The sequence below is a fragment of the Sporosarcina sp. So3-204 genome (assembly GCF_058068165.1).
In genome coordinates this window covers 2825899-2883569 of record NZ_CM176485.1, presented here as the reverse complement: position 1 = coordinate 2883569, position 57671 = coordinate 2825899, and the positions used below count along the sequence as shown (strand labels likewise).

65 protein-coding genes and 3 riboswitches (2 of these 68 only partly in view) are annotated in these 57671 nt (G+C 37.0%); of the genes, 49 read left to right on the top strand and 16 right to left on the bottom strand.

Translation table 11 applies throughout. The annotated features are described in order from the left end of the window. A protein-coding gene (locus AC3RV6_RS14225) for an STAS domain-containing protein (protein WP_489746658.1) crosses the window boundary here: on the bottom strand, positions 1-409 show its 5' end (the start). The gene continues 443 nt to the left of window position 1, outside the view; only the first 409 of its 852 coding nucleotides appear in the window; the start codon lies at positions 407-409; its stop codon lies off the left edge, out of view. A 303-nt stretch (positions 410-712) separates the two neighbouring features. Continuing rightward, positions 713-818, top strand: a riboswitch (SAM riboswitch). Between the two features lie 74 nt (positions 819-892). On the opposite strand from AC3RV6_RS14225, the gene AC3RV6_RS14220 reads away from it, so the two are divergent. The 4 genes from AC3RV6_RS14220 to AC3RV6_RS14205 all read left to right on the top strand — a co-directional run bounded on the left by AC3RV6_RS14220 (position 893) and on the right by AC3RV6_RS14205 (position 3000). Then, positions 893-1171: a hypothetical protein gene (locus AC3RV6_RS14220; RefSeq protein WP_489746657.1), complete on the top strand. Its 279-nt coding sequence runs from the start codon at positions 893-895 to the stop codon at positions 1169-1171. A gap of 57 nt (positions 1172-1228) precedes the next feature. After that, positions 1229-1621 carry a UPF0158 family protein gene (locus tag AC3RV6_RS14215; protein ID WP_489746656.1) on the top strand — a complete coding sequence of 131 codons (393 nt, stop codon included), beginning with the start codon at positions 1229-1231 and terminating at the stop codon, positions 1619-1621. A 219-nt stretch (positions 1622-1840) separates the two neighbouring features. Next, on the top strand, positions 1841-2113 hold the full coding sequence (locus tag AC3RV6_RS14210) for a YqhV family protein (RefSeq protein ID WP_489746655.1): 273 nt from the start codon (positions 1841-1843) through the stop codon (positions 2111-2113). A gap of 242 nt (positions 2114-2355) precedes the next feature. Next, on the top strand, positions 2356-3000 hold the full coding sequence (locus tag AC3RV6_RS14205; protein WP_489746654.1) for an FMN-dependent NADH-azoreductase: 645 nt from the start codon (positions 2356-2358) through the stop codon (positions 2998-3000). A gap of 202 nt (positions 3001-3202) precedes the next feature. On the opposite strand, the gene AC3RV6_RS14200 is transcribed toward AC3RV6_RS14205, so the two are convergent. Beyond that, the gene (locus tag AC3RV6_RS14200; RefSeq protein ID WP_489746653.1) at positions 3203-3820 is read right to left on the bottom strand and encodes a hypothetical protein; all 618 of its coding nucleotides are present in this window, start codon (positions 3818-3820) and stop codon (positions 3203-3205) included. A gap of 171 nt (positions 3821-3991) precedes the next feature. Between AC3RV6_RS14200 and AC3RV6_RS14195 the strand changes: the two genes are divergently transcribed. The 6 genes from AC3RV6_RS14195 (at position 3992) to AC3RV6_RS14170 (ending at position 8785) form a co-directional block, all read left to right on the top strand. Further along, positions 3992-4513, top strand: coding sequence for a sigma-70 family RNA polymerase sigma factor (locus tag AC3RV6_RS14195; protein WP_489746652.1), 522 nt, complete (start codon positions 3992-3994; stop codon positions 4511-4513). After that, positions 4503-5846, top strand: a complete 1344-nt coding sequence (locus tag AC3RV6_RS14190) for a DUF4179 domain-containing protein (RefSeq protein WP_489746651.1) — start codon at positions 4503-4505, stop codon at positions 5844-5846. The genes AC3RV6_RS14195 and AC3RV6_RS14190 overlap by 11 nt, the downstream gene beginning before the upstream one ends. Positions 5847-5863: 17 nt before the next feature. Next, positions 5864-6280, top strand: coding sequence for a lipoprotein (locus AC3RV6_RS14185; protein ID WP_489746650.1), 417 nt, complete (start codon positions 5864-5866; stop codon positions 6278-6280). Positions 6281-6459: 179 nt separating this feature from the next. Further along, the gene (locus AC3RV6_RS14180) at positions 6460-6972 is read left to right on the top strand and encodes a hypothetical protein (RefSeq protein WP_489746649.1); all 513 of its coding nucleotides are present in this window, start codon (positions 6460-6462) and stop codon (positions 6970-6972) included. A gap of 35 nt (positions 6973-7007) precedes the next feature. Further along, positions 7008-7895, top strand: coding sequence for a 5'-3' exonuclease (locus tag AC3RV6_RS14175; RefSeq protein WP_489746648.1), 888 nt, complete (start codon positions 7008-7010; stop codon positions 7893-7895). Between the two features lie 74 nt (positions 7896-7969). After that, on the top strand, positions 7970-8785 hold the full coding sequence (locus AC3RV6_RS14170; RefSeq protein WP_489746647.1) for an STAS domain-containing protein: 816 nt from the start codon (positions 7970-7972) through the stop codon (positions 8783-8785). Positions 8786-8815: 30 nt separating this feature from the next. Here the strand turns inward: AC3RV6_RS14170 and AC3RV6_RS14165 are convergent, their stop codons facing one another. Beyond that, entirely contained in the window at positions 8816-9343 is a 528-nt protein-coding gene (locus AC3RV6_RS14165; RefSeq protein ID WP_489746646.1) for a C39 family peptidase, read from the bottom strand. 177 nt (positions 9344-9520) lie between these two features. Between AC3RV6_RS14165 and AC3RV6_RS14160 the strand changes: the two genes are divergently transcribed. From AC3RV6_RS14160 to AC3RV6_RS14015, 30 genes are all read left to right on the top strand, one after another. Beyond that, positions 9521-10438, top strand: coding sequence for a proline dehydrogenase family protein (locus tag AC3RV6_RS14160; RefSeq protein ID WP_489749270.1), 918 nt, complete (start codon positions 9521-9523; stop codon positions 10436-10438). A gap of 157 nt (positions 10439-10595) precedes the next feature. Further along, positions 10596-12980 (top strand): 3-hydroxyacyl-CoA dehydrogenase/enoyl-CoA hydratase family protein, encoded by a 2385-nt coding sequence (locus AC3RV6_RS14155; RefSeq protein ID WP_489746645.1) that lies wholly within the window; start codon positions 10596-10598, stop codon positions 12978-12980. Positions 12981-13023: 43 nt separating this feature from the next. Then, on the top strand, positions 13024-14199 hold the full coding sequence (locus AC3RV6_RS14150) for an acetyl-CoA C-acetyltransferase (protein WP_489746644.1): 1176 nt from the start codon (positions 13024-13026) through the stop codon (positions 14197-14199). Positions 14200-14241: 42 nt separating this feature from the next. Further along, the gene (locus AC3RV6_RS14145) at positions 14242-16029 is read left to right on the top strand and encodes an acyl-CoA dehydrogenase FadE (RefSeq protein WP_489746643.1); all 1788 of its coding nucleotides are present in this window, start codon (positions 14242-14244) and stop codon (positions 16027-16029) included. An 85-nt stretch (positions 16030-16114) separates the two neighbouring features. After that, on the top strand, positions 16115-16471 hold the full coding sequence (locus tag AC3RV6_RS14140; RefSeq protein ID WP_489746642.1) for an arsenate reductase family protein: 357 nt from the start codon (positions 16115-16117) through the stop codon (positions 16469-16471). Positions 16472-16544: 73 nt separating this feature from the next. Next, positions 16545-16925, top strand: a complete 381-nt coding sequence (gcvH, locus tag AC3RV6_RS14135) for a glycine cleavage system protein GcvH (RefSeq protein ID WP_489746641.1) — start codon at positions 16545-16547, stop codon at positions 16923-16925. Between the two features lie 234 nt (positions 16926-17159). Next, on the top strand, positions 17160-17432 hold the full coding sequence (locus AC3RV6_RS14130) for a toprim domain-containing protein (protein WP_489746640.1): 273 nt from the start codon (positions 17160-17162) through the stop codon (positions 17430-17432). A gap of 8 nt (positions 17433-17440) precedes the next feature. Continuing rightward, positions 17441-17740: a thioredoxin family protein gene (locus AC3RV6_RS14125; RefSeq protein ID WP_489746639.1), complete on the top strand. Its 300-nt coding sequence runs from the start codon at positions 17441-17443 to the stop codon at positions 17738-17740. A 51-nt stretch (positions 17741-17791) separates the two neighbouring features. After that, positions 17792-17898, top strand: a riboswitch (SAM riboswitch). Positions 17899-18014: 116 nt separating this feature from the next. Then, on the top strand, positions 18015-19040 hold the full coding sequence (locus AC3RV6_RS14120; RefSeq protein WP_489746638.1) for a methionine ABC transporter ATP-binding protein: 1026 nt from the start codon (positions 18015-18017) through the stop codon (positions 19038-19040). Further along, positions 19033-19701: a methionine ABC transporter permease gene (locus AC3RV6_RS14115; RefSeq protein ID WP_489749269.1), complete on the top strand. Its 669-nt coding sequence runs from the start codon at positions 19033-19035 to the stop codon at positions 19699-19701. The genes AC3RV6_RS14120 and AC3RV6_RS14115 overlap by 8 nt, the downstream gene beginning before the upstream one ends. A gap of 54 nt (positions 19702-19755) precedes the next feature. Further along, positions 19756-20643 (top strand): MetQ/NlpA family ABC transporter substrate-binding protein, encoded by an 888-nt coding sequence (locus AC3RV6_RS14110; RefSeq protein ID WP_489746637.1) that lies wholly within the window; start codon positions 19756-19758, stop codon positions 20641-20643. A gap of 186 nt (positions 20644-20829) precedes the next feature. Next, positions 20830-22008 (top strand): dicarboxylate/amino acid:cation symporter, encoded by a 1179-nt coding sequence (locus tag AC3RV6_RS14105; protein WP_489746636.1) that lies wholly within the window; start codon positions 20830-20832, stop codon positions 22006-22008. A gap of 324 nt (positions 22009-22332) precedes the next feature. Then, positions 22333-23112 carry a Fe-S cluster assembly ATPase SufC gene (sufC, locus tag AC3RV6_RS14100; RefSeq protein WP_489746635.1) on the top strand — a complete coding sequence of 260 codons (780 nt, stop codon included), beginning with the start codon at positions 22333-22335 and terminating at the stop codon, positions 23110-23112. 18 nt (positions 23113-23130) lie between these two features. Further along, the gene (gene sufD, locus AC3RV6_RS14095; RefSeq protein WP_489746634.1) at positions 23131-24438 is read left to right on the top strand and encodes a Fe-S cluster assembly protein SufD; all 1308 of its coding nucleotides are present in this window, start codon (positions 23131-23133) and stop codon (positions 24436-24438) included. Continuing rightward, a complete protein-coding gene (locus AC3RV6_RS14090) occupies positions 24438-25667 on the top strand; it encodes a cysteine desulfurase (RefSeq protein WP_489746633.1) in 1230 nt (409 codons plus the stop codon). Before sufD ends, AC3RV6_RS14090 begins: the two co-directional genes overlap by 1 nt. After that, entirely contained in the window at positions 25657-26094 is a 438-nt protein-coding gene (gene sufU / locus AC3RV6_RS14085; protein WP_489746632.1) for a Fe-S cluster assembly sulfur transfer protein SufU, read from the top strand. The genes AC3RV6_RS14090 and sufU overlap by 11 nt, the downstream gene beginning before the upstream one ends. Positions 26095-26118: 24 nt before the next feature. Beyond that, on the top strand, positions 26119-27516 hold the full coding sequence (gene sufB, locus AC3RV6_RS14080) for a Fe-S cluster assembly protein SufB (RefSeq protein ID WP_489746631.1): 1398 nt from the start codon (positions 26119-26121) through the stop codon (positions 27514-27516). Between the two features lie 302 nt (positions 27517-27818). After that, positions 27819-28994 carry an AAA family ATPase gene (locus AC3RV6_RS14075; protein ID WP_489746630.1) on the top strand — a complete coding sequence of 392 codons (1176 nt, stop codon included), beginning with the start codon at positions 27819-27821 and terminating at the stop codon, positions 28992-28994. A 15-nt stretch (positions 28995-29009) separates the two neighbouring features. After that, positions 29010-30452 carry a VWA domain-containing protein gene (locus AC3RV6_RS14070; protein WP_489746629.1) on the top strand — a complete coding sequence of 481 codons (1443 nt, stop codon included), beginning with the start codon at positions 29010-29012 and terminating at the stop codon, positions 30450-30452. A gap of 151 nt (positions 30453-30603) precedes the next feature. Next, positions 30604-31008, top strand: coding sequence for a VOC family protein (locus AC3RV6_RS14065; RefSeq protein ID WP_489746628.1), 405 nt, complete (start codon positions 30604-30606; stop codon positions 31006-31008). A 223-nt stretch (positions 31009-31231) separates the two neighbouring features. Beyond that, on the top strand, positions 31232-31441 hold the full coding sequence (locus tag AC3RV6_RS14060) for a hypothetical protein (protein WP_489746627.1): 210 nt from the start codon (positions 31232-31234) through the stop codon (positions 31439-31441). Positions 31442-31645: 204 nt separating this feature from the next. After that, positions 31646-32509 (top strand): DUF72 domain-containing protein, encoded by an 864-nt coding sequence (locus AC3RV6_RS14055; protein WP_489746626.1) that lies wholly within the window; start codon positions 31646-31648, stop codon positions 32507-32509. Further along, the gene (locus AC3RV6_RS14050) at positions 32509-33333 is read left to right on the top strand and encodes a sulfite exporter TauE/SafE family protein (protein ID WP_489746625.1); all 825 of its coding nucleotides are present in this window, start codon (positions 32509-32511) and stop codon (positions 33331-33333) included. The genes AC3RV6_RS14055 and AC3RV6_RS14050 overlap by 1 nt, the downstream gene beginning before the upstream one ends. Before the next feature lie 3 nt (positions 33334-33336). Continuing rightward, entirely contained in the window at positions 33337-34713 is a 1377-nt protein-coding gene (locus AC3RV6_RS14045) for a bifunctional metallophosphatase/5'-nucleotidase (RefSeq protein WP_489746624.1), read from the top strand. Positions 34714-34755: 42 nt separating this feature from the next. Then, complete coding sequence (yunB, locus tag AC3RV6_RS14040; protein WP_489746623.1) at positions 34756-35529, top strand: sporulation protein YunB; 774 nt, start codon at positions 34756-34758, stop codon at positions 35527-35529. Between the two features lie 106 nt (positions 35530-35635). Beyond that, a riboswitch (Lysine riboswitch) is annotated at positions 35636-35818 on the top strand. 136 nt (positions 35819-35954) lie between these two features. Then, a complete protein-coding gene (locus AC3RV6_RS14035) occupies positions 35955-37547 on the top strand; it encodes a Na+/H+ antiporter NhaC family protein (protein WP_489746622.1) in 1593 nt (530 codons plus the stop codon). 159 nt (positions 37548-37706) lie between these two features. Continuing rightward, positions 37707-38657, top strand: a complete 951-nt coding sequence (gene lipA / locus AC3RV6_RS14030; RefSeq protein WP_489749268.1) for a lipoyl synthase — start codon at positions 37707-37709, stop codon at positions 38655-38657. A gap of 18 nt (positions 38658-38675) precedes the next feature. Beyond that, positions 38676-38984, top strand: a complete 309-nt coding sequence (locus AC3RV6_RS14025; protein ID WP_489746621.1) for a YutD family protein — start codon at positions 38676-38678, stop codon at positions 38982-38984. A gap of 120 nt (positions 38985-39104) precedes the next feature. After that, on the top strand, positions 39105-39554 hold the full coding sequence (locus AC3RV6_RS14020; protein WP_489746620.1) for a DUF86 domain-containing protein: 450 nt from the start codon (positions 39105-39107) through the stop codon (positions 39552-39554). 3 nt (positions 39555-39557) lie between these two features. After that, positions 39558-40328 carry a TIGR01457 family HAD-type hydrolase gene (locus tag AC3RV6_RS14015; RefSeq protein ID WP_489746619.1) on the top strand — a complete coding sequence of 257 codons (771 nt, stop codon included), beginning with the start codon at positions 39558-39560 and terminating at the stop codon, positions 40326-40328. A 73-nt stretch (positions 40329-40401) separates the two neighbouring features. On the opposite strand, the gene AC3RV6_RS14010 is transcribed toward AC3RV6_RS14015, so the two are convergent. After that, positions 40402-40638 (bottom strand): YuzB family protein, encoded by a 237-nt coding sequence (locus AC3RV6_RS14010; RefSeq protein WP_489749267.1) that lies wholly within the window; start codon positions 40636-40638, stop codon positions 40402-40404. 138 nt (positions 40639-40776) lie between these two features. On the opposite strand from AC3RV6_RS14010, the gene AC3RV6_RS14005 reads away from it, so the two are divergent. After that, positions 40777-41844, top strand: a complete 1068-nt coding sequence (locus AC3RV6_RS14005; protein WP_489746618.1) for an NAD(P)/FAD-dependent oxidoreductase — start codon at positions 40777-40779, stop codon at positions 41842-41844. A 72-nt stretch (positions 41845-41916) separates the two neighbouring features. Here AC3RV6_RS14005 and AC3RV6_RS14000 read toward each other — a convergent pair whose 3' ends face one another. Beyond that, on the bottom strand, positions 41917-42255 hold the full coding sequence (locus AC3RV6_RS14000; RefSeq protein ID WP_489746617.1) for a YuzD family protein: 339 nt from the start codon (positions 42253-42255) through the stop codon (positions 41917-41919). Positions 42256-42342: 87 nt separating this feature from the next. Here AC3RV6_RS14000 and AC3RV6_RS13995 point away from each other — a divergent pair, with 87 nt between their 5' ends. After that, the gene (locus AC3RV6_RS13995) at positions 42343-42579 is read left to right on the top strand and encodes a NifU family protein (RefSeq protein WP_489746616.1); all 237 of its coding nucleotides are present in this window, start codon (positions 42343-42345) and stop codon (positions 42577-42579) included. An 18-nt stretch (positions 42580-42597) separates the two neighbouring features. On the opposite strand, the gene AC3RV6_RS13990 is transcribed toward AC3RV6_RS13995, so the two are convergent. Further along, entirely contained in the window at positions 42598-43305 is a 708-nt protein-coding gene (locus AC3RV6_RS13990) for a DUF2225 domain-containing protein (protein ID WP_489746615.1), read from the bottom strand. 132 nt (positions 43306-43437) lie between these two features. Between AC3RV6_RS13990 and AC3RV6_RS13985 the strand changes: the two genes are divergently transcribed. From AC3RV6_RS13985 to AC3RV6_RS13970, 4 genes are all read left to right on the top strand, one after another. Further along, positions 43438-43800 carry a HesB/IscA family protein gene (locus AC3RV6_RS13985; protein ID WP_489746614.1) on the top strand — a complete coding sequence of 121 codons (363 nt, stop codon included), beginning with the start codon at positions 43438-43440 and terminating at the stop codon, positions 43798-43800. 382 nt (positions 43801-44182) lie between these two features. Then, entirely contained in the window at positions 44183-45397 is a 1215-nt protein-coding gene (locus AC3RV6_RS13980) for an NAD(P)/FAD-dependent oxidoreductase (RefSeq protein WP_489746613.1), read from the top strand. Positions 45398-45468: 71 nt separating this feature from the next. Beyond that, the gene (locus AC3RV6_RS13975) at positions 45469-45963 is read left to right on the top strand and encodes an NUDIX domain-containing protein (RefSeq protein ID WP_489746612.1); all 495 of its coding nucleotides are present in this window, start codon (positions 45469-45471) and stop codon (positions 45961-45963) included. Positions 45964-46168: 205 nt separating this feature from the next. Next, on the top strand, positions 46169-46441 hold the full coding sequence (locus tag AC3RV6_RS13970) for a YuiB family protein (RefSeq protein ID WP_489749266.1): 273 nt from the start codon (positions 46169-46171) through the stop codon (positions 46439-46441). Positions 46442-46504: 63 nt separating this feature from the next. On the opposite strand, the gene AC3RV6_RS13965 is transcribed toward AC3RV6_RS13970, so the two are convergent. Then, positions 46505-46981, bottom strand: coding sequence for a divergent PAP2 family protein (locus AC3RV6_RS13965; protein ID WP_489749265.1), 477 nt, complete (start codon positions 46979-46981; stop codon positions 46505-46507). 252 nt (positions 46982-47233) lie between these two features. Here AC3RV6_RS13965 and AC3RV6_RS13960 point away from each other — a divergent pair, with 252 nt between their 5' ends. After that, a complete protein-coding gene (locus tag AC3RV6_RS13960) occupies positions 47234-48745 on the top strand; it encodes a leucyl aminopeptidase (protein WP_489746611.1) in 1512 nt (503 codons plus the stop codon). Positions 48746-48807: 62 nt separating this feature from the next. Further along, positions 48808-49098, top strand: coding sequence for a hypothetical protein (locus AC3RV6_RS13955; RefSeq protein ID WP_489746610.1), 291 nt, complete (start codon positions 48808-48810; stop codon positions 49096-49098). A gap of 26 nt (positions 49099-49124) precedes the next feature. Here AC3RV6_RS13955 and mnhG read toward each other — a convergent pair whose 3' ends face one another. The 8 genes from mnhG to AC3RV6_RS13915 all read right to left on the bottom strand — a co-directional run bounded on the left by mnhG (position 49125) and on the right by AC3RV6_RS13915 (position 56183). Beyond that, the gene (gene mnhG, locus AC3RV6_RS13950; RefSeq protein WP_489749264.1) at positions 49125-49514 is read right to left on the bottom strand and encodes a monovalent cation/H(+) antiporter subunit G; all 390 of its coding nucleotides are present in this window, start codon (positions 49512-49514) and stop codon (positions 49125-49127) included. Beyond that, entirely contained in the window at positions 49498-49779 is a 282-nt protein-coding gene (locus tag AC3RV6_RS13945; protein ID WP_489746609.1) for a Na(+)/H(+) antiporter subunit F1, read from the bottom strand. Before AC3RV6_RS13945 ends, mnhG begins: the two co-directional genes overlap by 17 nt. Beyond that, a complete protein-coding gene (locus tag AC3RV6_RS13940) occupies positions 49776-50255 on the bottom strand; it encodes a Na+/H+ antiporter subunit E (protein ID WP_489746608.1) in 480 nt (159 codons plus the stop codon). Before AC3RV6_RS13940 ends, AC3RV6_RS13945 begins: the two co-directional genes overlap by 4 nt. Positions 50256-50261: 6 nt before the next feature. After that, the gene (locus AC3RV6_RS13935) at positions 50262-51743 is read right to left on the bottom strand and encodes a Na+/H+ antiporter subunit D (protein ID WP_489746607.1); all 1482 of its coding nucleotides are present in this window, start codon (positions 51741-51743) and stop codon (positions 50262-50264) included. Continuing rightward, positions 51736-52077 (bottom strand): Na(+)/H(+) antiporter subunit C, encoded by a 342-nt coding sequence (locus tag AC3RV6_RS13930; protein ID WP_489746606.1) that lies wholly within the window; start codon positions 52075-52077, stop codon positions 51736-51738. Before AC3RV6_RS13930 ends, AC3RV6_RS13935 begins: the two co-directional genes overlap by 8 nt. Next, complete coding sequence (locus AC3RV6_RS13925; protein WP_489746605.1) at positions 52077-52499, bottom strand: Na(+)/H(+) antiporter subunit B; 423 nt, start codon at positions 52497-52499, stop codon at positions 52077-52079. The genes AC3RV6_RS13930 and AC3RV6_RS13925 overlap by 1 nt, the downstream gene beginning before the upstream one ends. Continuing rightward, on the bottom strand, positions 52486-54939 hold the full coding sequence (locus tag AC3RV6_RS13920) for a Na+/H+ antiporter subunit A (RefSeq protein ID WP_489746604.1): 2454 nt from the start codon (positions 54937-54939) through the stop codon (positions 52486-52488). Before AC3RV6_RS13920 ends, AC3RV6_RS13925 begins: the two co-directional genes overlap by 14 nt. A gap of 227 nt (positions 54940-55166) precedes the next feature. Beyond that, the gene (locus tag AC3RV6_RS13915) at positions 55167-56183 is read right to left on the bottom strand and encodes a DUF1646 family protein (RefSeq protein WP_489746603.1); all 1017 of its coding nucleotides are present in this window, start codon (positions 56181-56183) and stop codon (positions 55167-55169) included. Positions 56184-56496: 313 nt separating this feature from the next. Between AC3RV6_RS13915 and AC3RV6_RS13910 the strand changes: the two genes are divergently transcribed. Beyond that, positions 56497-57060, top strand: coding sequence for a DUF5366 family protein (locus AC3RV6_RS13910; protein ID WP_489746602.1), 564 nt, complete (start codon positions 56497-56499; stop codon positions 57058-57060). 121 nt (positions 57061-57181) lie between these two features. Here the strand turns inward: AC3RV6_RS13910 and AC3RV6_RS13905 are convergent, their stop codons facing one another. Then, positions 57182-57671: the 3' end of a transglycosylase domain-containing protein gene (locus AC3RV6_RS13905; RefSeq protein ID WP_489749263.1), read on the bottom strand. It continues 1202 nt past the right edge of the window; only the last 490 of its 1692 coding nucleotides appear in the window; its start codon lies beyond the right edge, outside the window; it ends in the stop codon at positions 57182-57184.

Here is a 57671-nt window from a genome sequence, read left to right as displayed (position 1 = left end):
GACTATTAAATTGTTTTTCTAATATGAAAACCATATCAATCGTGAACTTTTGCTCTTCATTGTTATATTCTTGTATGAGGTTCCAAAGAGTCCTGCGAATCGCTTGTACCCATTCCAGTTTAAAAGATAACGGTATCGAATGGGTAGCCCATGCTATTCCTTCTTGTTTGGCAAATAATTGAAGTTCCGTAAGTTTATCTCCATTAATGACATAATTCACTAGTTTGTGTGCATTGTTAATAAGGTCAACTTCCCCAATTCTTAAGATATCGTCAATTTTATCTCCAACATTTACAGCTTGACTTAATAATTGGTTTTCAAAATCTTGTTTATGATCTTTAACATACTTTTTAATATCTTCATCTATCCATAGTTTTTCCAAATCTCTTCCCCCTAGATTAATGTACATTGAATATTTTATTCCCATATATGTATACTTTAAACTATAAAAATAATTATACTAAAAGATATACTGTCAACTGAACTAACATGTCCTTTACCCACTATTAAATTTCGCGAGTTTGGTAAAATAATCTGCATTCCCATTAGACATAACAGTATGCATGGGCACTCGTTTTTGCATTGTATGATTCCTAAGAAATAAAGATTTATTTCTAGAAAAGAAGGACTTTAAATGTTTGAGAATCCTTAAACCATTTGACTTTCAAGCTAAACTCACCCTATAATTAAGCTAATCGAACAACAGACTCTTTTCTTATCAAGAGAGATGGAGGGAATTGGCCCTACGAAGTCTCAGCAACCTGCCAGCCGGTAAGGTGCTACATCCAACAGGAGGAACCACACCTGAATGATGAGTAGAAATTTTTTGTATGCAAAAAACTCTTCTCTCTTTTAGGGAAGGGTTTTTGTTTGAAAAAATTGGGGGTTTATTATGAAGAAATTACAAGATCTATATGCGCAACGTGAACAATTACAAGAGAATAAAGTGTCAAGTTCTTCCAGTTCGATGAGGCGGCATCATGAAATCGCTAAATTGCAAAAGAAAATTGATTACTTTGAAAAAGGCGATTCAATATCGAAGGCTTATATCCAAGAAGAATTGGATGAGATTAAGAAGCTGCAGGAAGAGATTAATCGTTTGACTTTAATAGTAGAGCAGAAGAAACGTGATATAATGAACGATGTATTTGGTGAACACATCGTCTTTTGATTTGTCAAAATCGAAATGATTACAAATTTTATTTAGAATTGAAAAGGTGGTATATTAATGTCTTTATTGAACGAATTGGTTGAAGCGTTTTTATTTAACAACGAGGAAATGTCGAGTGTTTATAATCGAGTTACAAAAGAGATAGTCGTAGATAATCCGGAATCGGACATAGAAGAACCTATAATTGTTTGGGATGATAGTGATGCAACAAAGGATTTAGTTGTGATACCACAAATTTTATCCACTGAAGCATATGATTTAATGGTGCTTTTCGCTAATGAACAGGATAAAGATACATCTGAGCACTTATTAACAATGCTCAAAGAACGAAAGCCAATCCAAAAGTTTAAGGATAAACTACATACTTTGGATCTTGGTGATGAATGGTATACGTACGAAAATGAATATGCAGAAAACAAAATGACTATTTGGTTGAGTGAAAACAAATAAAGAATAAAATAGGTACCAGCGACTAAAACGGTTTTATACTGTTTTAATTGCTGGTACTTTTTCGTTTCAATGAATACAACTGAATATTGTGTGGTGGGGGATCTGGTATAAATTGAATGAAGTAATAAGCTGATCTGTTTCATATTTCTATAATGAAAGTATTAAAACTTACATACACTGTACAATGTCTAATATGGAAAAATTTAAATACAAGGAGCATTGTTATTGATTGAAAGAGCACTTTTGATGATTATCTTGTTAAGGATTTTTTCAGGTAGTGTAGATATCACGGCTGCAATGCTAATGTACAAATTGAATGATTTAGAAAAAGCCTTTTATATCAATACATTATTGGCATTAGTGGGACCTTGCGTGTTAATTATTACAACGGGAATTGCATTAATGGGTTTAGGAGAAAAGGTTTCTTTGACTCGAATGGTTTGCTTGTTTGCAGGAATTACCTTAATTCTTATCAGTTTGAAAGCCAATTAAGGACGAGTGCGGGCAACGGTTTAACTAAGCTGTTTAACTTGGGAGAATTCCTAATTAAACAGCTTTTTTGATGTAGTGGTGATTTTAAGTTTTTATTGAACTCTAAAGATGGGTTCTTAAAATACCTTCAAGTCCGATAAGTAGACTTAGGATATATTGATATTGTAGAATAAAGTAATTGGTTCGATAACAGAAAATACATTTTCGGAATGATAAACTAAAACACCTTGGAGGAAAATATAATGAATATTTTAGTTGTAAAAGCAAATAACCGCCCAGCAACAGAGGCAATATCAAGCAAAATGTATGAAACGTTTATGGAAGAAGTAAAAGGTGCAGAAGATATTGATGTAACAACTTTTGATGTGTTTGAAGAAGATATGCCATACTTTGGTCAAGACTTATTCAATGCTTTTGGTAAAATGCAAAGCGGAGAAGAATTATCTGACATTGAGCAACGTATTGTGGCAACTAAACAAAAGGCAATGGATGCTTTAACGGCTGCAGATGTAGTAGTTTTCGCTTTCCCACTTTGGAACTTAACAATTCCTGCACCACTACAAACATTTATTGATTATGTATATCAATCAGGATATGCATTTAAATATAGCCCAGAAGGTCAGTTGATTAGCTTAATGCCTGAGAAAAAAGCGATACTCTTAAATGCACGTGGTGGCATTTATTCAACACCTGAAACTGCGCCTATGGAAATGGCTGTTACGTATATGCGTAATGTATTTGGCGGAGTATTCGGTATGTCAATCGAAGAAGTGATCATCGAAGGTCATAACGCAATGCCAGATCAAGCGGAGCAACTGATTGCCCAAGGCCTTGAAAAAGTAGCAGAAGTTGCAAAATCACTTGCTGCTCAACCGGCTACAGTATAAGAATTAGCAATTTGAATTATAATTATCAAGGAAAAAGTCATCTTTTCTATTAATGATTGATGGCTTTTTTATTTGCTCACTGTTCATCACCTTAATTGGATTGTATTTATGGTGGCATTTTCACATTAAAATAGTTAGTAAGAAGTTATAAAAAACGCTAGTTGCTTTTAAGGCAACTAGCGTTTTTGCGTCTATATGATTATTAATAGCAAGAAAAGCGGTCAATATTATTTAAGTCTATGCCGAAATATTCCCATCTTCTTCGTCTACTGCGCCATCTATAGCCAGCAACGGAAGTGCGTCCTACATATGTCGGGTAGAACCAAAAACCTTGATGTCTAGATGTCCAAACATACGTGTAACGGTACATACACCCTCGAATTGCACCGGGATCTACGGCGTAAAGTTGAGTGCTAGGGTATTCTGGTGCATAGTTAGGAGGTGCCGAGGTTGGCTGTTGTCCGCCTTGCTGTCCGCCGCCATGCCCGCCGCCATGCCCGCCACCATGCCCGCCTCCTGGGTAATTATTCCCTGGTGGGTTCCATCCTCCACCGTGTCCAGGTGGATTCCATCCTCCGCCTTGCCCTGGAAACCCTTGGCCCGGAAATCCGCCTTGGCCCGGAAACCCTTGGCCCGGAAATCCGCCTTGCCCTGGAAAACCTTGGCCTGGAAATCCGCCTTGCCCAGGAAATCCTTGACCCGGAAACCCTCCGCCTTGCCCATGAAAACTTTGATTTGGTTGATTATGTCCATTGTAACCTTCAGGTAATTGTGGAAACCATTGTTGTTGGCCAAATCCATCTGGTTGGTGATTTACCATCTATTTCTCCCCTTTCAAGCGATTCTACCCAGTGTATGCAACACTATTTAATAGCGATTGGACTTTTGCCTAGGTCCAACTAAAATTCTATAATAATATTTGACAATAAAAAACAAACTTTTTCAATAACTGGCTGTCTAATGTATAAGAGGATTTGGAGGTGGGAACTTGATGGACATAGAACAAACGATGCAAGCGATAAATGGAAATGATGATGCATTCCTTTCATTAATGCTTACACATAAAGAAGCGCTTTTCAGAACTGCGCTTGCTTATTTGAAAAATGAAGAAGATGCGCTTGAAGCTGTACAGGAAGTAACTTTTCGAGCTTATGAAAAAATAAAAACACTAAGAAAACCTGAATATGTAAAAACATGGCTCATCCGCATTATGATGAATTACTGCCGTGATTTATTAAAAAAACAAAAACGTTTTGTATTTGATGAAGAAATCATTTTGCAAGCTGGAATTAGCGAAGATTATGCCTATATTGAAATTGAAGAAGCTTTAGAAACGATATCTATAGAGCAGCGTGAACTTATATATTTGCGTTATTTGCATGAAATTAAAATTAAAGACATTGCTGAAATGACTTATACACCAGAAAGCACAGTGAAAACAAGGCTTTATCAAACGCTTGGAAAACTTAAATCTTATTTCGAAGAGAAAGGAGGAATTCGCCATGTTAAATGAAGAGAAGAAATTAGAGAAATGGAAGGAATCCATTGAAGAAGTAGAAGTACCCGAAAATCAGTTGGAAATAGCAATCCAGCGAGGATTCCAGCAAGCCCAAAATGCACAAAAACCTAAAAAACGTTTATATGTAAAACGAGGTGTTTTGTCTATTGTTGTAGCTGCAATCCTGTTTATTGTACTTGTTACTTCAATTCGTGTTTCACCGGTAATGGCAAATGCGGTGTCCTTAATTCCAGGGATGGATAAGATTGTTGCACTAATTCAAGACAATCAAGGATTAAAATCTGCCATCGAGAACGAACATTATGTGAAATTAGCAGTCACAGGGGAATCGGAAGGAGTAAAAGTAACACTTGATGGTGCTATTGCCGATGAAATGAATATGGTTTTGTTCTACACGATGGAATTTCAACAAAACCATAAAAGTGATTTTGTTGAAAGAGTAGATATTAAAGATGCCAATGGAGAAAAGTTAAATTGGGGATCATTATCTATGGGCTATCCAGATAATTTTGAGACAAGTATGAATTCAACTAATTTAATTGAAATAGATTGGAAAGAGCCTTTAGAAATTGAAGATTTAGTGTTAGAATTCCATATAAATGGTGGAGATGGTGAAATAGAAATCATAAAAATCCCGTTTATGATAAATACGACTGATGTAAAAAGTGAGAAATACACCATTAATGAAGAAGTATTAGTAGAAGGACAAACAATTACAATTGAAAGTATTACAATTAGCCCGGTTCGTACTGCGATTCAGATGAAAATTGATTCTACTAATACTAAGGAAATTTTCGGTTTTGAGGACTTACGACTTGTAGATGAAAAAGGAAAAGAATGGAGTTCTATTGAGAATGGTGTTACTGCTAGTTCGCGAGAAGAGGACCCGAATATCATCACATACTATTTACAAAGTAATTATTTCGAAGAAGCAAAAGAATTGTATTTGGAGTTTAATAAAATAATGGCTTTGGACAAAGAAGAAGCATTTGTCTTAATTGATACCGAAAAGAAAGAGATTTTGCAGCAGCCAGAAGAGGGGCGCTTTAAAAAAGTAACAGTGGAAAATGAGTTCATATCCTCGGGGATGGATTGGGTTATGATTGAGTTTGAGGGGGTGAAGGGATACTATAGCAGTCCTTTTAATCTTTTTATTGATGCTAATAGAAAATCATTCGATATAATGGCTTGGTCCACAACTGATAATGAAACGCCACATACAATTTACGGTATGGAATTACAAGGTCCCTATAAAAATCCAATTATGTTACCTTTAACTGCTTATCCATCCTATATTATGGGTGATGCCAGTATTCAAATCAAGTAAATTATAGGAGTGATTGTGTGAAGAAAATGATATTATTTATCATACTCGCTTTGTTATTATCAGGCTGTAATCAAGCACCAGTATTTACGGAAGTAGATTTGAAAAATCCAACAAAAAAAACAGAAAAAGTAATAGTGGATGTAGCAAATGAAAACGGTAATTATATAATTAGTAGCAAAGAACAACAATATTTGTTTTTAAATCGAAATAATGTAATTCAAGGTGATGAGGCAGTTGTCCTCAGAGATGTTACTTTTGAAGTGAAAGATCATGTGTTGAATATAGAATTTAGCGAAACAACCACTTCTGATTTTTCTGATGACCAGTTAAAACATCAGCTGCTCTATAATATTAGCGGTACAACTGATTATGATACGGTTCACTTATGGACTAATGGCAGTCAAATTCCTTTTGATAGTGTAATCGGTAAATGAAGTATATTAATTCATAATCAGAGAAATCACCTTTGAAACTAGCGTAGGTGCTATCAATAGGGAAGAAGTTAAGTTAGAATATCCTAGAAATGTCACAGTCAATCAATCGACCGTGGCATTTTTTATTGAATTGAATCTTTTTCAACATGCCACACGTATACGTGATAGGAGGGATTTACTTGTCTAAATGGACGATTTATCAAATACTAATCACAATAACATTCATCATATTACTTGCAGTCAACAATTTATTTCGAGTGGAAATTAAAGAAGCATTCATGTTTGCAGATAAGTTTATATCACCTAGTATAGTCGCAATTTTCTTTTCTGTTATCTTCATTATTTGGGGATTTACAATTATTCTTTTATTGCAGGAGAAGAAAGGTAAGCCGTTATTTATACATAAAATTTGGCGTATCATGCCTGCGATAGTCGGAGTTGTTTTATTTTTATCAGTCGTTACTTTTATCATACTAGGTATTACAATTCTTTCAGATGTGTCCCTTAAGATGAAGTGGATTCTGGATATGTCAATGGTGTATTTCTTGTTTTTATTTTACTTTCTAACCCTATCAATTTTCGTACGTTATAGTAATATGAATACAGGTACAAGTAAAGGGAAAATCCTATCTTCAGCAAACACGACGGTACTTATCATAATAGTTGTCATCTTTTTCTTACCAGCACTGTAATAGTAGATTCATCAACCAGGAGGAGTAGCTTTTTAATGAATAATCAAGAAAAACCACATATTTTAATTGTAGATGGAATGGCATTACTTTTCCGTTCATTTTTTGCAACAGCTGGTGTGGGCCAGTATTTCCGTAATGATGCAGGGATACCGACGAATGGCGTTCAAGGTTTTGCACGTCATACAATGACTGCAATGTCCTTATTTAAACCTACACATATGGCCGTTTGTTGGGATATGGCCGCACATACTTTTCGCAATGATTTATATGACGGATACAAGGCAAACCGACCAGCACCACCCGAGGAACTAGTTCCGCAATTTGATATGACAAGAGAAGTCTCGGATCTAATTGGTTGGAAAAACTATGGAATTAAAGGTATGGAAGCGGATGATTTAATCGGTTCAATGGTGGCGACTTGGGAAGGTAAAGCAAATATTACAGTCGTATCAGGGGATAAAGACTTGCTGCAACTGCTAAGACCTGGAGTTCAAATCGCCTTAACGAAAAAAGGATATAGCGAGTACAATATTTATACAGAAGTAAGATTCGTAGAAGAGTATGGCATTACACCGAAGCAGTTTATCGACAAAAAAGCGTTTACAGGTGATTCAAGTGACGGTTATCCTGGTGTAAAAGGGATTGGACCAAAAACGGCTCTTACATTAATAAAGAAGTATGGCTCAGTAGATGGTGTTATTGAAGCGCTAGATGAATTAACACCTGCTAGAAGAAAACTGATTGCAGAGAGCTTGGATATGCTTCGAATATCAAGAGAGTTAGCCGAAATACATTGCTCATTAGATGTTAGTGACCCAATTGAAATGCTAAGTCTTCCTGTTTATAATGAACAGAAAAGGGAATTACTAGAAAAGGAAGGTTATTCGCTGATTAAGAGACATGCTGATTCCCTGTTTAATTAATGTAGTTCTTTATAACGGGATCCGTTGATTGAAGTACAAGTAAACAAAGCTAATTCGAAAAAGGAGTGATCCAGATGGATGAGCACTTAAAACATATGAGTGAAAAGATAATGGAGCAAGCACCCCATTTAGCACGTGTAATTACAGACAGCCAACATGATAGATATCCCGAAATGAATGGATTAGAAGGCGAATTGCATGAGGCTAGGGTCGAACTCGTCAAACTATATGCAAATTCACTCATTATGAATCAAGCAGATCGTGTTGATAAGTTGAAGGAGTGGGGACGTAAGGCTGGAACGGAGTTAGCCAAACATGACGTGCTTACGCTCGATATGATGTTACGCGAAGTACCTCATTATCGTAATACGATTGGAACAGTCATGAAGTATGAAGCACTTGCGTTAGAACTTAGCCCGGTTGAAATGTATGATGTAATCACTACACTAGACAGTGCGGTAAATGACGTCATATACTTCTTTAGTATCCCGTTTGTTCAGCATGAAAAAGATGTTTTGAAATTATCGCAGTCTACAGTTATAGAATTATCAGTACCAATTGTAGCTATTAATGAAGGGACTGCAATACTTCCACTGGTCGGTACATTGGATTATGACAGAGCTAAAATACTTGAAGAGCGTGTCTTGGCAGAGTCGCTGGAGCTAGAATTGGAAATCCTAATTATTGATTTATCTGGACTACAAACAACAGATACATACATTGCCCGTCAACTTTTCAATTTATTCGATGCTTTGTCCTTATTAGGCATAAAACCGATAGTTAGCGGCATTACGCCTATTATTGCCCAAACGCTTGTACATTTAGGGTTGTCATTTGGTAAAATAAAAAGTTTTGCAACACTCAAGCAGGCGCTTGATTCCATTGAATAATAAAAAGCACACTTCAAATCGAATATGATTTTAAAGTGTGCTTTTTACTATTTTTGGCTCGATTTTTACAAACGATAGGATAGATTTGTTTTTTAAATAAGAAACTTTTCGCAATTGGCTTGCCCGATTTCTACCGCCGTTATCATGAATAACAAGAAGCAGAACATCACCTATTTCCTCATAGCCAATAACAGGAACCCAGTGGTAATCAAAGTCAAATTCACCGCGATGTCTTAGGGTAAACCATTTATCAAACTTAGCAGCAACAGGTCTGCCCGCATCAATCTGCCGCTTTACTTCATCAATGTCACATTGCCCGACAACCCAATTAGCGCCGAATAATTGCTGCATAGTATTAATAAAACGCCATTTAAATGAACCAATTCGAGTTGTTTTCAATAGCTTATATAGTTGATTGACATTGTATGAGCAAGTATTTGGAAAGTGATAGTCAAGCAGAACAAGTGCCGTGACTGGTCCACAAGCAGAATTGCGAAACTTTGAATCAATCGCTTCATCATACTGTGAAATTGCATTTATTTTTATTACATTCTCCATAGTCAATTCCCCTTTCAAAAACGAAACGAGCAAAGGTTCAACCAATAACGATGTTAATGGAAACCTAAATACCAAAAGTAAGAGAATTCTGATGAATTAAGTGTTCTAATGATGTTAAAATGATTACATTAACTTATAGTATAAACCGTGGAAGACAAGGGGGTCAAAATTAAAATGATTGAACAAACTATGCGAAACTTCTTTTTATTATTATCTAAAAGTAAGTCCCTAACAAAAGCAGCGAAAAAGTATGGCTTACAGTTTGGTGCCTCAAGATTTGTAGCGGGGGAAAGTATAGAGCAAGCTGTCGGCGTCATTAAAACATTAAATCAAGAAGGTTTAGCAGTCACAATCGATTTCCTTGGAGAATTCGTTGAAAATGAAGATGATGCAAATTATGCCGCAAACAATTCAATAGAAGCAGTACGCGCAATTGGACGTGACCAACTAAACGCACAGCTTTCTTTAAAGATGACGTCTATGGGTCTCGATATTTCAGATGAAATTGTTATGTGTAATATGAGAAGAATTTTAGATGCCGCAAAAGAAGAGGATGTATTCGTTACAATAGACATGGAAGACTATGCTCGATGTGGGAAAACAATAGAGATTTTTAAAATCTTAAAGTCAGAATATGAAAATGTTGGAACGGTCATTCAGTCTTATTTATACAGAACTGAAAAAGACATTGAAAATTTCAATGAATATTCACCAAATCTACGTCTAGTGAAAGGGGCTTATAAAGAATCAGCGGAAGTGGCCTATCCGAATAAAACTGATGTAGATCAAAATCTTAAAAAGATTATAAAAGCGCATTTATTGAATGGGAACTACGCGGCAATCGCCTCCCATGACGAAGCAATTATTGATTTCACTAAAAGTCTTGTGAAAGAATATTCGATACCAAATACGCAATTTGAATTTCAAATGCTCTTTGGCATACGTGAAGAATTACAACGTCAACTTGTCGCAGAAGGCTATAAAATGCGTGTTTATGTACCTTATGGTAACGACTGGTATGGTTATTTCATGCGTCGGCTTGCAGAACGTCCTGCAAATGTAGCATTTGTTGCAAAGGGAATATTTAAGAAGTAAATTAGCGGTCCATTATTTTGGGCCGTAATTATTTCTAATAAAATATTGCGAAAAATAGAGAAATGAACTATAGTAAAGGACATAGATGTTGTTTCTATTTTTTTAATTATAAAATGAATGAGTGTTCATTCAAGAAGATGAGAGGGAGGCTTTTCACGTGACTTATCAAATTAAAAGAGCAGCCGTATTAGGTTCAGGTGTTATGGGTTCAGGCATTGCAGCCCATCTAGCGAATATTGGAATACCAGTATTACTTCTCGATATTGTTCCTAGTAAACTGACAGATGAAGAGGTTTTGAAAGGGCTTACACTTGAAAGTAGCCAAGTTCGAAATAAAATCGCTGCTAGTTCTAAGCAAGCGCTATTAAAGCAAAAACCTGCACCATTAACGAAGAAAAGTAATCTTTCACTTATAGAAGCTGGAAATCTTGAAGACGATCTTGAAAAACTGAAAGACGTTGACTGGATTATTGAAGTCATTGTTGAAAACTTAGCTATCAAAAAGGGTTTATACGAAAAGGTTGATGGAGTTCTTAAACCAGGTACAGTTATTAGTTCAAATACATCAGGTATTAGTATTGAAGCGATGAAAGAAGGACGTTCAGAAGATTTCCAGAAACATTTTCTCGGAACACACTTCTTTAATCCTCCACGTTATTTAAAATTACTTGAAATTATACCAGCTAGTACAACTGCGCCTGAAGTTTTAGACTTTATGACAAGTTTTGGTGAAAATGTGCTTGGTAAAGGTGTTGTTCATGCAAAAGATACACCGAACTTTATCGCAAACCGAATCGGTACATATGGTTTGCTAGTGTCTCTTAGAGAAATGCAAGAACGCGGTTATTCAATTGGTGAAGTTGACTCAGTTACAGGCACTTTAATTGGTCGTCCAAAATCAGCAACATTCCGTACTTTAGACGTCGTTGGTTTAGATACGTTCATGCATGTTGCTAAAAACGTTCACGAACAAACGACAGGCGATGAACAAAAGGTATTTGAACTCCCAGCATTCATGAAGAAAATGATAGACAATGGATGGCTTGGAGCAAAGTCTAAGCAAGGCTTCTTTAAAAAAGAAGGCAAAGAAATTCAAGAGCTAGATCCTGAGACATTTGAATATAGTAAAGCGAAGAAGTTAAAGACGCCTTCTATTGAAATGGCGAAGCAGCAAAAAGGGCTTGCGAATCGTGTGAAAACACTTGTTTATGCAAAGGATCGTACTGGAGAAATTCTATGGAATATTATGGGGCCAACGCTTTTATATTCTGCACAGTTAAACGGTGAAATTGCTGATGATATTGTAGCAATTGATAATGCTATGAAATGGGGATTCGGCTGGCAGCAAGGGCCGTTTGAAATTTGGGATGCCATTGGTGTAGAGAAATCAGTTGCTAGAATGAAAGAAGAGGGGGCTACAATACCTGATTTCACACAGCAATTACTTGATAAAGGCTATGATTCTTTCTATAAAGAAGAAGAGGGCGACCTTTACTTTTTCGATGGAGAAGATTATAAGTTAGTTCCTGTGAATGAAAAAATAATTGATTTGAAACGTTATAAGAAAAAACATGGTGTCATTAAGAAAAATTCAGGTGCAAGTTTAATAGATCTTGGGGACGGCATAGCATTACTTGAGTTCCATTCACAATCAAATTCAATTGGTCCAGATATCGTCCAAATGATTAATTACGCAGTAGACGAAGTTGAAAAGAATTACAAAGGACTTGTTATTGGTAATCAAGGTAAGAACTTCTGTGTCGGAGCTAATTTAGGTATGATTTTAATGGAAGCACAGGATGATAATATCTTCGAATTAGATTTCATCATTCGTTCATTCCAAAATGCCATGATGAAAATCAAGTATTCTACTAAACCTGTTGTCGCCGCACCATTTGGTATGACACTAGGTGGGGGCGCAGAAGTTTGTCTCCCAGCTGCACATATTCAAGCAACGACTGAAACTTATATTGGTCTAGTTGAGCCAGGTGTTGGTCTAATACCAGGCGGTGGCGGTAACGTTAACCTTTATACGAAGTTTTTAAAAGGGTTACCGAATGGCGTTGTTGTAGATTATCAAAATATCGCAAATAAAGTATTTGAAACGATTGCAATGGCGAAAGTATCCATGTCAGCTGACGAAGCACGTGACAACAATTTCTTAGACTTTGCAGATGGCATTAGTGTCAATGCTGATCACCAAATATACGATGCAAAACACATGGCTATTGCGCTTTATGAAAACGGCTATCATGCACCGAAGCATGATTTGATTCCTGTAACAGGCGAGTCTGGTTATGCAACGTTACTATTAGGTGCTGAAGGTCTACTGTTGTCAGGCATGATTAGTAAACATGATCATAAAATTGCGAAGAAACTTGCGTTTGTTTTAGCAGGCGGCAAAGTCCCATTTGGAACAAAAGTAACTGAACAATATATGCTCGATTTAGAACGCGAAGCATTTTTAAGTCTTGTAGAAGAACCGAAATCACAACAACGTATGCAACATATGCTCGTAAAAGGAAAACCATTACGTAACTAAAGTTGCGTTTATAGAGATAGATTTTCTTAAAGGAGGAAAAAAAATGCGTGAAGCAGTAATAGTTGCCGGAGCAAGAACGCCGGTTGGAAAAGCAGGCAGAGGCTCACTTGTAACAGTTCGTCCTGATGATTTAGGCGCAATCGCAATTAGAGAAACATTAAAACGTGCCGGTGGATACGGTGGGGCAATCGATGATTTGATCATGGGTTGCGCTATGCCAGAAGCTGAACAAGGCATGAACGTAGCTCGTAATATTGGTGCACTTGCAGGATTACCTGATACGACACCAGCAATTACAGTAAACCGTTTTTGTTCTTCGGGCTTACAGTCAATTGCTTATGGAGCAGAAAGAATTATGCTTGGTCACGCGCAGTCTGTTATTGCAGGCGGTGTTGAGTCTATGAGTATGGTTCCGATGATGGGTAACACAGTCCGACCAAATGCATTTTTAGCGGAAACGGCTCCTCAGTATTATATGGGCATGGGGCATACGGCTGAACAAGTTGCTGTCAAATATGGTGTAAGTCGTGAAGACCAAGATGCATTTGCTGTAGAATCACATAAAAAAGCTGCTTCAGCAATTGCCGCGGGTAAATTTGATGATGATATTGTGCCAGTAGAAGTTACGCAAAGACAAGTAGATGCTAACGGAAATTATAGTGAAAACAAATTCACTTTTAAAATGGATGAAGGCGTTCGAGAAGGAACAACGACAGAAGTGTTAGGTAGATTGCGTCCAGCATTCTCTGTAACAGGTTCTGTAACAGCTGGAAATGCATCACAAACATCTGATGGAGCAGCTTCAGTTTTATTAATGGACCGTGAAGTTGCAGAATCGCAAGGTTTGAAACCACTTGCAAAATTCCTTTCATTTGCTATCGGTGGAGTGCCACCTGAAGTAATGGGAATTGGACCAATTGTTGCAGTTCCTAAAGCTTTGAAACTAGCTGGCCTTACGATAGAAGATATCGATTTATGGGAATTAAATGAAGCATTTGCTTCTCAATCGTTGCAAGTTATTCGCCATTTAGGATTAGATATGAATAAAGTCAATGTGAACGGCGGTGCAATTGCTTTAGGTCACCCACTAGGTGCGACTGGTACTGTTTTAACAATTCGTATGATTAGTGAATTAAGAAGACAGAACAAGCAATTCGGCGTTGTTACAATGTGTATTGGCGGCGGAATGGGCGCAGCAGGCGTGTTTGAACTGCTATAAGGTTGAATTGCTAAAGCGTTTTATAAAAAGGGGGATATTATAATGACTGAAATGAAAACGAACGAATTAATTAGAGGTGGCGCTTTTCTTATAGAAGATATTGAGGCCAGCCGTGTATTTACACCGGAAGACTTCTCAGATGAGCAAAAAATGATTGCTAAAACAACTGAAGATTATGTAAAAAATGAAGTGACACCAATTGTTGAAAAGCTTGAAAATCATGAATTTGAGAACTCTGTTAGACTTTTGAAATCTGCTGGTGAACTAGGTCTGTTGGGTGCAGATGTACCTGAAGAATACGGTGGAATTGGTTTAGATAAAGTATCTTCTGCATTGATCGCAGAAAAAATGTCGGTTGCTGGTGGATTTTCAATTACCCACGGTGCGCATGTTGGAATCGGAACATTGCCAATCGTTCTTTTCGGGAATGAAGACCAAAAGCAGCGCTACTTACCAAACTCTGTAACTGGAGAAAAGATTTCAGCATATGCATTAACTGAGCCAAGTTCTGGATCAGATGCATTAGGTGCGAAAACGACTGCTAAACTAAATGCTGAAGGCACGCACTATGTATTAAATGGTGAAAAACAATGGATTACAAACGCTGGATTCGCAGATGTATTTGTTGTATATGCGAAAATTGATGGTGATAAATTCACGGCATTCATCGTTGATAAAGAATTTGCAGGTGTTTCAGTTGGACCAGAAGAGAAGAAGATGGGTATCAAATCATCTTCTACACGTACGCTTGTCCTTCAAGATGCACAAGTTCCTGTTGAAAACTTGTTAGGTGAAATTGGCCGCGGTCATATCATCGCCTTTAATATTTTGAATATCGGTCGTTATAAATTAGGAGTAGGCACAATTGGTGGAAGTAAGCGTGCACTTGAACTTGCGATTACGTATACGAATAATCGTAAACAGTTCCAAACTCCGATCTCTTCGTTTAATTTAACGAAAGAAAAAATCTCTACAATGGCTTCAAAACTGTATGCGGCAGAGAGCTTAATCTATCGTACAGTAGGTTATTTTGAAGAGCGCAACAGCGCGATGACACTTGAGGAGCAAAAAGACGGTAAATTAGTTGCAGCTTCAATTGCTGAATATGCGATTGAGTGTTCAATCAACAAGGTAGTCGGTTCAGAAGTATTAGATTATATTGCTGACGAAGCAGTTCAGCTACACGGTGGTTATGGATTTATGGCTGAATATGAAGTTGAGCGCATTTATCGTGACTCACGTATTAACCGAATATTTGAAGGTACAAATGAAATCAACCGCTTGCTTGTACCAGGTACTTTCATGAAAAAAGCACTAAAAGGAGAATTGCCTTTACTTCAAAAAGCACAAGAGTTGCAAGAAGAGATGCTTATGATGATGCCTGAAGAAATTGAAGACGAAGCTTTGGCACAAGAAAAAGTACTTGTGAAAAACGCTAAGAAAATTGGTGTTCTTGTCGCAGGTCTAGCTGCACAGCGTTTCGGAATGGAACTTGAAAAAGAACAAGAAGTATTAGCTAATATTGCAGATATTGCAAATAATGTCTTTGCGATGGAATCTGCACTTCTTCGTACTGAAAAAGCAGTAGCTAAAAATGGCGTAGAAAAAGAGCAACAGAAGATTCTTTATACAGAAATTTTCTGTCAAGAAGCGTTCCAAGCAATTGAGAAGGATGCAAAAGAAACTTTATATGCAGCTGTAGATGGAGATAATCAGCGCATGATGGTATCTGCACTTCGTAAGTTAACACGTTCTACACCGTATAATATTATTTTGAAAAAACGTGAAGCATCTGTTAAATTGATTGATGCACAGAAGTTTATCGTATAAATAAGTTAATATTTAGCATCTGGATACCTTTTGGTATTCGGATGCTTTATTTGCTATACTGATAGAAAATGGAGGTGTAGGTATTATGAATTATACATACTATGGTTATCCAAAATGTACGACATGCAGAAAAGCGAAGAAATGGCTCGAGCAGAATGAAATGGATTTTGAAGAGGTAAATATTGCTGAAAACCCACCGACTGCGGCTCAGTTAAAAGAAATGATTGATGCTTCTGGGCTTGAATTAAAGAAGTTTTTTAATACAAGTGGTAAAGTTTATCGAGATTTAAATCTTAAAGATAAACTACCAACGATGTCAGAAGATGAGCAAATTTCTTTGTTATCATCAGATGGTATGTTGATAAAAAGACCAATTGTTTATGGGAATGAAAAAGTGTCTTTAGGCTTTAAAGAAGAAGAGTTTGATAAACTGTGGAAATAGTATGTCAAGTCTTGCGTTTATCTGCAAGTTATGGCAAACTTAGATAGAATGATTATATACTGGAGGCTATGATATGAACACACCAAAAGAGTTAAAGTATTCTGAAGAACACGAATGGGTAAAAGATGAAGATGGTAAATATCGTATTGGTATCTCACACTTTGCGCAATCAGAGCTAGGCGATATTGTATTCGTTGAACTTCCAGAAGTTGGAGACGAAATTAAGTCGGACGAGCCTTTCGGAAGTGTTGAATCAGTTAAAACAGTATCTGAATTGTATGCGCCACTATCTGGTAAAGTCGTTGAAGTTAACGACGAGCTAGAAGATAATCCTGAATATGTAAACGAATCTCCATATGAAAAAGCATGGATGATTGTTGTTGAAATTTCTGATCCATCTGAGTTAGAAGCACTTATGACTGCAGATGAATATAACAAAATGACAGTTGGTTAATTAATAAATTAAAGCGCCGGAGCTGTTGCGGCGCTTTTTATATTCTCATTGATAGTTTGAATACAAGAATTTATAAGCGCATGTTACGGATATATTAGCAAAACAGGACCTTAGTAACGCATTTTAATTCGTTATTACCTATAATGAAGGAGGTCTCCTTGTGCAAAGTCAAAAAGTTATCATTGTTGAGGGAAATCAGACAGATTACGTCTAAACAAAGTACTTGCCGAATCTGTGAAAATCATCTGTACGAATGGTACAATTAGTGCTTACCGGCTGGAAGAATTATTAACCCCTTATGAAGCGTGTGAACTGTTTGTCTTTGTCGATGCAGATGAAGATGGAGAAAAGACGAGGGCTTTATTTAAAAGAAATTATCCCCACGCAGTACACTTATATACTGAAGAACTTTATCGTGAAGTTGAAGCGACACCTTATAAAGTTTTGGCTATAGAACTTCAAGCAGCATTTTTTGATATCCGTACTGAATTTTTAAATAAAGGATGATGAATCAAATGGAACAGTGGTCAAGAGCAGACTGGGACTCGGCCAAAAATGAATCGGACTTGGTTTTGTATTATTTATATACACCGATGTGTGGCACTTGTGCTGTTGCGTCTAAGATGATGAATATTATTGAGGTTATGCGTCCCAATTTGAAAATGGGTAAAGCTGATTTAAACTATGTACAAGCTATTGCGGTTGATTATCAAATAGAAAGTGTTCCTTGTCTACTCATTGTAAATGGGGGAATTGTACAAGATAAGATTTATGCTTTTCAGTCGATTCCTGATTTACTTAATAAAATAGATTGACATACATGGTGCTCTTATGATAAGTTTGTTAACAAATCAAATAAAGTAACACTCTTATTAAGAGAGGCTGAGGGAAGTGCCCTTTGAAGCCCGGCAACCATCACATTTGTGAAGTGGTGCCAATTCACACAAAGCGTCTATGCTTTGGGAGATGAGAGAATGGATATATGTTAATAATAACTAACATACAACCTTTCTGGCTCTTCTGCAGGAAGGTTTTTTATATGGATAAATACTTGTTTTAAAGCACAGTTTTATGTAGAGGAGGGAAAAAATGATTCGTTTAATAGATGTGAAAAAACATTATGGGGCGGGTGCAGAAAGTATTGCAGCAGTCGACGGTGTTTCGCTTGAAATAGCAGAAGGTGAAATCTTCGGTGTAATTGGCTATAGTGGTGCAGGCAAGAGTACGTTAATTCGATTATTAAATGGTCTTGAAAAACCAACTTCCGGAAATGTAACGATCGGCGGTTTGGAAATCTCATCCATTAGTGGGAAAAAACTTAGAGATGCTAGACAAAAGGTTAGTATGATTTTTCAACATTTTAATCTTTTATGGTCAAGAACAGTACAAGAAAATATTTCCTTTCCTCTTGAAATTGCAAAAGTACCTAAAATTGAGCGTGATAGAAAAGTTGCAGAGCTCATTGAACTTGTAGGTTTAAGTGGTCGTGAGTCGGCATATCCATCAGAGCTATCAGGTGGACAGAAACAACGTGTCGGGATTGCCCGTGCATTGGCAAATGACCCTGAAGTACTGCTTTGCGATGAAGCGACGTCTGCGTTAGATCCTGAAACAACGGACTCGATTCTAAACTTATTAACAGGGATTAATGAACGTATTGGTTTAACAATTGTCTTGATTACACATGAAATGCACGTAATTCGTAAAATATGTCACCGTGTTGCGGTCATGGAAGAAGGAAGAGTAGTTGAGATGGGAGATGTTCTAGGCGTATTTCAATCTCCTGTCCAACCTATTACAAAACGGTTTGTTTCGCAGATTACAGAAACTTTGGAAGCGAAGCAAGCAGTTGCACACATAAAGGAAGAGTTTTCTACAGGGAAACTTATAAAACTCGTGTTCGCAGGTGAAAGAACGGAACAGCCGGTACTCGCAAGTTTAATTCGTCAATTTGATGTTGATGTCAATATTGTGCAAGGGAATATGTCCCATACACAAGGCGGGGCCTACGGAACGCTCATTCTACAACTAGACGGCGATGAAAAAGTTGTTGAAGAAGCGATTCATTATCTTCACGAAAAAGATGTACGGACGGAGGTAATCAATGATGATTGAGAATCTTTTTCCGAATGTAGATTGGGCCAAGATGTGGGAGGCAGTCGTTGAGACTATTTATATGACGACTATTTCAACGGTACTTACATTTATTATCGGTCTAGCACTTGGCGTTCTGCTCTTCCTATCCGGACCTAGACAGTTATGGGATAACAGACTCATTAATACGACTGCAAGTATATTCGTAAACGTGTTCAGGTCAATTCCTTTCATTATATTAATTATCTTACTTATTCCTTTCACGAAGTTTTTATTAGATACAATACGGGGACCAAATGCCGCGCTACCTGCATTGATTATCGGTGCAGCGCCATTCTACGGTCGCATGGTTTTAATCGCTTTACAAGAAATCGAAAAAGGTGTTATTGAAGCAGCAAAATCAATGGGTGCAAATTCAATGACGATTATATTTAAAGTTTTATTGCCAGAATCAATGCCAGCACTCATTTCTGGCATAACGGTAACATCGATTGCACTCGTTGGATATACAGCGATGGCGGGTATCATTGGTGCGGGTGGTCTTGGAAACTTAGCATACCTCGATGGGTTCCAACGAAGTAGAGGTGACGTCACGTTAGTCGCAACAATATGTATTTTAATTATTGTTTTTATCATCCAAATTATTGGAGATATAATCGTGAAGAAACTTGATAAACGATGAAGCCAGGCTATGCCTGATAATCATAAAGTAAGATAGAAAAAGGAGTGTTGGGAAATGAAGAAGTTATTATTGGTATTTTTATTGGCTTTAGGAGCGATTACATTAGTTGCTTGTGGGACGGGGAAAGACACAGGGAAAGATGCAGACAAAGAAGCAGATACAAGTGGTAGTGAACCAGCAGAAACTGAAGAAGCTGTAAGTGAAGAGCCGACTAAGCTAGTTATAGGTGCTTCAAACGTGCCACACGCAATTATCTTAGAAAAAGCGAAACCATTACTTGAAGAAAAAGGCATTGAACTTGTCATTGAAACCTATCAAGATTATATTTTACCAAATAAAGATCTTGAATCAAAAGATTTAGATGCAAACTTCTTCCAACACGTACCCTACTTAGAAGGGCAAATTGCTGATCATGGGTATGACTTTGTAAACGCGGGTGCAATTCATGTTGAGCCAATGGCAGTATACTCTAAAAAGTATGAGTCTATTGAAGACATACCAGAAGGCGGTACTATTATATTCAGTAATTCTGTTGCAGAACACGGTCGAGTACTTTCAATATTAGAAGAAGCAGGATTAATTAAACTTGCTGATGGTGTTGAAAAAGTTAAAGCTGAAATTAAAGATATCGTTGAAAATCCCAAAAACCTTGAGTTTGATGCGAACTACGAACCATCATTCTTACCACAACTTTATAATAACGATGAAGGTGACGCGATTGTCATCAACGCTAACTATGCAATTGATGCTGGTTTGAATCCTGTAGAAGATTCAATCGCTTTAGAAAGTACAAATTCACCGTATGCAAATATCATCACAGTACGTGCAGGTGATGAAAATAGAGAAGATATTAAGACGCTAATTGAAGTTTTGACATCTAAAGAAATTCAAGACTTCATTTTAGAAGAATGGGAAGGCATGGTTGTTCCTGTTGCAAAATAAATAAAGATTTTACAAACGCTGCCAATTCGTTGGTGGCGTTTTAATTTCGACATTTTTAATTCGAAGTAGATAGAATAATCACGGTATTATAACTGTTTTCGAGGGAATAATAGGCAAGTGCTATATTAGGATAGCTATGGTATCTTTGTATGGATAAATAAAAAATAGAGAATGGAGAAATATAAAGTGAAGTTCAAAATAGGTCTAATATGGAGAATCGTTATTGCGATTACACTTGCTGTATTACTTGGTATGGTTGTTCCAGAAGAATTTGTTCGTGTTTTTGCAACTTTCAATAGTTTGTTTGGTAGTTTTTTATCATTCATTGTCCCGCTTATCATTATCGCGTTTATCGCACCTGGGATTGCTAAACTTGGAGCAGGTTCTGGGAAAATGCTTGGTGTAGCTACGTTGACTGCTTATATGTCTACATTACTCGCAGGATTTCTAGCTTTTTTTACAGCATCAGGAATACTGCCAAGTCTACTTCGCGGTAAGGAATTAGGAGGTCTTGATGACCCAAGCAAGTCATTAGTAGCCAGTTTTTTCGATATAACTTTACCAGCGCCATTTGAAATAATGACTGCACTAATTTTATCATTTGTTTTGGGAATTGGTATGGCTTCAATAGGCAGTCGTTCAATGCTTCCTGTATTTGAAGAGTTTAATGCCATTATTGAAAAGGTAATTACTTATATTATTATTCCATTATTACCAATTCATATTTTTGGTATATTTTTGAATATGACTTTTGGTGGACAAGTTGCACAAGTACTTTCTTTATTTGCAGTTGTTTTTGTTTTAGTTATTTTACTTCATATTGTCATGCTGCTCATTCAATACTCAATTGCGGGAACGTTATCCAAAAAAAATCCGTTTTTCTTATTGAAAACAATGTTGCCAGCATATTTTACTGCATTAGGGACACAATCTTCGGCTGCTACGATTCCAGTAACGCTTAGACAAGCGCGGAAAACAGGCGCTTCAGAACGTGTAACAGATTTTTCAATCCCATTATTTGCAACGATACATCTTTCAGGGAGTACAATTACAATTACTACTTGTGCAATTGGTGTATTAATTTTGAATGGACAAGCTGTCACTTTTGGTGAATTCTTACCTTTCATTATTATGTTAGGTGTGATGATGATTGCTGCACCTGGTGTACCTGGAGGAGCGGTAATGACAGCAATTGGTTTGCTTGGATCAATGCTTCATTTTGATGAATCTATGGTTGCGTTAATGATTGCATTATATTTGGCTCAAGATAGTTTTGGAACTGCTACAAACGTCACAGGTGACGGCGCACTTGCTGTTATTGTGGATACATTTACAAAAGATAAAGTTTCAACTAAAACTGAATAAACTTAAAAGGATGCGGCGTGAAACGTGCTCGCATTCTTTTTTTGTTGTCTATTACACATTGGTACATTTTAACGAATCTTCATAACAAGATGAAGAAACCATTCGCGACACAACATAAGCAGCTGTAATATTCTCAGTACAAAGGATATAAATGAAAATAGGATAGGAATGAAAGAATTAGGATTTAAGAACTGAATTAAGCGCAGTCCTTTTTAATTAAGGAATCTCAATGATTTGCAAGACAATAGTAAATCAGTTAAGATTAGAATGATACTAAAATGAGAATGGGTATCCATTCATCGTAAACTTATTGGAGGTATTATAATGTCAACATTAGAAATTAAAGACCTTCACGTTGAAATTGAAGGTAAAGAAATATTAAAAGGCGTGGACTTAACAATTAACACAAACGAAATCCACGCAATCATGGGACCAAACGGTACTGGGAAGTCAACCCTTGCACAAGCAATTATGGGGCATCCTAGTTATATAGTGACTTCAGGTACAATAACGCTTGATGGTGAAGATGTACTAGAAATGGCAGTAGATGAACGTGCGCGTGCAGGAGTTTTCCTTGCAATGCAATACCCAAGTGAAATTACAGGCGTAACAAACGCTGACTTTTTACGTACTGCTATAAATGCAAAACGTGAAGAAGGCGATGAAATTCCATTAATGAAATTCATTCGTGAACTAGATTCTCAAATGGAAACATTAGAAATGGATGAAGATATGGCTACACGTTATTTAAACGAAGGCTTCTCTGGTGGAGAAAAGAAACGCAATGAAATTCTTCAAATGAGCATGCTTAAACCAAAATTTGCCGTGCTAGATGAGATTGACTCAGGACTTGATATTGATGCACTTAAAGTTGTATCTAAAGGAATCAATGAGATGCGCGGAGAAGGTTTTGGTTGTTTAATCATTACACATTATCAGCGTCTACTTGACTATATAACACCTGACAAAGTACATGTTATGATTCAGGGGAAAATTGTTAAAACTGGCGGTGCTGAATTAGCACTACAACTTGAAGATCAAGGTTATGAATGGCTTCATAAAGAATTAGGTATTGAAGAAGTAATCGTAGAGCAAGAAGCTTAAGAGGGGGGACGATTCAAAATGACGGTTGAAACTAAATTGGCATTGACTGAAGAAGATGTCCGTTCCTTTTCCAAAAAAATGAATGAAGCCGCGTGGATGACTGAATTCCGTGCGGACGCATTTAAAAAAGTGGAACAGCTTCCAATGCCTACACCAGATAAAACAAAATTAACAAGATGGAATTTTACAGACTTCCCTGTTCACTCAGTTGAAAGTGCTGTCTATTCTTCAATTGACGAATTGCCAACAGAGGCGCGTAGCTTAATTGATGATGACCATAATTCGAACTTATACATTCAACATAATAATACGCCGGCTTATGTTTCATTAACTGAGGAACTAAAAGCAAAGGGTGTAATTTTGACTGATATATTCACGGCATCACGTGAACATAGCGACCTCCTGAAAAAGTATTATATGACGGACGGCGTTAAAGTAGAAGAACATAAATTAACTGCATTAAATGCAGCACTCGTAAATGGCGGCGTTTTTGTTTATGTACCTAAAAACGTCGTAGTAGAAGAGCCAATACAAGCTTTATTCGTCCATGATGATGCGGATGTATCTCTTTTCAACCACGTAATTATTGTTGCGGATAAGAGTAGCTCATTGACATATATCGAGAATTACATTTCCACAGTATCAGAAGCTAAGGGACAAGCTAACATCGTCTCTGAAGTGTTTGTAGAAGATAATGCACGTTTGACTTATGGTGCAGTTGATGTTCTACCGACCGGCTTTACAACTTATGTAAATCGTCGCGGCACAATTGCGCGTGATGGTCATATCGACTGGGCTCTAGGTTTAATGAATGACTGTAATACGATTTCAGAAAACCGTACGAATTTAATTGGAGACGGTTCTTATTGCAACACGAAGTCAGTTGTTGTTGGACGTGGTAAGCAAAGACAGAACTTTACGACAGAAGTTATTCATTACGGTAAAGATTCTAATGGTTTCATCTTGAAGCATGGTGTTATGAGAGAAGAATCATCAGCAATCTTTAACGGAATTGGGAAAATTGTAAATGGTGCAACAGGAGCAAATGCTGTCCAAGAATCTCGTATTCTTATGCTAAGTGAACGTGCACGCGGAGACGCGAACCCGATTCTATTGATTGACGAAGACGAAGTTACTGCAGGTCACGCAGCATCAGTTGGTCGTATGGATCCACTGCAAATGTTCTATCTGATGAGCCGTGGGATTTCTAAGCAAGAAGCAGAACGCCTCATTATTCATGGTTTCTTAGCTCCAGTTGTCGATAGTTTAAAAATCGATAGTGTTAAGAAGCAATTGACGGAGGTCATTGAAAGGAAAGTGCGCTAATGATCAGTAAAGAGATCCGCAAACATTTCCCTATATTTGAACAGGAAATAAATGGTTATCCACTTGTTTACTTGGATAGTGCTGCAACTTCACAAAAACCACAACAAGTAATTGATGCTGTAAATAACTATTATAAAAATGATAATTCGAACGTCCACCGCGGTGTGCATACTCTTGGTAATCGTGCGACAGAAGGTTACGAAGGTGCGCGCGATAAAGTGCGTAACTTCATTAATGCGCAGTCGAGAGAAGAGATTATCTTTACACGTGGTACGACGACAGCATTAAATATCATTGCACAAAGTTATGGTCAAGCCAATGTGGGTGAAGGCGATGAAATCGTCATTACGCATATGGAACACCATTCCAATATTATCCCTTGGCAACAGCTTGCTAAAAGAAATGGTGCTGTTCTGAAGTATGTGGACCTAGAAACTGACGGCACGTTGTCATTGGATAAAGTGCGTGAAGCAGTAACTAATCGGACTAAAATTGTCTCTATTATGCATGTCTCGAATGTGCTTGGAACGATGAATCCGATTAAAGAAATTACTGAAATTGCACATGAACACGGTGCAGTTATGGTAGTTGATGGTGCACAGGCTGCACCACATTTGAAAGTAGATGTCCAACAACTTAATTGTGATTTTTATGCATTTTCAGCTCATAAGATGGTTGGTCCTACTGGGATTGGTGTTCTTTATGGGAAGAAAAGTTTGCTGAATGAAATGGAACCAGTTGAGTTCGGTGGCGAGATGATTGATTTTGTTGGCCTACAAGAATCGACATGGAAAGAATTACCGTGGAAATTTGAAGGCGGTACACCTATCATTGCAGGTGCGATTGGACTAGGTGCAGCAATTGATTATCTTGAAGAAATTGGACTTGATAACATAGAACGGCATGAGCATGAAATTACCGCGTATGCGATGAAGCGTATGTCGGAAATTGATGGACTAACGATTTATGGCCCTCTTGATCCAGAAAAACGTGCTGGACTCGTCACGTTTAATCTTAACGATGTCCACCCGCATGACCTTGCAACTGTTCTAGATATGAATGGAATTGCTGTAAGAGCGGGTCATCACTGTGCACAACCGCTTATGAAGTGGTTGGATGTATCGGCCACTGCACGCGCAAGCTTCTACATTTACAATACGTTAGAAGACGTTGATCGCCTCGTGGACGGACTCCGCATTGCAAAGGAGTATTTTAACGATGTCAACTAATAGATTAGACCAGTTGTACCGATCGGTTATTATGGATCATTATAAAACGCCGAGAAATAAAGGGGTACTTGATGGCAGTAATATAACTGTCGACATGAATAATCCGACGTGTGGTGATGTAATCCATTTGACTATGCAAATAGAAAATGGAACCATTCAAGATGCAAAATTTGAAGGCGATGGTTGCTCGATTTCCATGTCATCAGCATCAATGATGACGCAGATGGTAAAAGGGAAATCAGTGGAAGAAGCACTTAATCTTGCCGATACGATTTCACATATTATGCTTGGTAAAGATTATGATGATTCTATCGATTTGGGAGATATAGAAGCGCTATCTGGTGTAGCTAAATTCCCGGCTCGGATTAAGTGTGCCACACTTGCATGGAAAGCGATGGAGCAAGGCGTCGGAAAAGACACGAAGTAAAATATAATGAATGGAGGAATAGTAATGGCTAAAAAACTTCCTGAAATGGGCGATTACGAACATGGTTTTAATGATGGTGATGTCTCTGTTTTCCGTTCAGAACGTGGATTAACAAAAGAAATCGTTGAAGAAATTTCTTCAATGAAAGACGAACCGCAATGGATGTTAGACTATCGTTTGAAGTCATTAGAAATGTTTTATAAGATGCCAACACCACAATGGGGCGGCGACCTTAACTCATTAGACTTTGATGAAATTACTTATTATGTAAAAGCATCTGAAGGAACAGAACGTTCTTGGGATGAAGTTCCTGAAGAAATCAAAAGAACTTTTGATAAACTAGGTATTCCAGCAGCTGAACAAAAATATTTAGCGGGTGTTTCTGCTCAATATGAATCAGAAGTTGTCTATCACAATATGAAACAAGAACTTACGGATCTGGGCATCATCTTTAAAGATACAGATTCTGCACTTAAAGAAGACGAAGAAATATTCAAAAAGTATTGGGGTACAGTTATTCCAAATAGCGATAACAAATTTGCGGCATTAAACTCTGCAGTTTGGTCGGGTGGATCATTTATCTATGTACCACCAGGTGTTAAAATCGATTCACCATTGCAAGCCTATTTCCGTATTAACTCGGAAAATATGGGACAGTTTGAACGTACAATGATTATTGTTGACGAAGGTGCAAGTGTGCATTATGTTGAAGGATGTACTGCACCGGTATTTACATCAAACTCACTTCATAGTGCAGTTGTTGAAATTATAGTTAAAGAAAATGCATACTGTCGTTACACAACAATCCAAAACTGGGCGAACAACGTTTACAACCTCGTTACAAAACGTGCAGTTGTTGATGCGCATGGTACGATGGAGTGGATTGATGGTAACATTGGTTCGAAATTGACAATGAAGTACCCAGCTATTCTTCTTCGTGGAGAAGGCGCTCGTGGTATGACATTATCAATTGCAATTGCAGGTAAAGGACAACATCAGGATGCAGGTGCGAAAATGATGCACTTAGCACCAAATACGTCTTCTACAATTGTATCTAAATCAATTTCACAAAACGGTGGTAAAGGAACATATCGTGGAATGGTTCACTTTGGACGTAATGCACACGGTGCACGTGCAAACATCGAATGTGATGCACTTCTTATGGATGATATTTCAACTTCCGATACAATTCCATACAATGAAATTTTAAATGACAATATTTCACTTGAGCATGAAGCAAGTGTTTCAAAAGTATCAGAAGAGCAGCTTTTCTACTTGATGAGCCGCGGTATTCCTGAACTTGAAGCAATTGAAATTATTGTTATGGGCTTCATCGAGCCGTTCACAAAAGAACTACCGATGGAATATGCAGTAGAGATGAACCGCCTTATCAAGTTTGAGATGGAAGGCTCTATTGGATAAAACATTTAAACCCTTGTTAATACTCAAGGGTTTTTTGTTTTGTCAAAAATAATAGATAGATACCTAAAATGGGTTATTACTATCTTTTTTTATGGAATATAATATGAGTGACTTATTTCATAGAACATATAATTTTACGGTTACTAATTATTTTTTTAATTTATCTGTCTATAAGTACATAATTTGGAATGATTTGAAAGTTTATTTATACCGGAAATTGGACAAGTTCTAGTAAAGGGAAGCAGTGTGCATAAGAAGTTGTATTCCTTTCTATTTACATTAGAAAGTAGGGAGTTATGCAAATGACAATTACTTATTTCAAGAAATTAGCGGAAATTAGGCAGGCACTTAATTCAAAGTTTTTTGAACGTGAGAACGAAATTGATGGAATCCTTGTTGCATTACTTTCTAGGCAACATATGCTGATGATTGGACCCGCTGGGACAGCTAAATCTGCCTTATCAAGCGAATTGGCTAAAATCGTACAAGGAACCTCTTATTTTCAATGGTTGCTGACAAAGTTCAGTACACCTGAGGAAGTATTCGGACCATTGTCGTTAAAAGATTTGGAACAGGGCATCTATAAACGAATTACGAAAACAAAAATGCCAGAAGCACATATAGTTTTCTTAGATGAAATATTTAAAGCAAATGCTGCGATTTTGAATAGCTTGCTGACGCTTATTAATGAACGTTTATATTATAATGACGGGTCACCTATTGAAGTTCCGTTGATGACCGTGATAGGAGCCTCAAATGAATATCCAGAGGATGGAGAAGGACTCGAAGCTTTATTCGATCGTTTCCTTCTGCGATTTGAAATTGATTTAATTGCAGATGAAACGAAATTTATAGCTATGATGAAAGATGTTGGACAAACTCAACAAATGCCGTCAATAACAATGGAGGAATTGATACATCTCCAGGTGCTGACAGATCAGGTAGTCATTCCAGATGAAGTATACGACACGCTTTCGGATATTCGTATTGCGTTACGGGATGAAGGCATTCGCCCATCAGATCGACGGTTTAAGCAGTCGTTAAAGGTTCTACAAGCGAAAGCAGTGATTAACGAAAGAAAAGTTGTTCAAGTAGCTGATATCAAAATACTAGAAAATGCACTTTGGGAAACAGTAGACCAAATAGAAACTGTTGCTAACATTATTCGTAATTACTCACAAGATTTTATTACGCAGGCTCTCTATTTAATTCAAAATGAAGCGAATGAAGTTTTTTACACTATATTGCAGGACCAATCATCAGAGGCGGGAATGGAGGCTTCCCAAAAAATGACGGCTTTAGTAGCTGATTTGAATAAACTTAAAAATGACAATCATAGTCGTAAAGCTGATATCGATGTACTACTGGTTAAAGTGACTTCTATGCAACATGAAGTTCTAGATAGTATTTTAGAGCCGTGGTATTTTGATACTCGAAATAAAAAGAGGGAATCCACGAGTATCTTTTTTAAAATATGAAAGGACGTATGATTCGTGAAGATTCGTAAAACTTTCCATGGCAATCATTCCGTATTGAATACGGATGCATTTGATAAAAGGCGTTTCAAAGAAATTTTTGAGATGTCTACGGGTCTTCAAAAGGTAAGAGTTGAAGGAGAGCTGCCCCTGTTCGAACCATTATTGGGTGATATTTGGGCTTCGTTATATAAGATGAAACCTGAAATTATCGTATGTGAGAAAGACAGCGTTCTACTGGTTAATAAAACAATTATGCGAAGAGTCATGATGGATGAATCTTTTGTGAAATTTCGTCGCTTCACTCGATTAGATGATCTATTGTCAACTATTGGTACAGTAAAATTTGGAGAGAAGACGAATCAATGGCTTGCTGAACAAAAAGAGTCAGATGAAAACTTCCAAAAACAGCTTCAGGAAATTCATGAAATACAAAAGCAACTTCAAAATCTGGAATGGCAAGATGAAATCAGCGATAGAAGTCGGCTCGTAGAAATCTATTATAAAGAGGCGATGACTAAATTAAATGAGAAATTACAACTGATGATTCATGAAAATAGTGATGGCTTTTCGCAAGCATTGGCTCAAGCTACAGAAGAAACAAAACTAGTGAAAGAAAGCTTGAAATCATTGCTTGGTGGGACAAGTGCTGGGAGCGGGGACGCAAATCTAAAAAAAGTTCCATTACGAGAGCGAATTTTATTAGCTGAAAAAATTGCCTTGGATAAACAAGTAAAAGAAATTGCAGATTGGGCTGGTCGATTTAAACAGATAGCCTGCAGAAAGCAAAAATCTAAGCGTAGTGACTCGGTAGAAAGAAGTGGCGTTACATTAGGTAACGACATTGAAAGGCTACTACCGATTGAATTGAGCTTATACAAGCACCCTATAACAAGAATCGACTTCCTTCGACGCTTTGTGGAAGGTCAGACGATGCAATATGAGCAAAAAGGACAAGAAGTATTAGGAAAAGGACCAATCATACTTTGTCTAGATCAGTCTGGTAGCATGCACAATCTTGATAACCAAGCTAAAGGTTTTACGTTAGCCCTTATATCAATTGCAAAAAAACAAAGAAGGGATTTTTGTTTAATCTTATTCTCTACTAGTACTCAAATAACGAAATTTGAAAGAGGAAAAATAAAAAGTTCGGATATAATCAATTTTGCCCGTACTTTCCTTGGTGGCGGTACAAATTTTGCACCACCTTTAGATAGGGCAATGGATGTAATAAATGAAAGCCGCTTTAAAAAAGCAGATATTGTATTTGTTACTGATGGGGAAGATAGTGTGAGCAGTTCATTTCTTGAAGTATTTAATAAAAAGAAGGTGGAGAAGGATTTTAGTGTTTTAACGCTTGTAATGGGAAACGGTATAAGTACAGTTGAACCCTTCTCAGACAAAGTTATCAAAATAAAAAGTTTTTACGATGAAGGAAGTTGTGCTGCATTTGAAATTTAAATTAATAATTAGAGAAAAATCAGCACTATCCTTGGATGGTGTTTTTTGTGTGAAATAGGAATTTCATTCTAGAAGATGTTAAAGTTAGGACAAGTATAATTTATTGGTATTACTTTTATTAACAATAATAATAGTAAAGGGTGGAACTGAATTGGATACTATTTTAGATCACGTTGGAATTGCTGTTAGAAGTATTGATGAAACGCTTCCCTTTTACTTAAATGTATTAAACGGTGTATTAGAGGATCGGTATACAAGTGATGCACCTGGTGTTGAAGTGCATGTAGCTGTTGTCAGAACAAGTGATAAGGTAATTGAATTACTAGAACCGACGAATAAGAACTCACCAATTGCTAGGTTTATAAAGCAAAAAGGAAAAGGGGTACACCATATTGCCTATAGAGTTGGCGATTTGGATAATGCAATACTCGAAGCAAGGGATAAAGGTATCCGTTTTTTAGATGATACATTGCGTACTAACGCGCGCGGAAGAAGGCTTATTTATATTAATCCAGCATCAACTGATGGAACTTTAATAGAACTTTGTAGTTATTAGAGTAATTAAAAAAATCACTCACTAAAATAGCTAATTCGGGTCCGGAGATGATTACTAAAAAAATCTGGATTAGGTTAGCGTTTAACAACATTCATTTCGTCTATTAATTAAGTGTAAGCTCATGTTATAATGGATAACCAATAGTAATAACTACATTTACTTATTATTGAACGGAAGCCAAGAAAAGCCTCCGCATGGCAATAAAGTATGGAGGTGTAAGAGAATGAATAAGCAATGGACGATTGATAAAATTGAAAAATTCGTTGAGGAAAATTCTGATAGTAAGTTATTATCGACGGACTATCAAGGTTTCTCACAAAAGTTACAATTTAAATGTGCTTGTGGAAACGACTTTGAAAAGACATTTACAAAATTTAAAAACAAGAACCAACGTAAATGTGACGTATGCCAACCTCCTAAAGAAGCGCGTTAACCTAAATCGAATATAATATACAAAGTGCTGATTTCTATGTAAATGGAAGTCGGCACTATTTTTATCGGAGAATAATTGCGGGGTTCATTATAGATTGTGTTTCAACGCCTAAAACAGTCCCTAAAACTAGTATTATTTTTTTCTTAATTGTATTAAATCTGTTAAAATAATCATATACAACTCATCAACGGAAAGGAGTAACAGATGATACAAATCGGCTTAACGGGTTGGGGAGATCATCCTGATGTCCTTCATCCAAACTCTACGGCAAAGGATAAACTGCTCGATTACGGCGCGCACTTTCCGATTGTGGAGCTCGATTCAACCTTCTACGCTATTCAGCCAGCGCGTAATATTCAAAAATGGATAGATGAAACACCGAAAGAATTTCAATTTATTGTGAAAGCGTATAAAGGCATGACGGGCCATCATCGTGGGGAGTTACCCTTTACATCTAAATCGGAAATGTATGAATTATTCATTGAATCTATTGAGCCATTACAAAAAGTTGGGAAACTTGCAATGATACTCGTTCAGTTTCCGCCGTGGTTTGATTGCCAAAAAGAAAATATTGATGAAATTCGCGATATACGTAAGAGGTTGAATGGATTTGATATTGCCGTTGAATTCAGGCATCAGTCATGGTATTCTTCTAGTTTCAGAGATAAAACACTTGCCTTTCTTCGTGAATTAAAAATCATTCACTCAGTTTGTGATGAACCGCAAGTAGGAGAGGGCTGCATTCCTCTTGTGCCTGAAGCTACTCACGTTAAGAAAGCATTAGTTAGGTTACATGGTCGGAACGTTGCTGGATGGAGAAATACCTCAGGCGACGAAGACGCTTGGCGCAAAGTACGCTATTTATACAATTATAATAGTGAAGAACTTAATGAAATCGAAGATGCTGTAAATGTATTAAATAGAAATACGCAAGAAGTATTTGTAATATTCAACAATAACTCAGGCAAACATGCTGCGCGAAACGCAAAGCAATTTCAAATAAGTCTCGGCATATCTTTTATAAATCTTGCGCCGAAACAGCTTGGTTTATTTGAAGGAGAATGGTAATGGAATTTGTAATTCTGGCTATTATTGGTCTTACAGCAGGTATTATTGGTGCATTAGTTGGCCTAGGTGGGGGCGTCATTCTTGTACCTGCTACTTTGTTTATAGGTGTTAGTCTTGGTTTGATTGACGGCATTACACCACAGAGCGTTGTTGGTCTTTCAGTTATTATGATGATTTTCATCGGACTTAGCTCAACCTTATCTTATATGAAAACAAAAACTGTTGATTTTCGAAGTGGTTTTATTTTCTTTATTGGTAGTATCCCAGGCACGATTCTTGGTGCCTTTGTGAATAAAGCGCTAGATTTGCCTTCATTCAATTTATATTTTGGCATTTTACTTATCGTATTATCAACGCTACTTCTTGTGAGAAAGTATTTGAAGCCAGTGAGTTGGTTCGTTGAACATGGTAAAAAGCGTGAATTTACGGATAGTACTGGGCATACTTATGTATATGGCTATCCAATTTGGTTTGCGCTAATACTAACATTCGGAGTTGGATTTGCTTCAGGACTTTTTGGAATCGGTGGCGGTTCTATTATTGTGCCTGCTATGATTTTATTGTTTTTATTCCCACCACACGTCGCTGTAGGTACTTCAATGTTTATGGTTTTTTTATCAGCGATTGTAAATTCGGTAACACATATTTCACTTGGTAATGTACCTTGGCTTTATACAATTCCTGTTATTCCAGCAGCCTATTTAGGTGCAAAGTTAGGTGCTAGACTAAATAAGAAAATGAAATCTGAAACACTTGTGTTTGCACTTCGTATTATACTTCTTTTGCTAGGTATTAGGTCGATTGTTGACGGAATCTGGGGGTAAAAAATGAATCGTTCATTAGACAACATTCACATCTTCCACACAAATGATATTCATAGTCACTTTGACAGTTGGCCACAGATTAGTCGATTTCTTCGTGAACAAAGAAATGTACATAAAAAAATGGGTAAGCCTTTCTATGTATTTGACATTGGAGATCATGTAGATCGTTATCATCCGCTTACTGAAGGTACGACTGGTCAAGGGAATGTTGAGCTATTAAATGAGGCAGGATATGACGCGGTTACAATTGGCAACAATGAAGGAATAACAATGTCTAGAGTGGCACTGAATTCACTCTATGATGAAGCGGATTTTGCTGTTGTTTTAGGAAATTTATTTACTCTAGACGGGAAGTTACCTAAATGGGCTGTCCCATCCGTCATTTATACAACAGAGAAAGGTACTAAAATAGGTGTAATAGGTGCCACGGCTGAATATACTCGCTTTTATTCCAAATTAGGATGGTTAATAACACCTCCGCGTGAACAACTTTTAGAAGAAGCGGAGCGCCTTTCAAGAGAAACTGATATAATTATTTGTCTTTCACATATGGGGCTTTCACAAGATGAGAAGCTTGCAGTTGAATCAGAGCATATTGATGTTATTCTTGGTGCACATACACATCATCTTTTTATTGACGGGAAGATGGTAGAAGATACACTTCTAGCTGCAACGGGAAAATTCGGAGAATATGTAGGTCATGTGGAAATTACTTTTAATTTAATAAGTAAAGAAATTTCGTCTATGGGGGCTAATGTTTACCCTACGGACAGTCTTCCAATAGATGAGGTGGATGTTAATCATTTAAAGAAGATTGTAGCCGCTGGTAAAGAAAAGTTGAATGAACCTTTGTTTTACAATCCGAGCCTATTAAAGCAAAACCTTTTTGCGTCTAGCCCGTTATCTTCTTTATTTGGCAGAGCATTAATTGCTCACTCAAATGCGGATTGCGCCATTTTTAACGCAGGTATATTTCTTGGGAGTATTAAAAAAGGTTGGGTTACAAAAGGAGACATCCATTCCCTTCTACCTCATCCAATTAATTTATGTGTGATTACTTTAGATGGTGAAGAATTAATGAATATTTACGAGCAATCAGTAAATAAAGAATGGCCAGAAGTGAAGGTGAAAGGTTTAGGTTTTCGCGGTACTTTAATGGGCGCAATGATCCATGAAAGGCTTTATAAGAATAGACATGGTCTTTTATTTGCCGGAAATAGAGAAGTAGTGGTAGGTGAAAAGTATACATTGGCAACGCTAGATATGTTCACATTTGGATTTTTCTATCCTTCACTTAAAGATGCTGAAAAAGAATATTATATGCCCGAATTAATTCGCGATATTTTTGGTATATATTGTTGTGATTATTTTAGTGAATGAATGATTCCCGCCTAGCATAAACTACGCTAGGGAGGAATCATTTTGAAATTTCAAGGGCAAGTGAAACGCAGTGGCCGCTTTAGAAAACCAAAATTGATTTCTTTGCTCATGCCTGCACTTCTAATTGCAGTTGCATTTTTTTTCTATACAGTAAATATGAGACTTACGCCAATATATGTTCAATATGCTGAAGTACAGACAGAAAAGATTGCCTCATACGTTATTAGCAAAGCGGTAAGCGATCGAATTGCCAATGTCCTTGACGTTAACGATGTGATAGAGCATATTCCTACAGATACGCCGAACATGGTGACAGCTAAGTTTAATACTGAAATTATTAATAGAGTGTTGGCTGATACAAAACTTCTAGTTGAAGAGCATATAGAAAAGGCGGAATCTGGTAATCTTGATATGCTTCCACTAAGTGAAAATATAGAATATGACCCTTTAAAGATGGAAGAGCAAGGTGGAGTTGTCTTTTATGTGCCAGTTGGGCAAGCGACGAATATTCCATTACTTGGAAATTTGGGTCCGAAAATACCGATGCGCTTCCATGTCATTGGGGACGTTCAAGCGAATGTTGAAACAAGTATTAAAGAATTTGGTATTAATAATGCCTATATTGAAGTGAATATCATCCTTCAAGTAAATGTGCAAATCATCGTTCCATTAGCAACAAAAATGAGTACTGTTGAACAGAAAATACCAGTAGCGATAGGTCTTGTGCAAGGCAATGTACCGCATATCTTTAGTCAAGGAGAAGGGATAAGATCACCTTCGTTTGAAATTCCAGTTAAATTGCCGCCAGACAATTAGTTTGTCAATATAATTGTTGCTAGTAAACGGATCCAGCTGTTTGTTGTTATTCAGAACTTGATATTTCTTTAAATGATTGATAACATTATACTTGAAGAAAGAATATCGATTGGGTAGAGGCTGCAGAGCTTATTAGTAACACATGCGAGAATGACATTGATGACCGTGTGTAAAAGGAAGTTTTGCCGAAATCTGATGTTATGATGTCAAGTCCATCAGATTGGGTTCATTCTAAATAAGAATGACACTGTCATGCGTGCAATAATACGTATGGTGAGCTACAGATTGTTCGTTAGATAGTGTTTTTTATCAAGCAAACGATACGTAGAATAGACCAGCTTCTCGTACACTTTATAGTCGTGTACAAAGAAGTTGGTTTTTTAATTCCTAAAAGTCCTCTTCCATACAAATTGGAGGAATTGATAGTGATTGGTACATGGGTTTCAATTATTCCCCCGATTATAGCGATAGTAATGGTACTTGTCACACGACGGGTTCTTTTATCACTTGGATCAGGTATAGTAGTAGCTGCAATTTTAGTAGCAGCATTTTCACCAAAGGATTTTGTAATCATTCTCTGGAAAGCGATTACTGTATCGTTTTGGGATTGGGACAACAGTAGTTTAAATGAAGGTAATATCAATATCATGTTATTTATATTGTTACTCGGTGTTATTACTGCATTTGTAAGTTTATCTGGAGGTAGCCGGGCGTTTGCAGAGCGGGCGGTACGCCGAATTAAGACGAAGAGGGGCGCAAAACTACTGACTGTATTCCTTGGAATCGCGATATTTGTAGATGATTATTTTAATGCGCTAGCTGTAGGTCAGATTTCAAGACCGATTACAGACCAACATAAAATTTCACGTGCGAAACTGGCTTATTTTATAGATTCTACATCAGCACCGATTTGTGTCATATCTCCAATATCTAGTTGGGGCGCTTATTTAATAGGGTTGTTAGGCATTATTTTTAGTGGAGCAGCAATCAGTTATTCACCGTTATCTGCGTTTCTATTGATGGCTCCAATGAACTTTTATGCAGTGTCAACGCTAATAATGGTATTCTTCTTTGCTTGGACAGACATAGATCTATTCGGAATGAAGAGACACGAAGAACTCGCGGTTACGACAGGGCAGTTGTATGATCCGTTAAAAGACATTCCGGGTCAACTAAAAGATGATTTTCCTATTCATGACCACGGCGGCGTTCGTGATTTAGTTGGACCTATCATAGCGCTTGTTGTCGTGACATTAGGTATGATGATTTGGACAGGTTATAATGCAAGCGTTGCAGATGGTCTCGAAGTTACTATATGGTCAATTTTTGAAAATACCAATGTACCTTTTTCGTTAGTCATTGGTGGAATAATGGGCTCAGTATTAGGGGGATTATTATACATTGCGCAGTTGAAAAAGAATGAAACAGCGAGTGTTGCTTTGATGAGGCGTGCATTCTTTAGTGGTTTAAAAGCGATGTTACCTGCTGTTATAATATTGATTTTTGCTTGGGGTTTGACGGATTTGATTGATAAGTTAGATACGGGTCTATATCTATCACAAATTGTAACTGCGGCAAATATACCGTTAGCATTTCTTCCGGTGATCATGTTCGTACTTGCAGGTCTAATGGCATTTTCAACGGGTACTTCATGGGGCTCTTTTGGTATTTTGCTACCGATTGCAGGGAAAATTATGCTTGATGCTTCTCCTGATTTATTGTTACCGGCACTTGCAGCAGTTCTCGCGGGAGCAGTTTTCGGCGATCACTGTTCGCCAATCTCAGATACGACGATTTTATCCTCAACGGGTGCAGGCAGTAACCATATAGACCATGTTATGACACAATTGCCTTATGCATTGATTAGTGCAGCGGTAGCTGCATTAGGTTATTTAGTATTAGGGTTTACCGGTTCAGTTTGGATTGGTTTACTAGCTGTAATTGTCTTGCTAGCTACTTTGTTTTCGGTATTGGTAATGTTGGCCAAGAAAAATCAGGCTAAAGTATCTTTAAATTAATATGGACACCGATAATTTTTCGTTAAATGTAATCTTTTGATTACTTGGATTTATTGCAAATCAAGGTTGTTTGAATAGTATAAATGTGGTACATTGTCGATAGTAGAGGAATTTTTAAAATCATCTAAAACCTTCTCAAGCCCATATAGAATGGAGTAGATTTTTGTGACGTGCAAGCCAGTTAAAGGAAATAAATCTGAGCATATAAGAAAGCCGGATTGGTTAAATATTAAGTTGAATACGAATGAGAACTACAGGGATCTTAAGAAATTAATGCGTGAGCAAAATTTGAATACGGTCTGTGAAGAAGCTCGCTGTCCAAATATACATGAATGCTGGGGAGAGCGTCGTACAGCTACATTTATGATTCTAGGTGCTACTTGTACCCGTGCTTGCCGTTTTTGTGCAGTAAACACTGGACTTCCAAATGAATTAGATCAAGCTGAACCAGAACGCGTCGCAGATTCAGTTGCGGTAATGAACTTAAAGCATGTTGTTGTAACAGCAGTTGCGCGTGACGATCAAAAAGATGGTGGATCAGCTATCTTTGCTGAAACAATTCGTGCGATTCGTAGAAAAAACCCGTTTGCAACTGTTGAAGTACTGCCTTCTGATATGGGTGGGGTTTATGAGAATTTGGAGCGTCTTATGGATGCAAAGCCAGATATTTTAAATCATAATATTGAAACAGTACGCAGACTGACACCTAGAGTTCGTGCTCGTGCTACTTATGATCGTTCATTAGAATTGTTAAAACGTGCGAATGAAATGTACCCTGAAATTCCAACTAAATCTTCATTAATGCTTGGACTTGGTGAAACGCATGAAGAAATTATAGAGACAATGGATGATCTTCGCGCGAATAACGTGGATATTATGACGATTGGTCAATATTTACAACCAACGAAGAAACATCTTGTTGTGCAAAAGTATTATTCTCCACAAGAGTTCGGTGAATTAAGAGAAATTGCAATGTCCAAAGGATTCTCACACTGTGAGGCTGGTCCACTTGTACGTTCAAGCTATCATGCTGACGAGCAAGTAAATGCCGCGGCGAAAGAGAGACAACTTCAAGGTGATAAAGAATTTAATGCAGCATTGCAAAGTTAAGTGTGGTGAAAATAGTATATGATAACATTTGATGATTGGAATTTTGAGCTAATAACTGATTTTCGTGAAGGTTTCCAAGAAGAGGCTTTGCTGGCTAGATACAGTGATGTGCTATTAAAATACGATTATATACTAGGTGATTGGGGTTACGGACAACTTCGTTTGAAAGGCTTCTTCGATGACCGTAACCAAAAAGCAACGTATGAAACTAAAATTAGTACATTGCAAGATTATCTTTATGAGTATTGTAATTTTGGTTGTGCACACTTTGTATTAAAAAAGGCTGGGCGTCTACCAAAGGAAAGTTCATCTATCGAAAACGAGTGAAGTGGAAGACCTACACAAAGATTAATTAAATCTTTGTGTAGGTCTTTTTTGTAACTTATTCAATATTGAAGTTCTATGGTAGAATAAAGAGGAATGAACACTGACTAGGAGGAGAGAATTTTGTATTTTATTGACCGAAATCAGATTGAATATACATTGAATCATATGGAGAAATTACTAACTTTGTACAAGGCCGAAGATGGATGGGGAGCTGATTTGACACATTCTCTTGCAGTTTCCAGGCTAACTCATGTTGTGATAGAGTCACTTATTGATGTAGGAAACTCAATGATTGATGGATTTATTATGAGAGATCCAGGCGGTTATGATGATATTATTGATATTATGGAAGATGAAAAAGTCATTACACCAGAGATGTCAGTCCCATTGAAAAAAGTCATTGGTTTGCGGACGATGATTGTTCGTGAGTTCATTAACGTAGATACGAAAACTATTATTACTGTATTAGATGAATCAATTGACACACTTATCCTATTCCCAACAAAAGTTCGTCATTATCTTGAGCATGAGTTAGGACCGGTTTCTGCCTTTTTACCGGCTGATAAATAACAGATGCAGACAAAGAATTTTGGTGCTTATTGTCTTGACCTGGATGGCACGGTTTACAAAGGTAGCGATCCGATAATTGAAGCAGTTTCTTTTATTGCTAAGTTACAAAAAAATGGACTTGATCCTTATTTTGTAACTAATAATTCATCGCTAACACCCTTACAAGTTCAACATAAACTAGCGTCTTTTGGAATAAAAATGGAAGCTCACAATGTGATGACATCTGCAATTGCAGCTGCCAAGTACTGTAAAGAGAATTTTAGAGGTGCTACTGTCATGATGATTGGTGAAAGAGGTTTGGAAGAAGCGCTTGAGTTAGAAGGCATAGAAATAAATCGTGAAAAACCGGACATTGTCATTATGGGAATAGACCGTCATATAAATTATGATAAATTAGCAGATGCAAGTCTTGCGATTCGAGCAGGCGCTCATTTTATCGCGACAAACAGCGACAAAGCAATCCCGACTGAGAGAGGATTAGTCCCTGGTAACGGTTCATTTGTTAAGCTAGTTGAAAATGCGACGGGTGAAAAACCTTTATTTATTGGAAAACCAGAACCACATATGCTCAGTTTAATACAATCAATTGGTGGGTATGACAAGGGCGAGATGGTTATGATTGGTGATAATTATGATACGGATATACTTGCCGGAATTCACTTTGGTATTGACACGATTCATGTGGCGGGTGGCGTAACATCTCCAATTGAATTAAAGTCTAAGGAAATTCAGCCAACCTTCCTCCTTGATACTCTATTAGAGTGGGAACTGTAATGGATATGAAAAAGCTTTCCGAAATATTTCCGGAAAGCAAATTTGCTCTTTTTAAGGATATAGTTAAACTTTATTAAAAGAGCGGATTATCTTCTATGAATTGATAGATGCGTTTAGTTAGTTCCTCAGGTGTATCAGCTTTTACAATTTCGCCATTGACGACAGCATAAAGTGAATTAGCGCAAATCGTACAGTAGCTTAGGCAGCCATACTCAAGAACATCTAGGTTTGGATCACGCTCTAAGATTTCAAAGGATTCGTGAGCACCATTTGCAAGATTACTCATGCAAAATTCAACAATTGGATTCACTAAAATCACCTCACTATCTGAAATCTTACTCTCTTTTTGAAAATACGTCAATTCGATTAGCTCATTGTGAAACTTGTCACAAACTGTTATAATTATAAATGGGAATTTAACGGAAATTGAGAGGCGAAGGAGATTAAAATGAGAAAACTTGTATTGTTAGGTGCGGGTTATGGTAATATGCGTATTTTACAGCGTTTATTAGCGAAGGAATTACCAACCAATATTGAGATTACATTAATAGATAGAACACCTTTTCATAGTATAAAAACTGAATTTTACGCTCTTGCTGTGGGAACTGTGTCGGATTCTGTTGTACGTGTTCCATTGCCAATTCACAATCAACTTAAAGTAGTTGGAGGTGAAATCGAGGAGATTTCAACCAATGAAAAATGTGTTTACATGGAAGATGGCACTGAAATCACTTATGACGAGTTAGTGATAGGTCTCGGGTGTACTGATAAATACCATGACGTTCCAGGTGCTGAAGAGTTTACATATAGCATTCAGACGATTGGAAAGTCCCGTATTACATATGAAAAGTTATTGGGATTAGGTGCTGGGTGTACTGTAGGTATTATTGGGGCTGGACTAAGTGGGATTGAGCTTGCCAGTGAGCTTCGTGAAAGTAGACCAGATTTAAATATTAAATTATTTGATAGAAGCCCACGTATTTTGAGGGATTTTCCTGAACGATTAAGCAATTTTGTTAAAAGCTGGTTCGACGAGCATAATGTTGAAGTTGTAGCAGAATCAAATATTACAAGAGTAGAAGCGAATATCCTTCATAATCATGAGGAAACAATTCCTGTTGATGCAGTAGTTTGGACTGCTGGAATTCGTCCTGTTCCGGTTGTGCAGAGTATTGAAACTGAAAAAGGTTGTTCAGGAAGACTTTTGTTAAATAAATATCACCAACTACCTGGATATAGTGATGTCTATGTTGTAGGAGATTGCGCTGAGTTACCGTATGCACCAAGTGCGCAAGTAGCTGAGGCACAAGCTGAACAAATTGTGACGGTGTTGCGCCATGTTTGGGCAGATAAGCAGTTACCAGCGGAACTACCAGAAATTAAGTTGAAAGGCTTCCTAGGATCTTTAGGTAAAAAGCAAGGTTTCGCTTATCTAGGAGATCGAACTGTAACTGGGAGAATTGCACGTTTATTAAAATCAGGACTTCTTTGGATGTATAAAAGACATAATGGTTGAACAATAAAACCTCTGAATCCATTAATTTCTAATGGATTCAGAGGTTTTATATTTAAATAATAGACTACTAATTTATGATTTAGCTTCCTGAGGTATATAACCATGTTTTTCAAGTTCTGTGAAAACAGGCTTTAACTGGATATGCCCTTCGCCAATCATCACTTCATTGATCAAGACAAGTGGATAGAAGAATTCATCATTTTTAATTTTTTCAGCAATGTCTTTCTGTCTTTCATCGGTAACTTCAGTATCTATATCGATATACTTAATGTCATACGCTTGATTTGGATATTTCCTACCAATAGCTGCTTGTAGCCATTCAAAAGTATCAAATGATGAAGGTGCATTGACGCAACTCGCACAAATGACATTCGCACCAAAAATCTCTATAACTACGTTGTTTTTAACCAATATAAACTTCCCCTTTCGATTTCTAAAGATGGATTTTTTCTGCCCTTCGGCTTATAATGAGTCTATAAGGAAAGGAGACGAAATTAAATGACAGATACGAATTTGACAGAACCAGTACAAGAAGTCCTAAATAAATTACGCCCGTTTCTACTTCGCGATGGAGGCGATTGTGAACTTGTAGATATTGAAGATGGTATTGTAAAACTTCGACTTCTAGGTGCTTGTGGTACTTGTCCAAGTTCTACGATCACATTAAAAGCTGGTATTGAACGTGCATTACTTGAAGAAGTACCCGGCGTAGTAGAAGTAGAACAAGTCTTTTAAATAGCAAAAGAGAATTATTTAACGAGGGGGCTGTAATAAGGCTCCCTTTTCTTTTTTCTCTTTTATCTCCTGCCATCTTTCCTTCGCCAATTTTACAACTTGTAAGTCAGTTGTTCTCTTTTGTTGTTCAATGACCCTTGAAAAGTTACGAACAGCTTCCTCGTGATCACCGATTCTGCTGGATAACTCTGCAATCATATAAAGTATACGTGCTTCACTCATTTGTGTGCCTACATAATCCCCTTCGGAATATGATTTGATATAAAGGTTGCGCGCAGTTGTTAAAAAACGCTTTTCGTTATCAATCTGTGCTTTATCCCGATAAATCCATGCGATCCGTAGGGTTAGCCCTGCTATTGAAATTGATTTTTCTTTTTTTAATAAAGCGCTTAAATAAGAGAGTTTATAAGTTTCAATAGCTTCATCTAAACTTCGTTTTCCTCCAAATGACCGTTCAATCCATTTAGATGTAATTATTTTCGAAATTTCTTCCTTAGTTTGCGGAGCAAAATAAGGGGAAAAGTCTTCAGTGAATGCAAAGCCACAATGTGGGCAAACTGAGACGTTGTAAAAAACAGGATTTACTTCGCTCTCTTGATAAACTGGTTTGAAATCGTTGTCATGTGAAATGACTCGAACGAATCTTGAACGGATTTTAGTTGTACTAAACTTATGTTCGCAATTAATACATTTAATCTTTTTTTCATAAAAAGGACTAATTTCCATAGGCCAACTCCTTTCAGCATATGTCTAATACTATTATAACGCATTTAAATGGAAAGTTGAGCGTTTATGATTGCGTAGAGTCTGAAGTTATTGCTACAATAGAGTTAATCATAAAGGGGAAGGTGAACTTGAATGGCCCAATTGGTTGACTTATCAGAAGCTGCAGCATTTCATGTGAAAGAAATGATGCGTCACAATGGTGAAGAAGGTTCTTTCTTACGTATAGCTATTAACGGCGGAGGTTGCAGCGGACTCACATATGGTATGGGATTTGAACATGAAAAAAGTGATGAAGATCAGCTGCTTTTACAACATGGAATTGAAATTATTGTTGCAAAGGACGATGTCGATATCCTTGAAGGTACGCAAATAGATTATAAAGAGTCCCTAATGGGGGGCGGTTTTACAATAGAAAACCCCAACGCAATTTTATCTTGTGGTTGCGGAACATCATTCAGAACTGCCAAGAAAGAAGGAACACCAGCAGACTGTTAATAAAAACACCCTTCTAATTTAATTTTTTTTAGAAGGGTGATTTTATGTATTTTTTTGCGACATGATTTGTAGGACTTCATTTTTAGATGTGTATGAGAAAAGTAATCGTGCTTAATATTCTATACTCATTAATAGAATATTTATATTCAGATTTGTTAAATAGTTTAATAGTTATAAGATATTTATATCTTTTGTTGTATTGTGTTGAAAAGCAATACCAAAAGGTCTATTATAGACATAGTGTGTTTGTCTTAATTAGACAATTACTAGGGCTAAGTAAATTGCTGGGAAGAAATCGTTAAATAGTATAGGTTTTTAAATATCAATTTTTACTTATTCCAGATAAAATAAAATAAAAAAATTAAAGGTGGTTTCGATTTCCGTGAAAAGACCGAAAATACTAGTTTTAGGTGCAGGATACGGTGGTTTAACAACAGTCGTCAATTTGCAGAAGACATTCAGTACGGATGAAGTTGATATTGTACTCATTAATAAAAATGATTATCACTACGAATCGACATGGCTTCATGAAGCTTCTGCAGGAACATTGTCTCCTGAACAAGTGCGTTATGATATTAGAAGTGTTATTAATGAAACCAAAGTTCAATTTATTCAAGCAACAGTTGAAGCGATTGACGTTAAGGGTAAAGTTATAACAACTGATGTTGGGACACATACATACGATTATCTCGTAATCTCTCTTGGTTTCGAGGGTGAGACATTTGGAATTCCAGGTCTTGATAAGTATGCGTTGTCTATCGCTAATGTTAAAGCAGCACGCCAAATACGTGATCATATTGATTACCAATTTGCATCATGGTCGCTAGATGAAGTTAAAGACGATAGTCGTTTAACTATTATCGTCGGGGGAGCTGGTTTCACGGGAATCGAATTCTTAGGTGAGCTTGGTAATCGTGTGCCTGAACTTTGTAAAGAATATGATGTACCGTTTGAAAAAGTTCGTGTCCTTTGTGTTGAAGCTGCACCAATGGTATTACCAGGTTTTGATCCGGAACTTGTTAAGTATGCCGTGAATGCATTAGAAGCTAAAGGAATTGAATTCTCAATAGGAACTCCTGTTGTTGAAGCAACTCCTGAAGGCGTTAAAATTAAAACAGGCGAAGAAGAATTCGAGTTCATTAAAGCAGGCACGGTTGTATGGGCTGCTGGTGTTCGTGGAAATCATCTTATTGAAGAATCTGGTATTGAAAACATGCGTGCGCGTGTGAAAGTAGATAAAGATCTTCGTGCTCCAGGTCATTCTGATGTATTTATCGTTGGGGATTGTGCGTTAATGATTAACGAAGAAATTAACCGTCCATTCCCACCAACTGCTCAAATAGCTATGCAACAAGGTGAAACTTGTGCAAAAAACATTGGTTTATTAGTTAAAGGTTTAAATACATTTGATTTCGAACCTGATTTAAAAGGTAGTGTTTGTTCACTTGGTAGTGATGATGCTATAGGTGATGTATTTGGTAAAAAAATCACAGGTAAAAAAGCTTCATTCATGAAGAAAGTAATAGATAACCGTGCTCTATTTATTATCGGTGGTCCAGCGCTTGTCATTAAAAAAGGAAAGTTCAACTTCCTTTAAAATATAAAAAAATTATTTTGAAGCATCTACTGTCATAAATGGACAATAGATGCTTTTTTTGGAGGAATTAAATGGCTGAATCAAAAAGAGGAAATGTTTGGTTGGCATCTGCTGGACTTGTTATGAATGATAAAGGTGAATGGTTAGTCGTCAAGAAAAAGTATGGTGGGTTAAAAGGAAAGTGGTCATTCCCAGCTGGATTTGTAGATGAAGGCGAAACGATTGATCTAGCTGCAGTACGAGAAGTGAAAGAAGAAACGGGTATTGATTGCCGAGTAGATAGTATGATTGGATTTAGGACAGGTGTAATTAAAGATTTAATAAGTGATAATATGGCAATATTTTTACTCTTTCCAAATGATAATGACCAGTTGTTAATACCGCAAACAAAAGAAATAGCTGAAGTTAAATGGGGTAGCCCTATTGATTTAAAAGAAGATCCAAATACTTCTGTTATGATTAAAGAAATTGCAGAAAAGGTAATAGACTTGGGATTTCAAGATATAGTAACGAGGAGTCCGGGCGAAATATTTGGCTATACATCTTATAAATTATTTTTTAACTGAATCAAACTAATTAAGTAATGATAAGGTCGTCAATTATAATTTATTATTACCGAGCCTAAATCCGACAAATATCTGAACTTCTCCTATAGAGTTGTAAGCTACACTCGATTCATGTAAAATTATGAATGTAAAAATGGAGGTAATCATATTGGGCGGAACAATTTCATTGACGCATGTCGTGTTATCTATTTTGATTTTTATTGTCATGTTTTTCGGTATTGGATTTTTGTTAAATATGTTACTAAGAATGACTTGGCTAATGGCTATTATTTATCCCATTATTGTCATTTTCATTATTGATGAAGTAAGATTATATGAGTATTTTACGAAACCAGCATATGCTTTTAAACTTCTAGGAACTAAAGTTATGGCCTTACATACGGTGGATATTGTAATCCTTTCTAGTGGTCTTGTTGGTGCAATTATAGCGGGTTTTGTCATTAAGCTTTTACGAAAACAAGGCTATCAAATGTTTTAAATTGTAGATTAAAATAGAAAAAACGGAGTGTTTGGGCAATTTTGCTCAGATACTCCGTTTTTTTCAGACAATAAATGTGTATATAACAACTGAAATTAATACTCCAGTTACGGCGCCAGCAAATACTTCACTCGGTTTATGGCCGAGTAATGTTTTAAGCTCTTGCATCTTTTCTTTTTCATTTTTATCTTGCCAACCTTTAGCTTCTTGAACAAAAGTTTGGAAATCTATTCGCATTTGATTAATAATAACGGCTTGTTGTCCTGCTTGATAGCGGATACCCGTAGCATCAAACATAACAATGACACCGAATATTGCAGACACAGCAAACAGAGGTGAGTCGAGTCCTGCTTCATATGCAATTGCAGTAGTAAGTGCGGTAACGGCAGCTGAATGGGAACTAGGCATACTGCCAGTTGAAGTCATTAGCTTCCAGTCAATTTTCCGTGTAATAATAAATTGAACAGGAATCTTAATGAATTGTGCGAATATGATGCCGAATAAAGCCGCTAGGAGCGGGATATTCTGAAAAATACCGATTATTTTTCCACTCCATTTCTAAATAATTCATTTGAATGTTTGATAAAATTTATAAAATTAGTATAACACATCCTTTGATTGTGAAATACAGTTATCTATTAATTCATATGATTTTATTCTATTTCTGTTGTTAATTTAATCGACTAATATGTAATGGGCTTGCATATAGAAATGAACAGGTCGTGATGAATTCGATTATAATTATGAATGTAGTATGTTAATAATAGTGTATAAAAAACCAGGAGGGTTTTCATGAAAATTAAACTAATGGAACAAGATTTCAGTAAAGTAGAAGAAGAGGTACTTTTAATAGGTGTACCTAAAAATCCGGAAAACATTGAGGGATGGGAAGAATTTGTTTCTTCATTTCACACAGCTTTACCAGAGTGGATAAAAACAGGTGATGTAAAAACCGATTACAAAGAAATTGTGAAAATACCTTCTTTCAATACAAATACTTATAAACGAGTAATATTCATTGGATTAGGTGTGAATAAATCATTAACGGATAATTTATTACGCAAAGTATTTGCGGCTGTAGGTAAGGAGCTTTTAAAAATAAATGCTTCTTCAGTTGCAATTTGGACGGCACCTTTCACAAATGAAAAGTTAACATGCGAAGATGTTATTTTTGCTGCAGCTGAAGGGTTAGGCTTAGGCGGATACCAATTTAATGATTATAAAACGACCTCGAATGAGCGTGATTTCGAGCTAGAGATAGTTGCATTTTTAACAACAGCTTCAATTGATCAAGAAGAAATGAAAGCCGCTTTTGAGATAGGGTGTATTCATGCTAATGCCGTAAATGAAGCGAGAAATCTCGTCAACATGCCACCTAATTTATTGACTGCAACTGAAATGGCTAAATATGCACAAGTCCTAGCAGAGAAATATGATTTTGAAATCGAAGTGCTAGGCAAAAAAGAAATGGAAGAGCTAGGGATGGGCGCAATTCTAGCTGTCAATAAAGGGTCAGTAGAAGAACCTAAGCTTATTGTCCTCAAATATATGGCTACAGATGACTGGAAAGATGTCATAGGGTTAGTTGGGAAAGGTGTGACCTATGATACAGGGGGCTATTCATTAAAACCGAAGGATGGCATGGTTGGTATGAAAGGCGATATGGGTGGAGCAGCTGCGGTTCTTGGTGCGATGTCTATTATTGGAGAAACACGTCCAGCTAAGAATGTTATTGCAGTGATAGCGGCTACAGATAATATGGTATCTGGAGAAGCCTTTAAACCAGATGATGTAATTACTTCACTAAGCGGGAAGACAATAGAAGTTCTAAATACAGATGCTGAAGGTCGTCTTGTATTGGCTGATGCAGTAACCTATGCATTGCAGTCTGGGGCTAACGCTATAATTGACGTGGCGACTCTTACAGGTGGTGTTATTGTTGCACTAGGCATGGACAAGACAGGTGCGCTTACGAACGATGATGCGTTCTTTGAAGAGTTTATGCATGCATCCATTGAAACGGATGAGTTTGTCTGGCGACTCCCTATCACTGAAAATGACAAATTACGCATTCGTAAAAGCGATGTAGCTGATTTGAATAATTCACCTGGACGCGATGGTCATATGATTTTTGGAGGCGGATTTGTGGGCGAGTTTGCAGGGGATACGCCTTGGATTCATTTAGATATCGCTGGAACATCTGATGCAGAATCTGTACATGATCTAGGACCAAAAGGGGCGACGGGTGTCATGGTACGAACACTCGCGACTGTTGTGGAACGATTAGGTATAAGTAAAGAATAAAGGGCAACCGCCTACTTAGCCTCGCTCAACCTAGAATAGGATAGTGAGGAAGGGGGAGGGAAATGCCACGTAATTCTTATAATTTCAATCGCGGATACGGACATAGAGGGGGCTTCGGAGGTGGACGCGGCTTCGGCTTTGGTGAAGGTTTTGGTATTGGGGGACCATTTTTAGGTGGTTTTACAGGTAGTTTACTTGGAAGTGTTCTGTTTCCAAACAACAACTACAACAATCAGCAATACTATCCACAACAACCATATTATCCATACTATCCATATCAACCATATCAACCATATCAACCATATTATGGCGGTTACTCGTATCCACCATATGGCTACTACGGCGGATATTAAAAATGAAAAAACAGATGACAACCAAATTATTGGTTGTCATCTGTTTTATTTATGCTTGAATTCTTTTTCTTAGCAGCTTCTACAACTTCTGCTAAATCATCGCCGACCGTTAGATTAGTAGGCTTAACACCAGAAATATAAGCTGCACGTGCCATGAGATGCCCCCCAATTGGAGCGGTTATAAACAAGAAAGCGATACCGAGGATGAGCTTAACGCTAAAATAGCCATCAATAACCCAAGTATAAAGGAGGAGCCCATTTAAAATACATAGTACCCCGAATGTTGAACTCTTGGATGCTGCATGTGCCCGCGTATACACGTCAGGCAGTCGTAAGATACCGATTGTAGTAACTGCTGTGAAAATGACCCCTATAGAGATTAATAAGATTATGAGTATGTTAGCTATTGCGATCACGCTCAATTATCTCTCCTTTCTCTATAAACTTGGAGAAGGCAACCGTTCCAATGAAGGAAATGATTGCAATTAACAAAATGACTTCAATAAAGAAATGTGTTTTAAATAAAATAGACAGTAGCGCTATGGCTGAAATGAACATAACCCCAATTGCATCTAATGCAATAAGTTGGTCAGGAGTAGAAGGTCCACGGAAAACGCGATATAGTAGGCCAACCATCGATAACAAAACAAGTACAAGAGAAATGAAAATAAACGTCATCATAGTCGACTTACCTCCTTAATCGCTTTTTCGAATGTATTTCTAATAGAGTCTACAGCGTCATCCACATCATCCACATCGATTGCATGAACGTATAGTGTTTTCTGATCGTCAGAGACATGTACAACAATTGTTCCTGGTGTTAGCGTGATTAAACTTGATAGTAGTGTAACTTCCCAATCATGTTCTAAATCAATTGGCAAAGCAAAAATCATAGGTTGAATATTTAATTTAGGACGTATTACAACGAGCAATACCGAAATGTTGGACAGTGTTAATTCTTTAAAGAAAAGAATCAACAATTTGAAAGCCGCCCATAGTCGATCGATATAAAGTCTTTTTTTGAAAAATCGTCTCATTAAAATGATAAGTAGTAACCCGATTAAATAACCGATGACGAATGTCGTAGCCGTCATCGAAGAACTCATGAACATCCATGTTAGTGCAATGAAAAAGTTCAACAATATTTGGAAAGCCATCGTCATCTACTCCTTTAGAACCGCGTCAATATAGATAGACGGTTTTAGTAATACATCTGAGGCATCCGTCATATACGGCAAAATCAATTCAGTCCCAAGTCCATATATGATGGAAATAATAACTAGCATTACAGCTGGGATCATCATTTTTTGGTATGACTTGCGGTTTGTATTTGGTAATTTCGCAGGTTCTCCCCAAAAGGCATAGATGAAAATTCGAATGACCGATAAAAGAACAATTAAACTGGAAGCTAGAATAATGATTGCGCCCAAAACATTTTCTGCCTCAAAGGCTCCTTTAATGATGAGCAATTTCCCTGCAAAACCGCTAAGAGGTGGAATCCCTGCTAATCCAAATGCAGCGATTAAATATATCCAGCCAAGAGGTGCATGGGTTTTCATCAGACCGCCCATTTTCCGTAAATTAGACGTACCAGTAATAGCAATAATTATTCCTATCAGAATGAATAGAGCGCCTTTAATAATCATGTCATGAATTAGGTAAAACATTGCACCTGTCATGCCGTTTTCATTCATTTGTGAAACTCCGAATAAAATAACACCGACAGCGATAACAATGTTGTAAATCATAATTTGTTTCACATCGAAATAAGCAAGTGCACCAATACATCCTGCAATAACGGTGATAACCGATAGCACTAGGAGTAATTCGTGTGTGAATGACATATCATGGATGAAAAACAATGTGTACGTGCGCATAATCGCATACAAGCCGACCTTCGTTAGTAAGGCTCCGAATAATGCCAGTATGGGCATAGGCGGTGCAGCATAGGACCCTGGTAACCAGAAATAAAGCGGGAAAATCGCTCCTTTTATTCCGAACACAAGAAGGAATAGAACAGCAATCACTGTAATGATTCCAGGTTGACCAATTTCTGCAATTTTGACTGATATATCAGCCATATTCAACGTACCGATGACTGAGTATAAAAGTGCAACCATTACGACAAACAAAGCTGAGGAAATGACATTTACAAGTATGTATTTAATCGATTCACGAAGTTGTTTTTTCTCTCCACCTAATACAATTAACACATAAGAAGCCATGAGTAGTACTTCGAAAAAGACGAACATGTTGAAAATGTCACCAGTTGTAAATGCGCCGTTCACACCTACTAACATAAAGAGAATTGCAGGATAATAATAATTCTCTTCTCGTTCTGAACCAATCGCAGTAAAGCTATATATCACAACAAAAAGCGTAATCAAAATTGACGTCGTGACGAGTAATACAGAAGTCATATCTGAGACCATAGAAATACCAAATGGTGCCGACCAACTACCTAAAGTTACCGCTTGCACGCCATCCGTTTTTACTTTACTCATAAGAACAAGTGCAGCAATCAAACTAATGATTAAACCGAACAATGTCAGTAATCTCTGTATCAGGACGTGCTTCTTGAAGAAAAGAAGCAGTATCGCGAAGAAAAACGGCAAAATGATCGGTAGTAATAGAAGATTAATCATGTTCGTCATTTCCCTTCATTAAATTCATATTATCAGTTTTATGTTCTTCATATGTTCGGTAAAAAAGGACGAGCATGAAAGCTGTCACACCGAAACTTATTACTATAGCCGTTAAAATTAAGGCTTGAGGAAGAGGATCTGCATAATCAGTCACACCATCTGCTAATACAGGTGGTGAAGTGCCGCCAAGACCGCCCATTGTTAAAATGAGTAAGTGTGCACCGTGACTAAGAAGGCCTGTCCCTATAATGATGCGTAAAAGGCTTCTGGACAAAATTAAATATACAGCAGCCATAAATAAAATCCCAATCACAATGGCCATCAAAAACTCCATTACGAATCACTTCCAATCATTTGGATCATCGTAATCGTTGAACCAACAACAACTAGATAAACACCTGCATCAAAGGCCATCGCGGTATGTAATTCTGAAACACCGAATAGCGGTAACGTAAACTCACCAAATGCATGTGTGAAAAACGGAACATTGAAGATAAGAGACCCTGCTGCCGTACCGAATGCGAGAAGTAAACCAATGGCAACAACAATCATAAAATCAAAAGGTAAAGCTTTTTGAACTGTCTTTAGGTCAAAGGCTAATAAAAGAAGGACAATGGCGCCAGTCGTTAAAAGGCCTCCAACAAATCCTCCCCCTGGTGCAAAATGGCCGGCAAAGAAAATGTGAATAGAGAAAAGAAAGATGATGAAAAATACAACTTTAGTTGTCGTCTGTAATATGACATCATTTGTTTTCATCAGAATTCTCCTTTCCAGAAAGACGCAAACGAATCATAGCGAATACGCCCATTCCCGCGATTGCTAAGACAGCAATTTCAAATAATGTATCGAATCCTCGGTAATCTACGAGAATAACGTTAACGATATTCCCACCCGCTGCTTCTGTTAAAACCGTATCTTTATAATACTGTGAAATGGAAGGAATCAGTTTTTGTGAGTGAGCAGATAATGCCACTAGTGTGACTGTAATCCCAACAGCTGCAGCAATTATAAGATTGCCTAAACGAACACCCTTCGTTTCACCATGTTTTTTAAGTGCTGGTAAATGTTGAAACGCCAATAAAAACAACGCAACTGAAACTGTTTCAATGACTAGTTGAGTAAGTGCTAAATCCGGTGCTTTGAAAATAACAAAGAACAATGCTACAGAATAACCAACAGCACCTAAAGCGATAATTGCACTTAATCTGGTTTTTGCAAATATAATCATTCCCACACCTAGAATTAGAATGATTGCTGTTAAAATAGCATATACATTCAAAGGCGTGAAGCTATCCATATCTACAATAAAGGCATCGCGAATAAACAAAGTTGCTGTTGTAAGGATAACGATAAACGAAAACATATAAATAAGGTATGTGCGGATAAGGCCCGTCATATAAAAACGAGACAAGCGATTCATCCCCACTTCACCGAACATCATCATCGAATCGTACAATGCATTTAATGACAAATATTGCGGTTGAACATCGTAAAGTTTTTGCCATTTTGACATTGTTAAGAAAAGAATGGTACCTACTACAATGATACCAATTGTCATCCAAAGTTCAGGTGCATCCCAACCATGCCAAGCTAATACATGAATCCCGATATCATCTGGATGATTGTACAAGCCGGTTTGCATAGCGAGAACTGCTGGATTCACAAATGTTTTCCCAATCCAATTCGGAATGAAGAATATCGCGACAACGGCAGTTGCCAAAATAACAGGGGAGACAAGCATACCAAATGGTGCTTCATGCGGTTCCTTTGGAAGTGCAGCAGATTTTCTTTTACCATTGAATGTTTTGAAGACGAAATAAAAACTATAAACAAATGTAAAGACGCTTGCAACCCAACCAATGATGGGTAACACGATTCCCCAAGTTGCGAAATTGAACATGTCGAATTGTGGAAGAGCAAGCATTGATGTTAAAAATAATTCTTTGCTTAAGAATCCACCAAACGGGGGCAATCCAGCCATAGACATCGAGCCGATAAAAGCGACGGTGAAACTTACAGGCATAATACTCATTAAGCCCCCGAGTTTTCTAATATCCCTTGTCCCTGTTTCGTGGTCGACAATCCCTGCTACCATAAACAAACTACCTTTGAACATGGCATGGTTGATTAAGTGGAATATCGCAGCAAACGCGGCGAATTTAAAGATGTCTACATTTGCCCCATCGACATGAAAGGAAATAGCACCTGCTCCAAGAAGTGACATAATTAGACCAAGTTGACTAATCGTAGAAAAAGCAAGAATCGCTTTCAAATCTGTTTGTTTCACAGCAAAGAATGAACCCCAGAATAAGGTGAGTAGACCAATTCCGATCACAAGCCAAATCCATACTTCTGAAAATGCGAACACCGGTGTAAAGCGTGCGACTAGATAAAGTCCAGCTTTTACCATCGTGGCAGAGTGAAGGTATGCACTGACAGGGGTTGGTGCTTCCATTGCGTCAGGTAACCAAATGTGAAATGGGAACTGGGCTGACTTTGTGAATGCGCCGAGCAATACGAGGACGAGGGCAAGCTTGAAATACTTACTTTCGATCAGGTTAGGCGCATTCGCGATTAATTCACGAATGGAATATGTATCACCCATTATTGATAGGAGAACAAAACCTCCGAGCATCATTAGTCCACCAAAAACTGTAATCATCATCGATTTTAGCGCGCCGAATCGTGATCCATCTCTTGTGTACCAATAACCAATGAGTAAAAATGATGAAATTGACGTTAGCTCCCAAAAAAGATATAGGGAAATCATATTATCGGATTGCACAATTCCAAGCATTGCAGTCATAAACATAAGTAAATATACGTAAAAGTTGTTCAGCTGCTCACGTTTTTTATCAAGATAGAAAATAGAGTAAAGTACGACAAGTGAACCAATTCCTGTAATGAGTAATGTGAATAACAGGCTAAGCCCATCGATATAGGAGACAAATGAAATGCCGAGTGATGGAATCCATGATATCTCAGAAACCGCTACATTGCCTTCCATTGTCATCTTAATAAAACTTAGGTAGTAGATGAACAGGATAAGCGGAACTACCAAAACGAACCATCCAGTATGTATTGACTTCATTTTTTTGAAAAGGAATGGTACGAAAATGGCTGCCACAATAGGCAGAAAAATTAATAATACAAAATCCAAAAAAATCCTCCTCCCAAATGAATAAACGTTATTCATTTCAATGTTTTAAAGTATAACTTAAAATAGCCCGTTTTGTATAGGAAACTAAAACAAGTTAAAGTGTTATTGCATATTAGATGATACACGCGATTGTCTAGAAATGTAAGCGTTTTAAAGCGTAATGTGAAGTAGATTATTATGTGATTTATCATAAAGATATTACCCAAGAGCCGATATGCTCGATTCCCGGGCTTTATTAATTAAGAATATGAAAATTTGGCAGTTTAGTGAACTACAATAATTATGATGAAGTATACAACCATAGCAACTAGGCCAATTGGAACACCGAATCTTGCCCATTCAATACTTGTGATATTCAATTTACCGGCTGCAATAATATTGGGTATATTTCCGGGTATTAACATACCACCGCTAATGAGAAGTCCGAGAAGAATTGCCTTGATTGTATTATCATCCATTGAAGTACTGATTTCTGCTGCTGCAAGTGTTGCATTATCCAATATGGCCGAAATCATATTAATCCAGTATAAAATATAAGGATTGAGATTGAGTAAATACTTATTAATAAGCGGTTCAAATCCCGAACCGAGAAATGTTAAAGCCATTACGAATAAGTAAATTTTGAAACTACGCACAATTATTTCAGAGTAAGATTCCTTTTGTAGCCTTTTTGATTTACTAAAGCCATGCTTATTTGGTTTAACAAAGACTGCGGCTAATAGTGCAAAAACGACTATTCCAGGAATAATATCTCTTGCCAATAATTTAAATAAATAAAAGAATTCTTCATTTAATTTACTAGTAGCAATCGTTGATAAGGGTTCACCAATCGGTGTTAATACAGCGCCTAGCCCAATAGAATAACAAGCTAATATAACAAGTCGTATTGACGATTTACGGTCAAGTCGGAGGACTGATACGACAGCAACCAAAACGATTGCTGCAATAATTGCTGTAATGATACTAGAAATAAGACCAAGTATAATGACAAATAGTGCTATGAAAATTCTGTAGGGAATAGCTTTACTTGTTGTCAAAATACCTCTTTCTATTGGCCCTTGTAGCCATCTAAAAAGTAGACCAGCCACAAGAACTGCTAAAGTTATATAAACCGGGTCTACTAATGCTTTTTTAATAAGATCAAAATTAAGAACTTGGCTCACAATAACCGCTGCTATCCCCATAATAAATAGAAATACTTCCAAGTTCCTCTCGACTAGCTTAACGGTAAAAGGCATAAATAAAACAAATATAAGTATGATGGAGAGCCCAAGAATCATTTTAACCTTCCTTCCCTAAAACTAATTAAGTATTTCATAATTGATATCGTTTATTGGTATTCCGACAAGTGAATAATAGGTCTATACAACTGTTAATCATTTGCTAGTACAATGATAAATAGTGTTGCATAGTTAGATTAATATCTTATAGTATATGTAGAAGAATCAATTTCATAATAGGGTTTTATTGCTACACCACCACAATATATAGTTGAGTTGAAGCGTTCTCAAACTATATGTTGCGTCGTTGTAGCAGATTAAGGTTATTATGAAATTGATTCAGATGAAATAATTTAATTTTTGAGGGTGTCTAATGAAAAATCCATATATATATGGCTATTTACCATTTGTGACAATACTGTTATTTAGTTTAACATTTGGTGTATATTCAGTAAGTTTGTCGATTGATTTATTTAGGGAAATTGGTTTATATTCTGGCATGCGTGAATTTTTAACAGATCTGCAGCTACGTTTATTTCTACTTGTTATCTATATGCTGCTGTACTTCATGTTATTTGCTGCGTTAAAACTAATTGCGGAGACAATTCATGAAACAGCAATGTTATTATTTTCTAAGGATGATGAAGGTAGTTCCTACCATCTTGGTCGCGGTGGTAACGTCGTCTATTTTTTTGGTGCACTTACAACAGCTGGAGGTATTAATTCGATTAAGTTTTTAGTAATCATTTTCGTTATTACAACAATTATATATTTTATATATAATGTGTATTCTTTAAGTAAATTTTTAACGCCTACCAGCACAATAGGTCTTATTATTTTCGAAATAGTATTATGGGCTGTATTGTTGTCTTCATTAATTTACATATTGTTAAAACTTTATAACGGTTTTTTAGCGAGTCTACCATTTTTAACTTAATTCAGAGGGGGATGTTTAAACCCGAGCTGTATTAAGTTAAGCTAACGATGTACTAGTGCTGACAAAAATGCCTCCAGCTTGAAAAAAGACTAGTATTAATTACGCCTAGGCATAATTAATACTAGTCACTAAGGGCAGCAGAAAATATACGTAAATGGATTTTATTTTTACTTAGTTTTTGCATGGATTGAGGCTTATCGTAGCCAACCCAAACAGCTGTCGTATAATGCTCATTCATACCGGCTACCCAAAGATCTTTATACTGATCCGTGGTTCCAGTTTTTGCACCTGTATAAGCGGTTGTGTAAGGGATACCTACACCAGTTCCGTTTAATACAACATCTTTTAATAAATCTCTAATTGTCGCTACCGTATTTGGTGACCAAACTTCAACTTTTTTATTTTCCCAAGCATATAATACGTTTCCTTCGTTGTCTTTTACTGAACGTATTGCATGTACCGGTGTATACATTCCGTCTATGAAACTGGTATAAGCGCCGGCAATTTCAAGAGGTGTCATACCTTTAGAAAAGCCACCAAGTGCAGCTGGATAATTTTTATCTTGCAATGTTATTGATTGAAATTTGAAAGGTTCAAGATACGTGAAGGCT

Excerpts from the sequence above, each read along its gene's own strand:
- AC3RV6_RS14220 (WP_489746657.1), top strand. The coding sequence starts at position 893 with ATGAAGAAATTACAAGATCTATATGCGCAACGTGAACAATTACAAGAG.
- AC3RV6_RS14215 (WP_489746656.1), top strand. The coding sequence starts at position 1,229 with ATGTCTTTATTGAACGAATTGGTTGAAGCGTTTTTATTTAACAACGAG.
- AC3RV6_RS14205 (WP_489746654.1), top strand. The coding sequence starts at position 2,356 with ATGAATATTTTAGTTGTAAAAGCAAATAACCGCCCAGCAACAGAGGCA.
- AC3RV6_RS14200 (WP_489746653.1), bottom strand. The coding sequence starts at position 3,820 with ATGGTAAATCACCAACCAGATGGATTTGGCCAACAACAATGGTTTCCA.
- AC3RV6_RS14195 (WP_489746652.1), top strand. The coding sequence starts at position 3,992 with ATGGACATAGAACAAACGATGCAAGCGATAAATGGAAATGATGATGCA.
- AC3RV6_RS14190 (WP_489746651.1), top strand. The coding sequence starts at position 4,503 with ATGTTAAATGAAGAGAAGAAATTAGAGAAATGGAAGGAATCCATTGAA.
- AC3RV6_RS14175 (WP_489746648.1), top strand. The coding sequence starts at position 7,008 with ATGAATAATCAAGAAAAACCACATATTTTAATTGTAGATGGAATGGCA.
- AC3RV6_RS14170 (WP_489746647.1), top strand. The coding sequence starts at position 7,970 with ATGGATGAGCACTTAAAACATATGAGTGAAAAGATAATGGAGCAAGCA.
- AC3RV6_RS14165 (WP_489746646.1), bottom strand. The coding sequence starts at position 9,343 with ATGGAGAATGTAATAAAAATAAATGCAATTTCACAGTATGATGAAGCG.
- AC3RV6_RS14150 (WP_489746644.1), top strand. The coding sequence starts at position 13,024 with ATGCGTGAAGCAGTAATAGTTGCCGGAGCAAGAACGCCGGTTGGAAAA.
- AC3RV6_RS14145 (WP_489746643.1), top strand. The coding sequence starts at position 14,242 with ATGACTGAAATGAAAACGAACGAATTAATTAGAGGTGGCGCTTTTCTT.
- AC3RV6_RS14140 (WP_489746642.1), top strand. The coding sequence starts at position 16,115 with ATGAATTATACATACTATGGTTATCCAAAATGTACGACATGCAGAAAA.
- gcvH (WP_489746641.1), top strand. The coding sequence starts at position 16,545 with ATGAACACACCAAAAGAGTTAAAGTATTCTGAAGAACACGAATGGGTA.
- AC3RV6_RS14125 (WP_489746639.1), top strand. The coding sequence starts at position 17,441 with ATGGAACAGTGGTCAAGAGCAGACTGGGACTCGGCCAAAAATGAATCG.
- AC3RV6_RS14120 (WP_489746638.1), top strand. The coding sequence starts at position 18,015 with ATGATTCGTTTAATAGATGTGAAAAAACATTATGGGGCGGGTGCAGAA.
- AC3RV6_RS14115 (WP_489749269.1), top strand. The coding sequence starts at position 19,033 with ATGATTGAGAATCTTTTTCCGAATGTAGATTGGGCCAAGATGTGGGAG.
- AC3RV6_RS14110 (WP_489746637.1), top strand. The coding sequence starts at position 19,756 with ATGAAGAAGTTATTATTGGTATTTTTATTGGCTTTAGGAGCGATTACA.
- sufC (WP_489746635.1), top strand. The coding sequence starts at position 22,333 with ATGTCAACATTAGAAATTAAAGACCTTCACGTTGAAATTGAAGGTAAA.
- sufD (WP_489746634.1), top strand. The coding sequence starts at position 23,131 with ATGACGGTTGAAACTAAATTGGCATTGACTGAAGAAGATGTCCGTTCC.
- AC3RV6_RS14090 (WP_489746633.1), top strand. The coding sequence starts at position 24,438 with ATGATCAGTAAAGAGATCCGCAAACATTTCCCTATATTTGAACAGGAA.
- sufU (WP_489746632.1), top strand. The coding sequence starts at position 25,657 with ATGTCAACTAATAGATTAGACCAGTTGTACCGATCGGTTATTATGGAT.
- sufB (WP_489746631.1), top strand. The coding sequence starts at position 26,119 with ATGGCTAAAAAACTTCCTGAAATGGGCGATTACGAACATGGTTTTAAT.
- AC3RV6_RS14075 (WP_489746630.1), top strand. The coding sequence starts at position 27,819 with ATGACAATTACTTATTTCAAGAAATTAGCGGAAATTAGGCAGGCACTT.
- AC3RV6_RS14060 (WP_489746627.1), top strand. The coding sequence starts at position 31,232 with ATGAATAAGCAATGGACGATTGATAAAATTGAAAAATTCGTTGAGGAA.
- AC3RV6_RS14055 (WP_489746626.1), top strand. The coding sequence starts at position 31,646 with ATGATACAAATCGGCTTAACGGGTTGGGGAGATCATCCTGATGTCCTT.
- AC3RV6_RS14050 (WP_489746625.1), top strand. The coding sequence starts at position 32,509 with ATGGAATTTGTAATTCTGGCTATTATTGGTCTTACAGCAGGTATTATT.
- AC3RV6_RS14045 (WP_489746624.1), top strand. The coding sequence starts at position 33,337 with ATGAATCGTTCATTAGACAACATTCACATCTTCCACACAAATGATATT.
- AC3RV6_RS14025 (WP_489746621.1), top strand. The coding sequence starts at position 38,676 with ATGATAACATTTGATGATTGGAATTTTGAGCTAATAACTGATTTTCGT.
- AC3RV6_RS14015 (WP_489746619.1), top strand. The coding sequence starts at position 39,558 with ATGCAGACAAAGAATTTTGGTGCTTATTGTCTTGACCTGGATGGCACG.
- AC3RV6_RS14005 (WP_489746618.1), top strand. The coding sequence starts at position 40,777 with ATGAGAAAACTTGTATTGTTAGGTGCGGGTTATGGTAATATGCGTATT.
- AC3RV6_RS13995 (WP_489746616.1), top strand. The coding sequence starts at position 42,343 with ATGACAGATACGAATTTGACAGAACCAGTACAAGAAGTCCTAAATAAA.
- AC3RV6_RS13990 (WP_489746615.1), bottom strand. The coding sequence starts at position 43,305 with ATGGAAATTAGTCCTTTTTATGAAAAAAAGATTAAATGTATTAATTGC.
- AC3RV6_RS13985 (WP_489746614.1), top strand. The coding sequence starts at position 43,438 with ATGGCCCAATTGGTTGACTTATCAGAAGCTGCAGCATTTCATGTGAAA.
- AC3RV6_RS13975 (WP_489746612.1), top strand. The coding sequence starts at position 45,469 with ATGGCTGAATCAAAAAGAGGAAATGTTTGGTTGGCATCTGCTGGACTT.
- AC3RV6_RS13970 (WP_489749266.1), top strand. The coding sequence starts at position 46,169 with ATGTTTTTCGGTATTGGATTTTTGTTAAATATGTTACTAAGAATGACT.
- AC3RV6_RS13960 (WP_489746611.1), top strand. The coding sequence starts at position 47,234 with ATGAAAATTAAACTAATGGAACAAGATTTCAGTAAAGTAGAAGAAGAG.
- AC3RV6_RS13955 (WP_489746610.1), top strand. The coding sequence starts at position 48,808 with ATGCCACGTAATTCTTATAATTTCAATCGCGGATACGGACATAGAGGG.
- AC3RV6_RS13945 (WP_489746609.1), bottom strand. The coding sequence starts at position 49,779 with ATGATGACGTTTATTTTCATTTCTCTTGTACTTGTTTTGTTATCGATG.
- AC3RV6_RS13940 (WP_489746608.1), bottom strand. The coding sequence starts at position 50,255 with ATGGCTTTCCAAATATTGTTGAACTTTTTCATTGCACTAACATGGATG.
- AC3RV6_RS13935 (WP_489746607.1), bottom strand. The coding sequence starts at position 51,743 with ATGATTAATCTTCTATTACTACCGATCATTTTGCCGTTTTTCTTCGCG.
- AC3RV6_RS13930 (WP_489746606.1), bottom strand. The coding sequence starts at position 52,077 with ATGGAGTTTTTGATGGCCATTGTGATTGGGATTTTATTTATGGCTGCT.
- AC3RV6_RS13925 (WP_489746605.1), bottom strand. The coding sequence starts at position 52,499 with ATGAAAACAAATGATGTCATATTACAGACGACAACTAAAGTTGTATTT.
- AC3RV6_RS13920 (WP_489746604.1), bottom strand. The coding sequence starts at position 54,939 with ATGAATAACGTTTATTCATTTGGGAGGAGGATTTTTTTGGATTTTGTA.
- AC3RV6_RS13915 (WP_489746603.1), bottom strand. The coding sequence starts at position 56,183 with ATGATTCTTGGGCTCTCCATCATACTTATATTTGTTTTATTTATGCCT.
- AC3RV6_RS13910 (WP_489746602.1), top strand. The coding sequence starts at position 56,497 with ATGAAAAATCCATATATATATGGCTATTTACCATTTGTGACAATACTG.